This is a genomic window from Acinetobacter sp. UBA6720 (assembly GCF_002454215.1).
In the GTDB taxonomy this organism is placed as follows: Bacteria; Pseudomonadota; Gammaproteobacteria; order Pseudomonadales; family Moraxellaceae; genus Acinetobacter.
Window position 1 is genome coordinate 1 of the sequence record NZ_DKIK01000012.1, and the last position, 57,671, is coordinate 57,671.

A 57,671-nucleotide genomic window follows, 5' to 3' on the forward strand; every position below is an offset into this window, starting at 1 on the left:
AGTTTAGCAAAACTTCCAAACGATGCAAGCGGTTTTTTAAAAACACCCGCTAAAAACTCATAAAATTAATCCGTTTGATGATAATTCAACCGCTTTGATCACTGCGCGAGCTTTTATTTGGGTTTCATTCCACTCAGATTCAGGATTTGAGTCATAAACAAGCCCTGCTCCTGCTTGTACATATACCTTATTTTCACGAATCACGCAGGTACGAATCGCAATCGACATGTCCATTTCACCATGCCAGCCTAAATAACCAACAGCACCACCAAAAATTCCACGTTTTACTGGCTCAACTTGGTCAATAATTTCCATTGCTCGAATTTTAGGTGCACCCGAAAGAGTGCCTGCAGGGAAAGTTGCTTTAAAAACATCCAATGCATCCACATCATCACGGACTTCGCCTTGAACATTGGACACAATATGCATGACATGTGAATAACGTTCGATCACCATTTGATCTGTCACTTGCACTTTTCCAATTTTTGAGACGCGACCGACATCATTTCGCCCCAAGTCAATCAACATCAAATGTTCTGCAATCTCTTTTTCATCCGATAATAAGTCTTGCTCAAGAGCTAAGTCTTCTTCTTTGGTTTTACCACGTGGGCGTGTTCCTGCTAGCGGACGTACCGTTGCAATGCCATTTTCAAGACGCGATAAAATTTCAGGGGACGAGCCGACAATATGAAAAGGCTGATTATTTTCCAAAGTTTGCCCTTGCACCAAGAACAAGTAAGGCGATGGATTCAAATGACGTAGTGCGCGATATACTTGCAGAGGTTCTCCATCAAAGTCAGAAACCATGCGATGCCCTGGTACGACCTGCATCACATCACCCGCACGAATATACTCTTTCACCGTCTCAATGGATTCTAAGAATTTCTGTTTTCCAGTGAGTGACTCAAAATGTGGTGCAGTATGTGGAGTCGCTTTAAGACTAATTGGTGTTGCCAACAAATCCTCTAGAACATCTAGTTGCTGCTGTGCTTGCTGATAAGCCTCCGCATTATTGACATCAGCATGCACGATCAGGAATAAAGTATCTTTTAAATTATCAAACACAATTACTGTTTTAGACAGCATCATCCAAATATCTGGTAAGCCTACAGGATCCGCTTCTGGCACGTTATTTAAACGTGGTTCAATATAACGTACTGCATCATAACCAAAGTAACCCACCAAGCCCCCTGTAAAGCTTGGTAAAGCAGGTAAATCTGCTTGGGTTGGAACTTTATATTGAGCTTGAAAATCACGGATATATTGAAAAGGATCTACGCAAGGCTGCTTTTCTATCGCTCCATCGGCTTGTTGAATGGTGAGCTCACCTGCGTTGCACGAGAAAACAGTCGATTCACCTAAACCAATAATCGAGTAGCGCGCCCAGTTTTCACCACCCTCTACGGATTCAAACAAATAGGCTTGCTTATGCTCTTTTAGGCGAGCAAAAACAGATAATGGCGTCTCGGTATCAGCTAAACGCTGACGATAGACAGGAATTAGGTTATAACCTGAGTTTTTGAGTTGATCGAATTGAGCTTGTGTTGTCATGAGTGTTTCTCTATTTTTTCAATATGGCGATATCAGTTTTTAAAATTAGCAGGTTGAGTTTCGCCATCGAAAAGCCATATGTTTACTCATGTTCATTCCTTCGTTTACAAAGTTACCCAATCAGCTCACACAGATTATCCACCACTTGTTGTGGCTGACAGTCTAAAATATTTTCACCATGATTATAGCCATAGCTGACCACAACACAATCAATACCCGCACGGCGTGCAGCCTCAACGTCATTGGATGAGTCCCCAATCATTAAAACCTGGTCTTTGTTTTGCGCATATTGTTCAACACAGTGTAACAACTGACGCGGATGAGGTTTGCGCTCTTCAAAACGATCTCCACCGATGACATCAGCAAAATAATGACTCATCCCCAAATGATCGACAATGGCGCGTGCAGGTTGTTCAGGCTTATTGGTCACACAAATCATGGTTTTCTTTTGCGCCAAGCCCCATTCCAAAAATGGCACAATGCCATCAAAAGGTAGCGTTTCCACACATGGGTCAGCATTATAAATCTTTAAAAACGTATCCAATAATTGTTGTTGCTGGGCTGGATCAACTTCACCAGTCAAATGCTGCAAGGTACTTTGACAAAACAGTGCCGTTCCTTTTCCTATCCAAATCCGCACCTGTTCTTCCGTCACGGTTGGTAGTTGCATGGCGTTGAGACTCATGTTCATGGCACGATGTAAATCTGTTGCAGAATCCACCAAGGTTCCGTCTAAATCAAAAAGTAAAACTTCTCGTTGCGCCAAGTTAGCAATATTCATTCACCCTCACCCATTTTTATCATGTGCTGCCCAAAAACAATCAAGGCATGCTGTTGCATGCCTTGATTGTAGTGTGATCTGAATCTTATTTGAACATCAGCCACGCAATAATGGCTAAAATAATCAAGACAATGATCGAGATCAGCCCAACAGAGGCATTCTTTTGCGTCTCAGCCGCTTGAGCAACGGGTGTTGAAACTTCACTAACCTCAGCTGGGGACTCATTTGAAGCAGTAACATCTACACCTTCAGGAATAGGCGCAGGTTTAGGAATACCAACATTTTGTGGCATACCATCACGTGTTAGGCTCACATTAGCATCACGCTCTTTCAGCTCTGGCATTCCCTGATCATTCATTTGCTGTGCTACTGTTTTGGGTTGCTCAGGTTCTGCTTGTGCTGTTTCCGAAGTAGCAACAGCTTCCGATGGCTGGGCAATCGTCTCTTCTACCACAGCCGCACCCAACGTCGCATCACCTACTGACTCAACCACCTGCTCAAGTGGCTTTGCAGGCTCAAGTACTGAAAACTTTAAGCTGGCAAACTGGACAATATCACCCTGCTTTAACAAGGTCTCCACAGCAATTTGCACATCATTGACAAACGTGCCATTTGACGAACCGAGATCTTGTAACCAGAGTGCTTGCTCTTTCAGTAAAAAGGCTGCGTGCTTACGCGAAATTTCAGATTGTTGTAATAAGATATCTGCCGTCTGATGACGACCCACCAACATATCACGATCAATATTAATTTCTTGACCAGTTAACTCACCAGAAATTGCTTGTATTTTCCAAGTCATGACTTATCTCTCTATGTGCTGATTTATCATAACACAGTGAATATTCTTTACCATTTTGCCTTTTATGTAGATGAAGTAAAATCATCTATGCTGTATTCGACTGTAAATCCTCAGATTTTAAAGTAAGTTGTCGAGACCGACTTTTGTGTCATCTGCCCAAGCATGGCACCTTGCATCCGATCAACACTTAAATTCTTCCATACAGACTCAGGTTGCTGCACTTGCGGCAACTGACTTGACGTGGTCTTCTGAGGCACTTTAGCAACGGGTTGTTTTTGAACCACAGGTTCAATCGCAACAGGTGTTGTTTCTACCTTAGGTTGAGTTGCTGTCGGGCTACTCGGTACACGCTGATAAGATTGTGGCAAGCTTGGTTTCGTTGAGCTAACAGGCAAACGTTGTTGGAAGACATCATCGACATTTTCTGGTAATTTTGAAAAACTACCATCTTTATCCATAGCCAACTGCAAACTGTATAACTGACTATAGCGCTGTTGGGAAAGGCGACGTGCTGACTCAGCATCACCAACAATCGTTGGATGAATGAAAACCAACAAATTGCGTTTCTGATCCGTCTTACCATCTGAACGAAATAAGCGCCCCAAACCAGGAATTACACCTAGACCAGGAATTGACTGGCGTGAATAGGCTGTATTATCAGAAATCAAACCACCTAGAACAATGGTATTACCATGTTCTGCCAAGACTGAAGTCTTGATCGCACGCTTACTGGTAACCAAATCTTGCGCTTCACCCTTATTGGTTTTGACATCTGAGACTTCTTGTTCAATCTCTAAACGGATCGTTCCGCCTTCCCCAATATGTGGCACCACCTTAAGCGTTACACCCACATCTTTACGTTCAATCGTTGTATAGGGATTGGCTGTGCCTGAAGATGTGGTAGAAACCGAACCCGTCACAAACGGTACATTCTCCCCCACAACAATATAGGCTTCTTCATTATCCATAGTCACAATAGACGGTGTGGAAAGCAGATTCGACTTAGTTTTACTCTTTAAAGCCTGAATCATGGCACCATATAACTGGCGAGAACCATCACTGCCTTCTTTGTAATCACCCAAAATGAGTGAAGCACCAGCTCCAATTGCACTGGCTGCCCCTGCACCACCACTGGCTAAATAACCCGCCGCAATACTTTGTAAACTTGAACCAATATTGTCAAAGTTAATAATTCCCACACCACTGCTTAAATCACCCATCGCCCATTGTACGCCCAGTTGATCTGCATCATTCCCTTCCACTTCAAGAATAGTTGCCTCAATCAGGACCTGCTGACGACGAGTATCCAATTGCTGAATAGCAGACTCAATTTCACGCATGAGCTGTGGATCGGCTTTAACAACCAACGCATTTTGTGAGCTATCAGCAATAATACTCACTCCATTACTATTAAAACTGGTGATGTTGTTTTGATTGCGATTGGACTGGCTATTTAAGTTAATACTGGGTGTAGAAATCTGTGAAGACGAACCCTCACTGTTATTATTTTGGCTAAAGGCCGCATTAGTGTTGCCACTATTATCAGCAGACTCGTTACTATTGACTGCTTGTCCCGAAACTAAGCCTTGTAAAATCTCAGATAAGTTTTTGGCGCTGGCATATTTTAAACGAAAAACCTTCAAGCCACCCAGACGTTCCGCAGCAGGCACATCGAGCATCTCGATCATTTGGCGAATACGTTTACGTGTAGCGGTATCCCCTTTTAAAATAATCCGATTGGTGCGGTTATCTGCAATAATACGTATTCTTGAGCCTTTTAAGTCCTTGATGGAACCTGTGCCGCTCATACTCTCCAACAACCCTATCATCTCTTCAGCTTGACTCGACTGTAACGACACCGCTTCAATGTCATTTTGTCCCGTACCATCCAAATTACGGATAATGGTTTCAAGCTGATAAATATTGCTAGCACGATCGGAAACAATCAGTGCATTGGTTCCATTCACTGCCGATAAATGTGCAAATTGTGGCATCAGCGGGCGTAATGCTGGAATTAAATCATTGGCATTGGTATTTTCCAGCCAAATCACCCGCGTCACAATCTGATCACCTGTGGCGCGGTGACGTGCGTCATAGGGAATGCCTGAGCTTTTTACATTACTATCAGGCACAATTTTAATGGTTCTGCCAGATGGGATTGCCACTACACCATTCACATTCAGCACCCCTAAGAACAAATCATAAACTTCTTCTTTGTTAAGTGCTTTGTTTGAAATGACCGTAACATTGCCACGAACCCTTGGATCCACCGCAAAATTTTTCCCAGTGATATCTGCAACTTCATTAATAAATGCGGTTAAATCTGCATCGCGTAGATTAATTTTCCATGTTTGCGCATAACTGGCTGTGCTCACCGTGGCAAGCAAAGGTGCTGCAATTGTTAGTGCCCATGCTGAGCGGTGATTCAATAAAGCCATAAATCCAAATCATTCCTAACTGATACTGGTGATGCTTGATCACTGAAAATTTTGTTGTACCGTAATGATACGATCACCACGTTTCACTTCTATTTTTACTTGTCCTTCACGACGCGCACGCTCCAATAACTGCGCATCATTTTGCCCCTGTCCGATCGCTTGACCGTTTAAAGACATAATCTGATCTCCCGCCTGCAAGCCTAAACGACTACGTAGTGCAGCAGGGGTTTGTTCCGTCACCTGATAACCTTGGCCAGCATTATTGTTGGTACCGACACCCAAATCCTTTAAATATTGCTCGCGATCTTGTTGTAAGCCCTGTACTGCTTGGCCTAATGCTTGCTGCTCTTGACTCACAGGAGGAACTGCAACAGGTGCAGTCGTCGGAGCCACAATTTGCTGATCTAGATTATCAATTCCTTGGAACAACAATTCTCGGGTTTGCCCACTGTTATTTTTGAGAATCGCGCGGTCCCAATAGACCTCAGCCAGATAATATGAACTGCCTTCTATGCTCTCCCCCACCCGATAACGATCTGCTACATTATTTGACTTAATCACAGCAGATGAAAACTGACTAGGTTGCCCAACCACCACACCTTGTAGCTGTAAATTGAGCTGATCATCTGCAGGATTCTTACTTTGCTCTGCAAATAGCGCAAAATTGGTAATATTCGGGACTTGGGGTTGCTGTGAACCCAATTCAACACGTGGCATTTGCATAACTTGTGGTGGCGCCACCCAGAGCCAAAATAAGCCAGCCAACTTCCAGCATAGTGCTAAGATCAAAAGCATTAAACACAGTGGTGCTAGGCGCTCAAACTGTTTAAGGTTCAGCTCTGGTAATTTCTGTAGATCAAAACCCATTAAAAGCCCCCATTCAGCAGAGGCTGACGCGAACTCACCACATAACTATCTAGACCTGCTTTACCTTGATAAGATGGCACATTTAACATTAAACGTTGGGTTAATTGCACATCCAGCATCAAATCTGGATCAACCGTTAAATTCATGAGTTTTTGTTGACGTTGATCCTGCAAATTAATCATGAGTTTATTTTGATCTTGCGATAACTTTCCTGCCAACGATGGAATTTGCATTTGCTGTGGACGTTGCGCAAAGATATACATCAATTCCCCTCCAGCCCACTGCATGCCACCACCTACCTGACTAAAACCTTGCTCTTTTTTATAATTAAAATCAATTTCTTGCAACTGGATTGCATTGCTAGGCCATTGCCAATTGGCGACCGACTTTAAAGTTTCTGGAGCAATTTGTCCGTTCAAATCCCGCACGATGACTTTTTTCCCGAAACCATAGGCCAACACACCATCCAGTTTGGTATTGGCACTATAAATCTCAACATTGGCGCCTGCACGCAGTAACAGTAAATCTAAAGGCCGGGTTGTCCAAACAACGGTTCCACGTAATTTTCCAGTTTGCCAATCGGCCTGTCCATGCCAAAGATTACCGCTGACATTCTGCAAAATCTGATTGTTTTTATAAAATTTTGCAATGAGCCATGCTGCCGGTATTTGCAGCAAAACGAAGATTAAAAATACTACAACTGTAAACATCCACCACGTGACGTATTTAGGTTTTGTGATTCTCCCACCACGAACTTTCAATTATTCTTCCTTGCTTCATTTTTTGTCTTTCTTTGATAGACATTATGCATAATTTTACAACAACACCAAACGTTAACTACAAAAAAAACCAAGCATATAATGCTTGGTTTTTGCAGTTTATGTCACGTCTGTGACAAGGCGATGACTTAGATTAGGAAATCTTCTAGCTTCGCACCTTTTTCCAACTGAGCCACTAACCAGCGTGGTTGCTTACCACGACCTGTCCATGTTTCAGCAGCATTGCTTTTGTTACGGTAACGTGGCTCGACAGACTTACGCGTGCCTTTCTTACGCTTCGTTGCACCAAACTCTAAAATTTGTTCGATGCTTAAACCTACATTTTCTGCAATTGCAATAATTTGGGTATATGCATCTTCAACTGCTTGATCTTTTTTAGATGCAATTAAAGCTTCCGCTTCGATTTGTAGACGCTTTAACTCTTCTACGGATAAATTACTAATATCTGGCATACATTAACTCCATTAACCAACATTTTATTTACTGAGCCTATTTAATAATATTTTGATTAGACCAAAGACTCAACTCATCCATGACTTAAACAACAATACTTAGACAGTATTTATATAGTCTAGCGACTTTTAAAATAAATAAAAAGACATTTATATTTTATGTCCGATGGTTAACTCGAATTCTTTGAGTTTATGACGCGTCAGTTCAGGGATTAATGTTTTCTGCATATTCACCTTATCGACACAAACAATAACCGCTTCCGCTTCTGCAACGATAGATTGTTGTTGCTCGCTCCAGAGTAAATAATGCATACGAAATGCACTATTTCTAAGTTCTTCAATCCGTGCACCGATGCTTAATTGATCTGGATAAAATACAGGTTTTAAATACTTGCACTGATTTGATGCGACCACAGTCAGTATGTCCGAAGATAAAATACCTGTCCGCTCAATATAGGCCAAACGAGCACTTTCCACATAACGGTAATACATGACGTTATTAACATGACCAAAGGCATCCATATCTCCCCAAGCCACCTGTTGGGTATAAATCAATGGGTAATCTAACAGGCTCCGCATTATCCACCTATATTTTCATTTCGACAAAATTTGCATTATTTTCAAAAATTAAATTTAACTGTTTAATTAAATCCTCATCCCCGTTTAAGGTCGACTTGATTCTTAAATAGTTCATTAATACATTATCTGGATATAAATTTAATAACTCATCGGCTTGGTCTTTGTTCCCTAAAGCAGTATAAATATGCCATTTTGCAAAACTCAAAACAGGCACACTCATATACTTCGCTTCCCATGCTTCGATATGCTGTTGTAAATCGACATAATCGGGTAGCTGTTTCAAAAGTTGCTGTTGAAACCACAAATAAAATACTTCTGCATTAAACTGTTGATTGAGCAAATGAATCGACAGAATTTCATGTTGTGCACTCAAATCAGGCATTCGCGCTAATAATTTAAGCCATAAAAGTTGAATATCATAACTGCGGGTAAAAATCTGATCCGATAGATCTAAATAGCGCTGTTTTAAATCTTCTAAATTGTCATAGCTAGCTTGATCAAATTTAATCAACAAACGTTTCAACCATGCTTTCTTCACATCCTGATCCAAATGACCATATTGGGTTGAACGCAAATACAGCCATGGAAACTGAACCGCGAAACGCCCCCACAACTCTTTTAAACAGGATTCATAAGCTGTTTGTACATCCTTTAGCCATGGTGAAAGTTCATGTTGATTAAGAAACTCAAGATGAGTGAGTGCTTGTTCCGCATCCTCTTTCGCTAAAAAGAGTTCAATACGCTGAAGTTCAGCCAGTTCAAAAGCCATTGCATTGCTTTGAGTTAGTGCACTGAGTGCTTCTGGAAACTGCGCCTTCATCAAGTATAAGCGCGCATCAATAATACTTTTGAGCAAGCCCGACTGAGCAAACGCATTTTGAATAAAGGCCTGCTGATCTCGACCTGCATCTAACAACCAGATCACAGCCAATTGCTCGTAGGGATGTAAATTTTTAAAATCAAAAACCGTTTCTGCTTTACGTTTTTCCCGACTAAGATAACGTTTCAGCCCGAGCCAACATAGGTGCAAACCAAGACTCAGTACGGCTAATGCAAGAAACATCACCCAAAGATTGGTTTGCAATTGCCAGTCATGCCAAAATACATAGACATAGCCTGCACCATGTCCGTAACTCAAAACACTCAGTACAGCAATCGCAATTAAACTCACCAAGCCATAAGCAGTCAGTATTTGTTTCATCTCATTACCCCAGCAACGCACGTGTGCCTAAAATCGGGGTGGGCACGACCATCAAAGTCTTTAATTTATTCAATTGTTTTAGCAGTTCTTTAGCTTTAGGATCTGGTAGCTGCTGAATGAGCAACATAACCTCAGTCAAATCTTTTTGGTATTCGGTGTATTGTCCTGAAATTAAGGCTTGACGGGCCAATAACAAACGCAATTGGGCCTCTTTCAAAATAATCTGGCGTTGCATTAACGCTGTTGCGGGTGCTTGAGCAGGTTCAAGCTTAAACCATTGTTTCCAAAAGGGTTCAGACGAATCACGTACGGTGCTTAACTGTGGTTGCTGTATTTCACGATTTAAAGCCAGATCAATCTGTTGCAGTTGACGGTTAATTTGTGCTTGCTGTTCATTGCGCTCAGCCACAAATTTCTGAATGGTTTGCATATCTCGCGCGATGACCTGATGCAGACTTTGCTTCAACGCCACAGCCAAATTATATTTTTCCAGCTGCATATCTAAAAAGGCCAATTTATCGGTGGCCACCACATACTGCTGTTGCTTTAAGGCAAACTCCACCAAGTCCAGTTGTTGTTTGATAAACAAAATTGGATCAATACCCTCAACCACTTCTTCAGTGAGCTGACTACTCGTCGCATTCGCTACTGCAGGACTCTGCTTCAAAGTTTCTTTTTGACGTTGCATGGCGACAACTTGATCGTTCAAATTAGCACTGCGCTGCTCGATTTGGTGCATCTCACTCAACAAAGCAGTTTGCTGTGTACTCAGCCCCCACACGTCATAACTCAGCTTCGCAACCCACGCCAACGCAGCCATTAACACCACTATAAGAATCTTCTTCATGCGTTCCCTTGCCCACTGCATAACAACTGTACAATCGTGGCTGTCTTTAAGTCTTTCAGTACACTCACTTTAAACTGTACATACATTTGCTGTTGAGACTGTTTCAAGATGTGAGCCAAACGTTCACCTAATACCAAAAAGTGTCCTTTTTGCAAAAGTTGAATGTTTGTGTCTAGCAGAGCTAACCAATTCAGCCAACTAGCCTCACTACTGATCAGCGCAACATAATCATTATGTTCTGATAAACATTGAACCAATTCAGCCTGTTGCTGCAAAGTTTGATGAGGACAACGGCGTTCATATAGCACAAAGTTCAGTATAAAACGCCCGTGTTGCATTAAGGTGTCCATCATAAACTGACGCCCACCCTCGCCACGCCAAAATGCAATGCTCGCATCACCAGCCAAGTTCTGCAAAACGGGTAATTGTAACATCCCTTCTGAGCTTTCCACCTCAGGCACCACACTGTCCAAACCATATTCAGCCAAAGCCTGCGCTGTTTTTTGTCCAACAGCAATCCACTGAAGATGCTTTAAGTCAGACAGAGCTAACCCACTGTGCACCAATTGATCCATACCAAACTGTACAGCGCTTGGACTAACCACGACCACAACCTGCACCTGAGGCAACTGATCATACAAATGTGCCAAGTCTGTATCCCATAGCCTTGGAATGAGTTCCAATAAAGGCAGAGAATAGACCTCAACCGCCTGTTGCTCTAGCACTTGAGTCAGGCTTTTCGCCCGCTCGACTGGACGCGTATTAATAAACAGCATCGTAACGAATATTAATGATAAAAAGCTTTGAGCAAGTCACCAGCGCCTTGTGCCAATAACTCTTGTGCAAGCACCACGCCCAAATGCTCTGCTTCAGCAGCATCACCTGCCACTTGTGCTTTCAGTAAGGTTTGCCCATCGACACTGCCCACGCGACCTTCAAGCTGAATGCGGTTATCTGCTAAAGTGGCATAGCCTGCAATCGGTACCTGACAGCCACCTTCAAGATAAGCATTGAAAGCGCGTTCAGCACGTACACAAGTATCTGTTTCTAGATGTAGTAAGGGATGAATCAGGTCCAAGACTACTTGATCATTGCCACGACACTCTAGCCCTAAAGCCCCCTGACCCACAGCAGGTAAACTCAACTCTGGTTGAATGGTATGGCGGATACGTTCTGCCAAACCCAAACGTTTTAATCCTGCACTAGCCAAAATAATGGCATCATACTGACCCGCATCCAGTTTAGATAAACGTGTTCCCACATTGCCGCGTAAGTCGATAATGTCTAGGTCTGGTCGTTGTTTTAAGATTTGGCATTTACGGCGCAAACTCGAAGTACCAACCTTTGCCCCTTGTGGCAATGCCTCAAAACTCGCATAACTATTCGACACAAAGGCATCTAAAGGATCCTCACGCTCACAGATGACCGCCAGTGATAAGCCTTCAGGCAAAGCCATTGGAACATCTTTCATCGAATGCACTGCCAAATCAGCACGACCATCCAATAACGCTGCTTCAAGCTCTTTGACAAATAAACCTTTGCCACCAATTTTTGCCAATGGCGTATCTAAAATTTTGTCCCCTTGGGTAACAAAAGTTACCAACTCTACGGTAAGCCCCTCATGCAATGCTTCTAAACGAGCACGAATATGTTCAGCCTGCCAAAGAGCAAGTGGGCTTTGTCGAGTAGCGATCTTTAGGGTTTTCATAAATTTTAGTATGTGCCAATAAGAATGAAACTATCTTAAACTGAATTTCCCCCATTGGAAATGTATTCAGCCTAAAGCACTGAGTCTCATTTCTTGCAGCATTACCGATGGCTTTAAGTTAGAGCTTATGTAAGCGCTCACGCAATCCTGGCAAATGCCGTCGGCTGACTGCCAAACGCTCATCTAGCTCACGGCAACGCACTTGATACTGTCCAGAGTTAACCACCTCTAACCCTTCTAAAAAGTGAACTGAAACCAAAGCATTGCGGTGGATGCGAATAAAGGCATCCCCAAACTCATGTTCTAAGTCTTTTAAGGTTTCATCAATTAAAACACTGCCATTTCTATGACGGACAGTGACGTATTTTTGATCCGCTAAAAAATAATAAATATTTTCAACAGGAACCAACTCCACACCACGATAGGTTTTCGCTGCGATTTGATGTCGCTTTACATTAAATTCGTCCATATTTTCTTTTTGTTTTATCTCGCTCATTTGAGCTTGGGTTAATTTAGTGAGGTGACCAAGCACCTGTTGCAATTCCTGTTGCATCACTGGTTTTAATAAATAGCCTTCAGCATGTGACTTAAATGCGTCAAGCGCATGTTCATCGTAAGCTGTACAAAACACCAAAGCAGGCATGGGCTCAAGCTGACGCAAAAAATGCGCACAGGTTAAACCATCCATTTCTGGCATTTGAATATCCAAAAGTACAACGTCTGGCTCATATTGTTGAGTGAGTTCTATAGCTTGTTGACCATGCGATGCGGTTGCCACCACCTGATGTCCAAGCTGACTCACCAATCGAGATAAACGTTCAATTGCTAAAGGCTCATCATCACAAATTAGGATGTCCATTTATCTCCCCCCAACAGTCACCTTGTTTATTTTTATAGGTTCACTGTGGCTTATTTATATTGATACTGCACAACAGTGGTATACATTCCTTCCCCTGCATAAGTTTGAAAACTGACACTACGCCCAAAATATGCTTCTAGACGCTGCTTCACATTTTCAATGGCAATACCATGTCCCTGTCGTTTATGAATTGTTTCCTTTGTAAATGGGTTAGTTATCACGATATTAACTTGATTTTGCAATATTTCAATCAGTACACTTATCGTACTCTTAGTTAAAAATTTTTCAACTCCATGAAAAATACTATTTTCAAGTAAAGGTTGTAAAGTTAAGAGTGGAATATGTACCTGCGGACATAACTCGGCATGTTCGATTTTCCATTCAACCTGTAAACGATCTCCCAAACGAATTTGCTCGATTGCCAAATAGCGTTGACATAGCTCAATTTCATCACTTAACTTCACCAACTTCAGCTCTTGAAAACTGGCTCTAAACAGGCGCGACAAGTTGAGTAACATTTGCTCTGCTTTATCTGGATCAATCGCAATTAAACTGACAACATTATTTAAACTATTAAACAAAAAATGTGGATGAATACGGGCTTGCATAGCTTGTACCCGCGCATTCAGTTCACTATGTTGCTGCCTGAACCACTGCTCTCTTAAATATAGATAACGAAAACAAAAAGTCCCCAACAGCAGACCATAACCCAAATGTAGCGCCACATCCTCGAATAGAACTGGCGAAGTTAAACCTTTGAGACTAAAATTGATGCCAAAGAAGATCAGCATATTAAGACTCAGCGTGGTCGCCAAAACAATGATCTGTAATAAAAAAAAGCCTGACAATAAAGTCATACCCAAACTTAAATTTTGCAACTTTTTTTGAGCATACTGCATCAGTGCGGTAAACGACAGCAACACCCAATTAATGTAAAGCATATAACTCAGCACATGCCCAAACACCAAAGCTGACCAAGACTGTGCTTCGGCCAAAGCCAACAGCATAGCCAACAAATTTCCACCAACAAACAGCTCCAGCAAATGTGGCCATTGCACAATTTTACTAAATAAATAGGAAATATTGGGCTTGGTCGTACTGGAAGTTAAACTTTGCGCATCTTGAACTTCGGCAAGTTGTCTTGAATTTGTTATACTCATGCGAGTTCTACCGCTTTTTATCTTATTGAGCCGACATGACCACATCTTCTAATTCCTCAAATCCGTCACAAGCCCAAACTTCGGGTATGTGGGGCGGTCGTTTCTCTGAAGCTACTGATGCCTTTGTTGCTGAATTTACAGCATCTGTACAATTTGACCAACGCTTTTATAAACAAGATATTGCAGGTTCTATTGCTCATGCGACCATGCTTGCAAAAGTTGGCGTTCTGACTGAACAAGAACGCGATGACATCATCAATGGCTTAAACACCATTCAAGCTGAAATCGAAGCGGGTCAGTTCGAATGGCGTATTGACCTAGAAGATGTGCACATGAATATTGAGTCGCGTTTGACTCAACGGATTGGCATCACAGGTAAAAAGCTCCATACAGGTCGTAGCCGTAACGACCAAGTGGCAACCGATATCCGCCTCTATGTTCGCGATGAAATTGATGCCATTTTAGAATTACTAAAAAAATTACAAAAAGGTATTTTGAGTATTGCGGCTCAAAACACGCATACCATTATGCCAGGTTTCACCCACTTACAAACAGCACAGCCTGTGACTTTTGGTCACCACCTATTGGCATGGTTTGAAATGTTAGTCCGTGACTCTGAGCGCCTCATTGACTGTCGTAAACGTACTAACCGTATGCCTTTAGGTTCAGCAGCACTGGCAGGTACCACTTACCCCATCGACCGCGCATTTACAGCAGAGTTACTGGGTTTTGAAGCTGTTTCTGAAAACTCGCTTGATGCAGTATCTGACCGTGACTTCGGTATTGAGTTCAATGCTGCGGCTTCGCTGATCATGATGCACTTATCACGCATGTCAGAAGAACTCATTCTATGGACATCTGCTCAATTTAAGTTTGTAAACATTCCAGACCGTTTCTGTACGGGCTCATCCATCATGCCACAAAAGAAAAACCCAGATGTGCCTGAGTTAGTACGTGGTAAAACAGGCCGTGTCTATGGCGATTTGATGAGTTTGTTAACACTCATGAAAGGTCAACCGTTGGCGTATAACAAAGACAATCAAGAAGACAAAGAGCCTTTGTTTGATGCGATTGATACCGTGCGTGGCTCGCTCATGGCTTTTGCAGACATGATTCCTGCTTTGGTGCCAAACATCGACATCATGCGTGAAGCAGCGCTTCGTGGCTTCTCAACCGCAACCGACTTGGCTGATTATCTTGTTAAAAATGGTGTGGCTTTCCGTGATGCACATGAAATTGTGGGTAAAGCAGTTGCTTTAGGTGTTCAAGAGTCCAAAGACCTTTCTGAATTGACTTTAGAACAACTTCAACAGTTCTCTGACTTAATTCAAGCTGATGTATTTGAAAAAGCACTGACCCTTGAAGCGTCAGTCAATGCGCGTAACCACATTGGTGGAACTGCACCTGCGCAAGTAGAAGCTGCCATTGAACGTGCCCATGCGCGTTTAGAAAAACTTTATGCTCAATAAGGACGTCTAGATATGACTCGACAAGTTTTTTGCCGTAAATATCAAACAGAAATGGAAGGTTTAGACTTTGCACCGTTTCCAGGTGCAAAAGGCCAAGAACTTTTTGAAAGCATCTCCAAGCAAGCTTGGGGAGAATGGTTAAAGCACCAAACCACTTTAATCAATGAAAAGCGCCTAAATGTGTTTGAACCAGATGCGAAAAAGTTTCTTGAAGAACAACGTGAGAAGTTCTTTAACAATGATGAAAGCTTAGAAAAAGCAGAAGGCCTAAAGCCTGAGGCGTAATAAAGCGGAGTACTGCTCCAGCACGCCGTAAGACAAGCGAAGCGCATCGTTTCAAATGCCATGAAAGAGTCTGTAAAAGGACTCTTTTTTTATTTGCATGTCGATTGACTAAATCAATCTCTAAAGTAAAAAAGAAGATAGATGACACGTGGATGACTTAATTACTGTTTAAACCGATTATTTGTATCCAAATGATTGAATGTAAACATAGCGCTACAGAACCTGTATAAAACTCAACATTACACTACAAGAACCTACATGACGCAGAAAAACATCTTTCCTATAATGACATTCAAGGATAGAGGGAAACCTCTTATCTATAACGATAAATATCCCCGATTTTAGTCTCAGATTTCCCCCAAAATCTGAGATTTTTTTTATCCAAAAATTAAGCAACCATAAAAAAGCACAACCGAAGTTGTGCTTGAAAAATAAAATACGCTATTTTTATTTTTGGATATGTTTTTCAACTTCTTCAAAACTGGTATGACGCACATCCAAACCTTTCACCATGTAAATCACTTGCTCAGAAATGTTACGCGCATGGTCGCCAATCCGTTCTAATGAACGTAATACCCACATCACATTAATCACGCGCGCAATATGACGCGGGTCTTCAATCATATACGTCATCAAAGTACGCGTTGCAGACTGATATTCACGGTCAATATCAGCATCGGCCATCATCACCCGTAACGCTTGCTCAGCATCCAAACGCGCGAACGCATCTAAAGCATCATGAATCATGACACGAACTTGGTTACCAATATGACGCGTTTCCATATAACCACGTGGTGATTCGCCATCTTCACATAAACTTTGCGCAATACGAGCAATTTTCGCAGCCTCATCACCAATACGCTCTAGATCAGTATTGGCTTTCGACATTGCAATCACCATACGCAAATCAATCGCAGCAGGATGGCGACGGGCTAAGATCAAGGTCAATGCTTCATCAATTTCACGCTCTAATTGATTCACTGCATTGTCTTTAAACTGTACATCTACCGCTAAGTTGGCATCGGTGTCGAGTAAAGCATGAATTGCATTTGCCACTTGTTGCTCTACCAAACCACCCATGGTCATAAATTTAGTATTCACATCCTGCAAATCTTCATTGAACTGTGAAGAAATGTGATGGTTTAAAACAGGACTATTTGGCAAAGGACGTACTCCACAGCAACATCATGAGGGACTAAAGTTTGAGCGATATTAAAACATATCAATTATGAAGATTTGATGACAAGAGCTCATTCTGAGCTTGTTGTGTCGATCCACAATGCTTTCATTTTTCGCATCTCATAGTCAGTCAACTTACCCACAGATGCCTTTAAATGCAAGATAATGCACAAATCACCTTTCAAGTATCCGCATTGTATTTTGATTAAAACAGTATGCCTTCCCCATGAATGTCCATTTTTAGCACTAAGCTTTTAACCAAATTGACATGCATCGAATTCAATTACACCTGTCACAACTTAGCTTTCGCCAACATCATCAAAAGCAAAAGTTTATTCAAACGAATTGTTATTAGTTTCGTATATTTTTTATTGCATAAATTACACTGACATATCTTAATGCATTCATTATGAAGTAAATATTTTCCAGCGTCATAAACCATGAACCACATTCATTCACAATACTACACATTAAAAATCTGATTCCTCTATAAAATGAGGCGTGGAGAAACGGAGTGTCTCTATATCTTGTTGTCGCTGAACTGAGTTTTCTAAATCGAGTTGCTGTGAATCATTTTTCTTTCTTTTCACTTAAAACATATACGCTCATATTTTTGTGCGTAATGCTGGCTGCCTGTCAGAAACCAGAGCCAGTGAGTTTTCAGGAACCAGCTAGAATTGAAGCGTCTTCGTCACAAACGATGGATCTCACAGATTTGTGCCAAAAAATTGGCAAAAACATGTCCGAAATAGATGCTCAGCGTACCACTTTTGCTTTAGAACAAATCAACCAAGACTTGAAACTATGTCTACCTTTACTTGATTTCCAACAGCAAAAACATTTATTGAGTTTATCTAATAAAATGTACAGTGACTTCTTAGCCGTCGATCGTACGCCACAGCAACAACGTGCTTTTGAAAGTTATGCTTTAGAAATGGCACAGCACCCGACCATTCAACAGAGTCTTTTTGAACAATTAACGCTTCGTGACCAATACTTAATCAAACATCAAGGCCAATCTTATGTGGAGTTATTCGACGCAGGCGAAGGGGAAGTCCATTACCGCCGCAGCCCTGAATATTTAGCTAAAATTTTTGCACCCTATTTACCTGTTGCAGAGCAAGCGTTTATTGAACATTTAGCAGCACAAAATCAGTACCCTGCCGTGATCGACCATCAAGTTAAAATTGATGCTAAAGAAATTGCAGATCGTGCATTGTATTGGGAAAGTTATTTAAAACAATATCCTCAAAGTAGCTATCATCAAGATGCCCGCCATTTATTGAATCTATATAGCACCTTGCTGTTTATTGGACCAAATACTCAAGCTGTTTATGATGGCTATACCGTACAAAGCAGTTATTTAGAGGAAATTGAGCGTCTTGCTGAACTCAAAAATTCAGTAGTCACCGATCATGCACGTTTATTTTTGAAATTTATTGAACTTAGCCCTGAACAAAGAACAGCTCAAATCATCTTGCCTGCTTCCACTCATCCGCAGCGTTTAGGTGCAGAGCAATTATTACAAACTCAACTCGCTCACTTTATTCAACTCCGTATGGTTCAACCCGACCAAGGCAAAGACTGCTTAAGTGATGCCATTTGCCTGAACCGCTAACATATACGCTCTCAAATTGTGCTCATATTTTGAGTAAAAAGATCGCTGTTTTTGCTTAACATGCATGTTAAGATGATGCATCGCTTGACGGAGCGCGAGTAACAACTCGCTGAGATCATCTAAAGCTTTTTAATGAAGTTTTGAAGATGAGTACCGTTGAACCTGATCAGGTTAAGACCTGCGTAGGAATCAAGCCATCTAAAAACTGAACGCCTTTCATTGAACTATTTCCAGTAGAAATACATTCGTTGCATTTGTATCTACAAATCAACAACACATAGAAATAGCTTCAATTGCCATCGTTTTTGGTCGTGCTTGATTCGTTGATGTCATTCATAAGGATCATTGCAATGAACCATTTAACGAATCTTTCCGCTGAAATTTCAGCACAACATGAACAAGATGCCAAAGACCTGACCCGTATCTTGCCTGCCTCTAAAAAAGTCTATATCCAAGGTTCGCGCCCAGACATTCAAGTCCCCATGCGTGAGATTGAACTGACCGAAACCCCAACAGGCTTAGGCGGTGAGTACAATCCGCCTGTCATGGTATATGACACCTCTGGCGTATATACCGATAGCAATGTCAGTATTGATCTGAATAAAGGCCTACCAAATGTCCGTGAAACTTGGATTGAAGAGCGCGACGATACTGAAATATTAGACTGCCTCAGCTCAAGCTTTGGTCAAGAACGTTTACGGGATATTCGTACCGCTGAGATTCGCTTTGCGCATATTCAAAAACCACGTCGTGCCAAAGCGGGCCACAATGTCACGCAGATGCATTATGCTAAACAAGGCATCATTACGCCTGAAATGGAATACATCGCTATTCGTGAAAATCAACGTCAGCGTGAAGGGGTCGATGCACGTCAGCACGTGGGGCAAAACTTTGGCGCGCATAACTTGATGGAAATCACACCTGAGTTTGTGCGTAAAGAAGTAGCTGAAGGACGTGCGATTATTCCTGCCAATATTAACCATCCTGAAATTGAACCAATGATCATTGGTCGAAACTTCTTGGTGAAAATCAATGCCAATATTGGTAACTCGGCTCTCGGTTCTTCAATTGATGAAGAAGTCGCAAAAATGACGTGGGCAACCCGTTGGGGTGCAGACACCATCATGGACTTATCGACCGGTAAAAATATCCATGAAACCCGTGAGTGGATTATCCGTAACTCACCTGTTCCGATTGGTACTGTGCCTATCTATCAAGCTTTAGAAAAAGTCGATGGGGTTGCGGAAGACCTCACATGGGAAATTTTCAAAGACACACTAATTGAGCAAGCGGAGCAAGGTGTAGACTATTTCACCATTCATGCGGGTGTCTTATTACGTTATGTACCGATGACTGCAAATCGTCTCACTGGCATTGTCTCTCGTGGCGGTTCGATCATGGCTCAGTGGTGTTTGGCCCATCATCAGGAAAACTTCCTCTATACACATTTCGATGAAATCTGCGAAATCATGAAAGCCTATGACGTGTCATTTAGTCTCGGTGATGGTCTACGTCCAGGTTGTATTCAAGATGCCAATGACGAAGCACAGTTCTCTGAGTTACGCACATTAGGTGAGCTCACTCATCGTGCGTGGAAACATGATGTTCAGGTGATGATTGAAGGACCAGGGCATGTGCCTATGCATATGATCAAAGAAAACATGGATCTGCAACTTGAAGTTTGCCAAGAAGCGCCCTTCTATACTTTAGGTCCATTGACCACCGATATTGCCCCAGGTTATGACCATATTACTTCTGCGATTGGTGCGGCGATGATTGGTTGGTACGGGACTGCCATGCTGTGTTATGTCACCCCCAAAGAACACTTGGGCCTGCCGAACAAGAAAGATGTCAAAGATGGCATCATCACCTATAAAATTGCAGCGCATGCAGCAGATTTGGCCAAAGGTCATCCGGGTGCGCAAGTCCGTGACAATGCCCTGTCTAAAGCACGTTTTGAATTCCGCTGGGAAGATCAGTTTAATTTAAGCCTTGATCCAGACACGGCGCGTAGCATGCATGATGAGACTATGCCAAAAGAAGCACACAAATCTGCACACTTCTGTTCGATGTGCGGTCCGAAGTTTTGTTCGATGAAAATCACCCAAAACGTCAGGGATTATGCACAAAATAAACAGAACACTGAACTGAATAAAATTCAGCAAGAAGAGGTTGAATCAGGCCTCAATAGTATGAAAAAACAGTTCCATGCAACAGGACAAAACTTGTACCAAAAAGTGTAAGTTCATAAAAAACCTTTTGTAATCATGCGATTCTCAGTTAGGATGAAGTGATAAATTTCATCCTGATTGAGCTTTATGAACATAATTAAGCAAGCTACATATCACCGTGAAGATGTCCAAATTGTAGACAGAACCTTTCTGTTTCGGGGTTTTATCCAAGTAGAAAAAGTAAATTTACGTCATCGTCTGTTTAATCAAACTGAGTACACCTCTGTGATTTCACGTGAGCTCATTCAGCGCCCTGAAGCGGCTGGTGTCTTGATTTATGACGATACACAACAAAAATTTGCACTGATTGAACAGTTTCGTATCGGCGCTATGGATGACCAAGATTCAGCTTGGCAGCTAGAAATTATTGCAGGGGTTTTAGATGGAGATGAATCACCCGAAAGTTGTATTCGTCGCGAAGCACTAGAAGAATCAGGTTGTCAGATTGAACAATTACAACATCTGTTCAGCTTCTATCCTTCTGCGGGCGCCTGTGCTGAACTGTTCCATCTGTATAGTGCTGCAGCCAATTTACCTGAACAAGGCGGTGTCTTCGGTATGCCAGATGAAGGTGAGAACATTTTATTGCACCTAATTGATTATGCGCAGATTGGTACATTACTTTCCAATGGTCGGCTCAGAAATGCGCCTGTCATAATGGCCTTGCAATGGCTACAACAACAGATTAAAACGACAAGGAATGTCTAAGGGGTCAGACATGACTTTAAATAATGAAAAAAATTGGATCATTGTCCAAATTTCCGATACGCACTTGATGGATCAAGATCATTTGGAATTTGTACATATGAATCCAGAGCAAAGCTTTCATCATGTGATGCAACACATTGTTGAACGCCATCCAAAAATTGATGCCATCGTCCATACAGGCGACTTGGCACAGGTTCCCGTGCCTCGGACTTATCAGCGCTATCTAGACTTTATGCAAAGTTTAAAGACGCCGTTTTACCAAGTGCCTGGCAATCATGACAATATTGAACACTTCCCTTTTCATGAGCAACAGAATAAAGCTCACGTTATTCACTTTGGTCCGTGGAGCGTAGTCTTACTCAATAGCGCAGTAAAAGGAAAAGTTGATGGATGGGTGGATGAAGCTCAGTTGATTCAGTTGGAACAGATTTTACAAGATTTTGCACAACAGCATATTCTGATTGCTTGTCATCATCATCCCTTTGAAATGCAGTCCAAATGGATTGATCAGCATAAACTCAAGAATACCCCAGACCTCACTGCTGTGTTGGCACGACATACCAATGTCAAAATTGTCTTATCAGGTCATGTACATCAAGAATCATGGCGTGAATGGCACAATATTCAGTTTTATTCGACACCTTCAACCAGTGTGCAATTTAAGCCTTTAAGTGATCATTTTGCTTTAGATGAGCAAGCACCTGGTTATCGTATTTTACAATTAAATGCAGATGGAACACACGAAACACAGGTACAGCGCGTGTCACACGCGCAACAAAAAATAAATGTTGAAATTTCAGGTTATTAACTTTTCATTTTTCTCGTTTTCAATTACCTTAGTTGCTCTTACGAAAAAGTGATCAATTTAATCCAAACATCAAAGACTATCAAAATACTTAAAAAGTCTATATGATGACGACCCCCGAGGGTGGAATCTACTCGAGGGTGGATAAAAACACTTGCATATCACCATATTTTTTGCGTATTGAATACGTATATGATGAGGATTGCCCTAAATGGCGAATGACAACCAAAATACTGTCTTAGACGAACAAACTGATGTTGTAGATGAAAAATCTACAAAACGCGTGCGCAAAACTAAGCCCAAAGCGACTGACGGTGGTTCTACTGCTAGCTTATTTGGTATTGAACCTTATCAGCCGAAAAAAAATGAAGAATACATGTCTGAAGGTCAGCTAGAGCACTTCCGCCAGATCTTATTGGCTTGGAAAGCAGAGTTGATGTCAGAAGTTGACCGTACACTCAACACCATGCAAGACGAAAACACCGCTTTGCCTGATGTGAATGACCGTGCGACACAAGAAGAAGAGTTTGCAATTGAACTACGTACACGTGACCGTGAACGTAAACTCATCCGCAAAATCGAACAATCAATTGAAGCGATTAAAAACGACGACTATGGTTTCTGTGAAACCTGTGGTATCGAAATTGGTCTGCGCCGTTTAGAGGCTCGCCCAACTGCAACTTTATGTATTGACTGCAAAACGTTAGCAGAAATCAAAGAGAAGCAAAATAACGGTTAATCATGTTATTTAATAATCCTCCCCCAACCCCTCCTTTACAAAAGGAGGGGGACAACAGGATGGCTTATGTGGGTCGGTTTGCGCCATCGCCAACCGGCCCTTTGCATTTTGGTTCACTCATTACAGCCGTTGCCAGTTATTGCGAAGCAAAAGCACATCAGGGCTTATGGTTAGTACGCATTGAAGACACTGACATTCCCCGCATTTATCCTGGCAGTGAAAGCCATATCTTGCGTTGTATCGAAGCTTTCGGCTTTCAACCCGATGCAGAGATCATTTTCCAAAAAGATCGTCTCGATCTATACGAAAACGTCATTCAACAATTGCATCAACTCCAACTGGTCTATGCCTGTCAATGCACCCGCAAAATGCTCGGTTCTAATCACATTTATGCAGGTACTTGCCGTGACCTTGCTCTGCCTTTTGAGCAACAAGCCATTCGCGTCAAAGTGGAAGATCTCGAGATTTGTTTTAATGATGCGCTGCAAGGCAGACACTGCTCGCAGCTAGCACATGAGCTCGGTGACTTTGTACTGAAACGCCGTGATGGCATTATCAACTATCAGTTAGCAGTCGTAGTAGATGACTACCTACAAGGTATCACCCATGTGGTTCGTGGTGCAGACCTTTTAGACAATACCGAGCGACAAATTTATTTAGGTCAGCTCTTAAATTACCCGCATCTTAACTATATGCATCTGCCTTTAGCCATGAATGATCAAGGGCAAAAACTGTCTAAACAAAACATGGCACATGCACTCGATCTCAACCAAGCACCTGCTCTACTCGCTCAAGCGATACGCGCTTTAAATCAGCCAGCTGTCGAGTTAGACCACCCTGAACAAATGTTGCAACAAGCCATCGCACAATGGGATGTTTCGCTGATTCCGCATTGCACTACCCTGCACGGCACTTATGTATAGCAAAACGATTACGGCAGAAACTCAACACTAAGCATAGCATTCAACGTTTCAATTAAAGCAAATTCAAAACTGATGTAAACCATTACAGTTATATCCATCATAAAAGCATGAGGGATAAATGCACTGATGAAAAACAGAATTCAGGAACAGCTCAAACGCTATTCGCATAATAAAAAACATGTCCAGTATGCAAATAACATGATGAAAGAAGAATCAAGCTTAGAAGCTTGATTCTTCTTTCGTTGGGTTAGTGCTTTGTGTGCTGGCATCAATTTTTAAAATCAAACTAATCATCACTGCGCACATAATCAGAGATGAACCACCATAACTAATGAAAGGCAGGGTCAAACCTTTGGTTGGGAGCATCCCCATATTCATACCTGCATTGACCAAAATTTGCAGTAAGAAAATAATCGACACACCATAAGCCAAATACCCCGCACGCAGGTACTGGTTTTTCAGTGCACGATGACCAATTTTGATACAACATACCAACATGGTAAAGGACAGAATTAAGACTGTCGTAATTCCGAAAAAACCAAACTCTTCACCTAAAATAGCCAGCATGAAGTCAGTATGAGCTTCTGGTAAATACGCCATTTTCTGCACGCTATGCCCAAGCCCTACACCAAACCACTCCCCACGCCCAAAGGCCATCAAGGCATTGGAAAGCTGATAACCCGTACCTAGTGGGTCTTCCCAAGGGTTAGAAAACGACATTAAGCGCTCAAAACGGTAAGGCTCAAACACAATCAAAAAGACAAAGGCCGCAAAGATTGCACCAAAAGCCATACCAAACTGAATGAGGGGTGCGCCAGCAAGAAAGAAGATGCCGAGCATCATCAAGCTAATCACTACGGTTGCACCTAAGTCGGGCTCCGCAATAATCAAACCCACCGTCAACAGCATAATGATGCCGAGACGGATCAAGCCTTTGATGTTGTTCCTTACCTCTTCAGCACGGCGTACCACATAGTCCGCCGTGAAAATCGCCATCATTACTTTGGCGACCTCAGAGGCCTGCAAGGTGAAGCCCGCAACACGAATCCAGCGGGTCGAACCATTCACCTCTGTACCAACAACCAATACCGCGGCCAGCAGTAAAATGGTTAAGATCCACAACGGAAAAGTATTGTTAAACCAGACATTGAGCGGTATTCGGTAGACGGCGTAGGCTAAAACACCCGCCACAACAATGGAAATCCCATGACGCAATACGTAGTGGAATGAATTCTCATGAAGGCGTTCAGCATACGGCATAGAAGCCGAAGCTACCATGATCGAGCCTAAACACAACAACGCTATCACACAAAAGATCAATACATTACGCGGTGTCACTTCACTGGGTACACGTGGCGCCCAACGGCTATAAAACTGGTTAATTTTATTGATCGTTGTCTGAGCAAACTCAGCCATCTCAATTTCCTTATTATTTTTAGTGGAGTTCTTGCACACAAGCGACAAACTGATGTCCGCGCTGTGGGTAACCACTGAACATATCAAAACTTGCACATGCAGGTGACAATAACACGACATCGTGGGCTTGGGTATGTTGTTGGCAAAGTGCAACCGCCTGCTCTAAAGTGTCAGCATGCAGTAAAGGCGTTGTTCCTGCCACGGCTTTTTCAATCAATACTGCATCTTCACCAATCAATACCGCCACTTTCACATATTTGCTCAAAGCTTCACGTAAGGCACTAAAGTCTTGCCCTTTACCTTGACCACCTAAAATGATCGCAACTTTGCCACCTTTGGCCGCAATTGCTGCACCTAAGCCATCAATTGCAGCTAAAGTTGCGCCGACATTGGTTCCTTTAGAGTCATTATAGTAACGGACCCCCTCAACGTCTTTCACAAACTCACAGCGATGCTCTAAGCCTTTAAAGCCTTTCAGCGTTTCCAACATCGACTCAAGCGGAAGATTAATCGCTTCACCCAAAGCTAAACAGGCTAAAGCATTGGCAACATTGTGTGTGCCTTGAATATACATCTCTGCACTATTCAATAACCGTGTGCGGCCACGAGCCAACCAAATCGTACCATCATCATCTCTTAACACACCGTACTGATTCATATCAGGAGCATTTAAACCAAAGCTTTGCATTGGTGTAGCATCAGGTACCAAAGGACGAGTGAGCGAGTCATCACGGTTATGAACAACTTTTTTCACACCTTGGAAAATACGATGCTTCGCGGTGTGATAACCCATCATATCGCCATGACGGTCAAGATGGTCTTCACTCATATTCAGCACCACCGCAACCTCAGCCTGTAAATTTGATGTGGTTTCTAACTGGAAGCTGGATAACTCCAAAATATATAGGTCTGGATCATCCTTGGTTAAGTCTAAAGCTGGACGGCCAAGATTGCCTCCCACCGCGACTTTCACACCTGCATGTTCAGCCATCAGACCAATTAAGGTCGTCACGGTACTTTTTGCATTAGAGCCTGTAATCGCCATAATCGGTTTATCGGTTGCACGGCGTAGGATTTGAATCTCACTCACTACGGGAATGCCTTTGGCAATCGCAGCTTGAATTTCAGGTAGTTTCGGATCAAGCCCAGGACTAATAATGATTTCTTCAGCAGACAACAACAGCTCTGCGTCAAACTGACCAAAACTGGTTTGTACCTCTGCTGGAATTTGGTCATGACCGGGCGGGGTCGATCGAGAGTCCGTTACTGCAACGCGGTAGCCTTGGTTATGTAAAAAATTGACCGCTGCAACACCTGAAATACCGAGTCCTGCAACGACCTTAAGTCCACCACGTTGTATTAACATTTTCGCCCCATGCTTGGTCTGAAATTTATCTGCGGAAATGTTAGCACTTTGCTGTTTTGAATGCTTTTTCTGTTTTGACTTTCCCGCACTTTTTTTGTGTCAGTGCGTAAAAAAGCCGTCCCTATCGGACGGCTTTTTTATTTGTGAGTAAAAATCGTTTTATTTCCACTTCACCGCCTGAACTTCAGACTTTTTCGCACTGCTGTCTTCTGTCGCTGGGCAGGCACAATTTCCACCACACCCACCAGACATCGCAGGTTTTAACCACGCTGCTAAACGCGTCCAACCGCGTGCTTCACATAGCTCCGCCAAGGATGTGAAAACTGAACCTGATGTCTGAGGAAATACTTTCTTAAACACCACCACCGCACTCCAGATCACTAGAGCAGCAACAATTAGAACTTCAATCATCTCAATCTCCTCGCCTATTTACACTGATTAGCCCAAATAGTGCGTTGCAATTTGATAGGTCAGGAATGACATTAAATAAGCCAAACCAAACAAGTAAATGGTCATAAAACTCACGGTTTTCCATGAACCTGTTTCACGTTTGACCGTCGCTAAGGTAGCCAAACAGTGCGGTGCATAAATAAACCACACCAGTAAAGATAGTCCTGTCGCTACCGACCAACCGAGCTCACCACCACTACTGATCAGTGAAGCCAAGCCTTGTGACATGGCATCATCATCGACAGCAGATAAGGCATATACCGTACCTAGAGCTGCCACCACCACTTCACGGGCCGCCATGGCTGGAATCAAAGCAATACAAATCTGCCAGTTAAAGCCCAGTGGCGCAAAAATCGGTTGCAGTAAATGACCAAGCATGCCTGCAAATGAATAATCAATTTCAGGTAAAGTCGCGCCTTCAGGGGCTTGCGGGAAAGTACACAAGAACCACAGCAAAATAGACAAGGCGAAAATGATACCACCTACACGACGTAAGAAGATCTTGGCACGGTCAAGTAAACCAATCCAAATATTCTTCAAGTCAGGGAAACGATAGCTTGGTAACTCCATCATCAACATATGTTGTGACTTGTCTTTCTGGAAAAATTTCAGAACGAAAGATACACACAGTGCACTCACAATCCCTGCCATATATAAAGCGAACAACACCAAGCCTTGTAGGTTGAACAAGCCCCAAACGGTTTGATTGGGGATGAATGCTGCAATCAATAATGCATATACAGGCAACCGTGCTGAGCAAGTCATCAACGGTGCAACAAAAATCGTGGTCAAACGGTCACGGGGATCGCTGATGGTTCGTGAAGCCATGATGCCCGGAATCGCACAAGCAAAACTAGACAAGAGTGGAATAAAGGCACGTCCTGAAAGACCTGCTTTAAACATCAGCTTATCCAGCAAAAACGCGGCACGCGGTAAATAACCCGACTCTTCTAATACCAAGATAAAGAAGAACAAAATTAAAATCTGCGGCAAGAACACCACCACACCACCTGCACCTGCGATGATTCCATCCACCACCAAACTGTTGAGTAAAGGTTGACTAATCACCCCACCTGCGGTTTCACCCAACCAGCCAAAGAAAGTTTCAATCCCATCCATAAACGGCGCTGCCCAAGCAAAAACCGCTTGGAAAATAATAAACATCATCACAGCGAGGCTGACTAAACCGAGAACAGGATGCAAGAAAATTTTATCCAGAAAATCTGTTCGTTTGTCTTCTTCATCAACATACTGCACCACATCGTGCAATACATTCTCAACCTTCTGATGCGCCGTATCACCTTTTAAACCTGTCAACTCAGTGTAAGGCACAGCATATTTGCCCTGCTCTAAAGCACTGAGGAGACTTTCAATACCCGAGTTACGTACTGCAACGGTTTCAACAATGGGCACACCCAAACGCTCAGAAAGCTTTTGGGTATTAATTTGCATCCCACGGCGACGCGCTTCATCCATCATGTTTAAAACAATTAACATTGGACGACCCAATGCAATCAGTTCAATCACTAAACCAAGATGAAGTTTGAGGTTGGTTGCGTCAACAACGCACAAGAAAGCATCTTGCTGACCTTCATCAGCAATTTTCCCCATCACCACGTCACGGGTAATCATTTCATCAGGGCTGGTCGCATCTAAGCTATACGTACCTGGCAAGTCCAAGACGCGAACTGCTTGACCTGAAGGCAAACTAAACTGACCAACTTTACGTTCAACCGTTACACCTGCGTAGTTGCCGACTTTTTGACGGGTTCCAGTCAGATGGTTAAATAACGAAGTTTTACCGCAGTTAGGATTACCTACAAGGGCAACACGCAAGGCATCACTCATCTAGGTGCTCCTTCGACTTGAATTTCAATTTTTTCAGCTTCAACTTTTCTTAGGGCGAAACGTGTAAAACCCACTTGGATTAAAATGGGATCGCCTCCAAAAACGCCTTTGGTAATCACCTGTACTTTAGTACCTGCAACAAATCCTAGTGTTTCAAGACGACTAGCCACCAAGTCAGTCTGAGCTTCGCCATCCAAAGTACGATTCACTTTGCTAATGATGGCAGTTTGTTTGACTTTTAAATCAGATAAACGCACCGCATCCAACCCTTTAATATTTTGAACAGTATACAAACAAATGAGAATAATTACCAAATCAGATTCGATAATGATTCGCATCTGTTATAACACATCGACAAGCGAGAATGATTACACTACATTGAATAAACCCCAATCATTGTTTTGTATTTTTTGCTGATGTGCTGAAAAGTTATGCTAAATAAAAAACCGCGTATACCTGCGCCTGTTCAAATTCCAACCCAGCTCAGCTTTTTACATGGCTTTAAAGATTACCTCATTGCACAAACTGTCAGTCCGCATACGCGAAATGCTTATCTTTCCGACTTACTACAATGTAGTGAGTGCTGTGCTGTGAGCATGCCCGAATGGAGCAGTGATGATATCGCTGATGTTTTACTGGCACTTACGAAACAAGGCAAAAGTCCACGTTCAATTGCGCGCTGTCTATCCGCCATGCGTTCTTTTTTTAAGTTTTTACGGGAACAAAAACTACGCTCCGACAACCCCGTCGCACTGCATAAAACGCCCAAAATTGGCCGCGCACTGCCTAAAGATTTATCTGAACAAGATGTCGATGCCCTGATTCAAGCACCCGATATTGAAACCGCTCTCGGACTGCGTGATCGTGCCATGTTTGAAGTATTGTATGCTTGTGGGCTACGTGTATCTGAGCTACTGAACCTCCGCCTAGACTTAATCAATTTAAAACAAGGCTATTTAAGAATTACTGGTAAAGGCAATAAAGAACGACTGGTGCCTTTAGGGCAAATCGCAGTGGAATGGGTCGAGAAATATCTGCAAAAGTCTCGCCCACAGTTATATAAATCTGCAACCGACTATCTGTTTCTCACTCAACATGGGGGCATTATGAGTCGGCAAAATTTTTGGTACGCCATTAAACGCTATGCCTTACAAGCAGGGATTCAAGCAGAACTCTCGCCACACACCTTACGCCACGCTTTTGCAACCCATTTACTCAATCACGGTGCGGACTTGCGTGTGGTACAAATGCTCCTAGGACACAGTGATCTGTCGACAACACAAATTTATACCCATGTCGCACAAGTGCGTATGCAGCAACTGCATGCCATGCATCATCCACGTGCTTAAAGCCATTAACAAATATGCATGGAAGACTATTTTTAGCAGGAAGGCTACGAAGTATTACCGAGTCTTCTGCTTTTTTTGCTATGCTTGGCGCTCTGTTTTTATAAAGTCAAAAGAAAAAGGGTTATCTATGTTATTTACCCGTAAGCCATTGTTCATTGCCTGTGTCCTTGCCTCCTCTGTTCTGGTCACAGCATGTTCAAACAATACTGAAGAAAAAAAACAAGACTCTTTAACAGCAAGCGCTCCGGCCACGGGTGAAGCATCGACATTGTCGGAACGCAATGCGAAACAACGTTTAATTGACACGCTTCAAAAGCATTTCAAAACAGCCAACATCAATGCCAAAATCATTGACATTAAAGCCACCGAAGTACCCAACCTATTTTGGGTGAATCTTGAAGGAATGAGTTCTGTCTATACCACAGCAGACGGCAAATATATTATCCAAGGGGATGTGATTCGCTTAGGCGATAAAACCCTCCACAATGTTAGTGATAACCTACAGGCTGAGGCCAATAAAAAGCTATTAGCAGAACTGAAAACTGAAGACCTACTGGTTTATAAAGCCAAAGGCAAGACCAAACATGTGGTTTATGTCTTTACCGATGCCAGTTGTCCTTACTGCCATAAACTGCATGAGCACATCCCTGAAATCACAGCTCAAGGTGTCGAGGTGCGTTACATTGCATGGCCACGTGGCGAGCAGTTCATGCCTGCTATGGAAAGCGTGTGGTGTAGTGCAGACCGTCAAGCTGCGTTTGATCAAGCCATTTCAGGTATTCAACTGCCACCTGCAACTTGTAAAAATCCAGTGCGGGATCAATACCAATTAGGTCTAAACATGGGTGTAAATGGTACGCCTGCGATTTATAACGAAGATGGTGAATATCTCGGTGGCTATTTGACACCAAGTGAATTATTAAATCGACTTAAATAACTAATTTTTATTTGTTATTTAACTAATATTTATAGTTAAACATAAAGTTATTTCTTTCCTAGAGTCTCACAGTTTTTTTAGCTATGATCTAAGCTTGATTTAATATTTATAAGTAAATTGGAGTGTGACGTGAAACCAGTTCGTCTGGCAATCCTCGGTCTTGGTACTGTGGGTGGTGGTGCCCTTAAACTACTAAAAGAAAATGCTGCTGAGATTAAACGTCGCACCGGTCGAGAAATTCAAATTACCTATGTCGGCACACGTCGTCCACGTCCAGATTTAGAGCTTGATCCAAGTATTAAACAAAGCTCAGATTTGTTAGATATTGTGCGTCAACCTGATGTCGACGTTGTGGTTGAAGTTATGGGTGGCATCCACCCTGCTTATGAAGTGATTAAGGAAGCCATTCTTCACGGTAAGCAAGTCGTTACAGCAAACAAAGCCTTACTGGCTGAACATGGCAATGAGCTGTTCAAACTAGCAGATGACAATGCGGTGCAAATCGCCTATGAAGCTGCGGTTGCAGGCGGTATTCCGATCATTAAAGTCATGCGTGAAGGTTTAGCTGCCAACCGTATAGACTGGTTAGCAGGTATTATCAACGGGACAGGAAACTTCATCCTGACTGAAATGCGTGAAAAAGGTCGTGCTTTTGCAGATGTGCTCAAAGAAGCGCAGGAACTCGGCTATGCCGAAGCAGATCCAACCTTTGACGTTGAAGGAATTGATGCTGCACACAAACTGACACTATTGGCATCTATTGCCTTTGGTATCCCGCTTCAATTCGATAAAGTCTTTACAGAAGGCATCAGCAAGGTCACTGCGCAAGATGTAAAATATGCTGAAGAACTAGGTTTCCGTATCAAACACTTGGGTATTGCCCGTCGTGCTGAAAACGGCATTGAACTCCGTGTACATCCAACGTTGATTCCTGAAGAGCAATTGATTGCCAATGTGAACGGTGTGAAGAATGCCGTATTGGTTCAAGCACATGCTGTCGGCCCAACATTGTATTACGGTGCAGGTGCAGGTGCAGGCCCAACTGCTTCTGCCGTGGTTGCAGACGTGATTGATATTGTCCGTGACATTTCTTATACCGAAGATGGTGCAGGAACAATTCCGCAATTGGCTTTTGAAGCATTAGCAGACTTACCTATTCTGCCACGTGAAGAAATGACCACAGGCTACTACATCCGTATTAATGCTGAAGATCAAACAGGTGTTTTGGCCGATGTCACCACAATTCTAAGCCGTGCTGGTATTAGTATTGATGCCATCATGCAGCAATCTCGCTTAAAAGACCTGATTCCAATCGTGATTTTGACTGATCCAGTCAAAGAATCAAAAATGGATGAGGCTCTTGCTCAAATTCAAGCCTTACCCGTCATTCATGGCGAAATCGTGCGAATTCGTTTAGAATCGCTTGATAATTAATCGGGTTGAGGGAAAGGCGCTTGTTCTCCCCTCACCAAGCTCTACACACAATTGGAACATCATCATGTCGAATGCCAATCGTTATACTGGTTTAGTTGACCGTTATCGCGACCGTTTACCAGTGTCTGCAACTACTCGCGCTATTTCTTTGGGTGAAGGTAATACGCCACTGATTAAACTTGAGAACATTCCACGTTTAATTGGCAAAAATGTTGAAATTTATGTGAAGTACGAGGGCTTAAACCCGACTGGTTCATTTAAAGACCGCGGTATGACCATGGCAGTCACTAAAGCCGTTGAAGAAGGCTCAAAAGCGATTATTTGTGCATCTACAGGGAATACCTCTGCAGCGGCAGCAGCTTATGCTGCACGTGCTGGCATCAAAGCATTCGTTTTAATCCCTGAAGGCAAAATTGCCATGGGTAAAATGGCACAAGCGATGATGTATGGTGCGATCACCATGCAAATTCGCGGTAACTTTGATGACGGCATGCGTCTGGTTAAAGAAATTGCAGATAAAGCGCCAGTAACCATCGTAAACTCAATCAACCCATACCGTTTGCAAGGTCAAAAAACCATTGCTTATGAAATCGTCGATGAGTTAGGTCGTGCACCAGATTACCACTGCCTACCAGTAGGTAACGCAGGAAACATTACTGCACACTGGATGGGTTATACCGAAGCAGTTGCCAATCAACCTGCAGATCAATTTGAGCAAGTGATTTACAATGCTGAAACTGATCAATTCACAGGTCCAAAACCTGAAGGCCTACCAACCATGGTGGGTTACCAAGCAGCAGGTGCTGCACCTTTCTTACGTGGTGCACCCGTTGAAAACCCTGAAACAGTTGCAACAGCAATTCGTATTGGTAACCCACAAAGCTGGAACCATGCGAAAGCAGTGGTTCGTGACTCTCAAGGTTGGTTTGACGAACTGACTGATGCAGAAATTTTAGAAGCACAGCGTTTACTTTCAATGTATGAAGGTGTCTTTGTAGAACCTGCTTCTGCAGCATCTATTGGCGGCGCAATCCGTGACATCAAAGCCGGTAAAATTGCAGAAGGTTCTGTGATTGTCTGTACCGTGACAGGTAATGGTCTAAAAGATCCTGATACTGCGATCAAGCAATGTTCTGACGCAGTTATGCTTTCAATTGATGCAACTTTAGAACAAGTTCGTGATTCAATTTTGTCGAATATGTAAGCTGAGTTAAAAGAAGAAGCCCTGCATATGCAGGGCTTTTTTGTGACTCAATTTTTGTTGTTGAGTGAACAAAAACAAAGTCAGGTTAAATACGTTTTGGTAATTGGCTTGCCCAGTTCATTAGGCGCGTTGCGTCATTGGTACGTGCTGCAGAGGAGTCCGCACCCAATAATACCACCACTGCTGGACGGTTATTTAAAGTGGTATGCATCACCACACAACGACCAGCTTCATTAATGAAACCTGTTTTTGAAATATTAATATTCCAGCCACCATTACGAACTAAGGCATTGGTATTATTTGATTTTAATACACGATAACCCAAGTTAAAATCATAGCTTGCTGTGGTTGAGAACTGACGAATCAGACCATATTGTGATGCGGCATTAACCAAAATACCCAAGTCACGTGCTGAAGCCACATTACCCGGATGTAAACCTGTTGACTCCATATAATGCGTTGAATTCATGCCCAAAGATTTTGCTTTGGCATTCATCGCAGCAACAAAAGCTGAACGTCCACCTGGATAAGTCCGAGCAAGTGCTGATGCTGCAGGATTTTCTGACTTCATTAAAGCAAATAACAAAGCCTCTGCACGGTTCATACTATCACCCGCACGTAGAGATGAACTTGAACTTTTACAGCCTGAACACGAAAAGTCTGCTTGCTGTAAAGTAATGTTCTCAGACATATTTAAACGTGCATCTGAAATCACCACCGCGGTCATCAGTTTGGTAATGGACGCAATTGGCAGAGCGGTATTACTGTTTTTACTGTACAGCACCTCCCCAGTATTGCCATCCATGACTAATGCTGCACGTGCATTGACAGTTGGTTGGTTAGAATATTTCGATGTATCGAAAATTTGTGCAGTTTTAGCTGTGCTATTGGTAACAACACCATTTGAGCTTCGAATACTGGTGGTGACTTTTGTTGAACCCTGCGGAGCGTACTCCTCAGGATCTTCCATCATCTGATCATTAAGAAGCTGTTCTGCATCCGCAGCAGACCAACTCATAGTTGCTTGGCTCGATCCCGAACCCGGGTTGACCACCAAGTCTGCAAAGCTATGGGTACTGCTGGTCATTACAATTGACCATCCCAATAGATGCATTAAAAATTTATTTGATTTTTTCACTTTTATTCACTCAACTTCATAACCCATAAGATACATTTGCGTATCCACGCCCATTGCCTTACATTTGTACACAATGCGAATAGCATTGCTATCAACAGTGCGCATATCTTTTCAAATAAGCCTAAGAATAGGATTGCTAATTTTGTCGTTTCATTGCAAGCTTATTTTGCTTTATGTAACAAAAAATATGGTTTTTATAGTGAGGAAGTGCTAGGTGATCACAGTTTTAGTAGTAGATGACCATGAGTTAGTGCGTACAGGGATTTGTCGAATGCTCGAGGACCATGCCGATGTTCAAGTCATTGGCCAAGCTGAATCTGGTGAAGAAGCCATTAACCTTGTTCGTCAACATCATCCGAATGTCGTTTTATTAGATGTCAACATGCCTGGGATTGGTGGGGTAGAAACGACACGCCGTTTACTACAAACCGCACCTGACACTAAAGTTTTAGCCGTCAGCGGTTTAGCGGAAGAGCCTTATCCATCGTTATTACTCAAAGCTGGGGCTAAAGGTTACATTACCAAAGGCGCACCTGTAACTGAAATGGTTCGTGCCATCAATAAAGTGATGCAAGGCGGTAAATATTTCAGTGCTGATATTGCTGAGCAACTGGCCAGTTCTTATCTATCCGATACACAGACGTCACCTTTTGATGCCTTGTCTGAACGTGAAATGCAGGTCGCGATGATGGTGGTGAATTGCATCAGTGCGCAGGAAATTTCTGATAAACTTTTTGTCAGTGTAAAAACAGTCAATACCTATCGTTATCGCATTTTTGAAAAGCTCAACATCGACAGCGATGTAAAACTTACTCACTTAGCGATTCGTTACGGGCTGATCAAACCCTAATGTCTGCTCGCTAAAGACCGACATGGCTCGACACAATAGCAATATTCAACTCAACCAATACCGCTTAGGCATTTGGTATGCGTCGTATCGACTGTTTATTGGCTGTTGTTTACTGCTGGTATTTTTACTGACCTATGCGCAACTGTTTTCAAACTACCAGTATCCAGCACTATATCGCTATGTACTGATTGGCTTTATTTTTATCAGTGCTTTTCAGCTCCTGAGCCTCAAGAATATACGGACACATATTCCGCTTCAGCTTACCTTACTGTTCATTGTCGATGTTGTCAGTCTCAGTTTACTCACCTTCGCCACAGATGGCCCTAACTTACAATTAAGTTTACTATTTGTGATCACGATTTTTGCCTCTTCCTTATTGGTGGATAAACAAAAAGCGCTCATCATTACTTTGATCGCAGTGATTACACTGGTTTATCAGCATTTTATTGGGACATTATTTTCAATTAGTTCACTCAACACCATTGGCAATAGTGCAGTGCTCGCCTTTTTATTTTTTGTGGTGTATGGGTCAGGTCAAATTGCTGTTCGACGCTTCCAATTCCTTGAAAACATAAATTTTTACCAATCTCAAGAATTAGATCAACTGCAAAATATTAACCGTTATATTCTTGAGCAAACCGAGCTGGGTTATTTGGTTCTCGATGAAAACTGCCATATTGTACTCAGTAACCCTGCAGCATGTGCACTCTTGGGTATTTCTCCGATTTATGCCAATGACAAATACCCTTTGTATAAAGCACAACCTGATTTATTCGAGCTACTCAAATTCGACCAACTGAAAAATGGGGAAAAATTCCAATTTAAATCACAGTTGAGTCGCTTTCAAATTCAAATCGAAATTCAAAAACTACAAGTCCCGAATCAAACGCTGACTTTATTTGTGTTGCAAGACGCACAGAAAATTAATCAACGCGTACAACAACTCAAACTGGCTGCACTGGGCCAACTTTCTGCCAGCATTGCACATGAAATTCGCAATCCTTTGGCAGCCATCACTCAAGCCAATGAACTGATGCAAGTCAATGGCCCACAACAAGAACTATTGCATAACATGATTGCCAAACAAGCTTCACGGATTGATAAAATTATCGGCGACACACTGAGCATGGCACGAAGTAAAGAAACCTATCCGACTTTAATTGATGTCGCAGCTTTTTTAGAACGTTTTATCATTGAAGATTTGCCCGATGTCAAAGAGCAAATTGACTGCCGTATTTCAGATCAAGCTTATATTCAGTTCGACGAACAACAACTGAGACAAGTGCTGATCAACCTGATTCGAAATGCCATCCGGCATAATGCAACGGAAGCTGAACATATTCAAATTCGCGTCTATAGCTATAAAAACCTTGTTCACATTGAGGTTTGCGATTTTGGAGACGGGGTCGCCACTCAGGATCAAACTACCTTGTTTCAACCGTTTTTCAGTACCTCAATCAATGGAACTGGTTTAGGATTATATTTATCCCATAGTTTCTGCGAAGCCAACCAAGCTAAGCTATACTATGTAGAACAAAAAATAGGGGCATGCTTTCGGATTGAATGCCCTCGTATAAACAATGACGTGTAATTTTCGGGGTTAAGCGTGGAAAAAAAACCACTTGTCTTATTGGTGGATGATGAACAAGACTTATGTACACTGATGCAAATGTCTTTAAGTCGAATGGGGATTGATACGCATATTGCCTATCGCTTACAGGAGGCTGTTCAAGCACTTAAAACACATCAATATGATGCATGTCTGACAGATTTGAATTTACCTGATGGTAATGGATTAACGCTGGTGGATTTTATTGCTCAAAATTATCCTAATCTACCTGTAGCTGTATTAACTGCTTATGGCAACATGGATGTCGCGATTGCCGCATTAAAAGCGGGTGCTTTTGATTTTGTCAGTAAACCAATCAACCAAAAGCATTTAGAGCAACTTTTACAAAAGGCCTTTAACCAGCCTATCAGCCAGCTACATATTCAAGAAGATACGCTTGAACACAAACTGTTAATTGGTCAATCCCTTCCTATTCAACAGCTTCGTGTGACCTTGAAAAAAATTGCCCGCTCACAGGCCCCTGTCTTTATTACAGGTGAATCAGGAACTGGTAAAGAAGTGGTGGCCAATTTGGTACATCGCCTGAGTAACCGTAATGAAGGGCCATTTATTGCCATCAACTGTGGTGCTATCCCAACAGAACTGATGGAAAGTGAACTATTTGGACATCGTAAAGGTAGTTTCACAGGGGCAACCCAAGACAAACAAGGCCTGATCCTTTCTGCACATGGCGGCAGTCTATTTTTAGATGAAATTGCAGAACTGCCACTAACCATGCAAGTCAAACTCTTACGTGCAGTACAAGAAAAGCGTATTCGTCCCATTGGTAGCGATACCGAAATTGATGTCGATTTCCGTGTGATTAGTGCCAGCCACCAAGACCTTGAAGCCTTAGTACAACAAGGTAAATTCCGTCAGGACTTATATTTCCGCATCCATGTTATGGACATTGTACTGCCTGCCTTACGTGAGCGCGGCAATGACATTATTCTTTTGGCACAGCATTTCATTCAGAAAATCTGTCAAGAGTGGGACATCCCGGTCAAAACCCTAAGTGAACGTGCACGTGAGTTTTTATTGGCCCAATATTATCCGGGCAATGTGCGTGAACTGCGCAATATGATGGAACGTGCCATCACTTTAAGTGATGAAAGCAGTATTGATTTACCGCACTTGCAAACCGCCCCACTGCGACCGATTGCACAGACCAACTATACTAATGCCACACAACAGGGTGCGATTGGTACTGATCAACTTAGCCCTGTGCCTTCACGCAAATTACCTGAAGAAGGCTTAGAGCTGTATTTAGAAAAAATTGAAAAAGAAATTTTGATGAATGCACTCAATCTCACCCACTGGAACCGAACACTGGCTGCTAAAAAGCTCGGCATGTCATTCCGTTCTTTACGTTATCGCTTGAAGAAATTCGGACTCGATGGTGAAGACGATTCCGTTTAAAGACTTAACGACGGTTAATTAAAATCTCTGCCACATGTTCAACATAGCTTTCGTCTTTGAGTTCGTGTGGCATTGGATAAACCTGATTTGGCGCAATTCCTACCCCTTCAATCATCTGACCAGTTGGCGTGTAATAGTGAGACACGGTCATTTGCAAAGCTGCACCATTGGACAGTGGAAAAAGTTTCTGCACGACCCCTTTGCCATAACTTTTCTCACCAATCACCCATGCTCGCCCATGTTCCTTGAGCGCCGCAGTAAATACTTCTGCCGCTGATGCAGAGCGATCATTGATTAAAATTCCTACTTTCAAGTTTTGAAACTCAAAGCTTGGTAAGGCCTGAAACTGCTGATCACCCTCAGAGCGGCTTTTCGTTGAAACAATGACGCCTTGATTTAAAAATAGATCAGCAGATTCCACTGCAGCAGACAACAATCCTCCCGGGTTATTCCTGAGATCAATCAACACTGCTTTTAGACGCGACGAATGGTGTTCTTCGATCAACTGTTGAATTTCGTTGGCGGTATCTTGTTGGAAAACACGAACTTTCAGCACCAATACTTGGTTGTTCAATAACTGAGACTGAATATCTGTTTCAACCTTTCGGGTTCTCACCACATTGATTGGAACAGAATTAGCTTTCAATTGAAGGCTCACCGTACTGCCGATGGCACCACTGAGTAAATCATTCACCTGAGTATGGCTGAGCTTATGTAATTCCTGATCATCTATTTTAAAAATGGCATCTGCATTTTTTAAACCCAATTTGCTCGAGTCTGAATCAGGTTTCAGCCCACGTATCAGCCATTGTTGTAAGCGGGAATCAAATACTAAACCAAAATCTACCGAAGCCAAATCTCCTTCAGTATATTGCACCAACTGCTTATATTCTTGCGGTGATAAATAGCGGGAATAACGGTCTAAACCGCCGACCAAGCCTTTAATGGCCTGTTGAAAAAGAGCATCATCACTGCGTTCAGCCACATAATTATCTTTGACTAAACCATAAATTTGCACAAATTGTTGAATGGATTCTATTGGAACCTCAACATAGCCCTGTTCCAATTCATCATCAAAAGCAGGTGCAGTCGCTGTTTTTGCAACAGCACCCACTGAGTGGATCAAAGCAAAACCTAAAGCAATCATTACACCTATTGAAGTCCACGATGCTTTTGCCATTTATCCACCCAAATTGATTTATACGTCTAATGTAATTAAGTTACGACCTTGCATTTCTGTAGGAACCGGAATGTGCATTAAGCTGAGTAGCGTTGGTGCGACATCAGCCAATACGCCACCTTCAGCGATGGTTGCTTGCGTTGGTCCTACATAAATGAACGGCACGAGCTCTGTGGTATGCTGAGTATGTACCTGACCGCTATGATAATCCTGCATTTGTTCAACATTACCATGGTCAGCTGTAATTAACATATGACCTTTTTGTGCCATCACCGCTTCATAGACACGGCCTAAGCATAAATCAACGGCTTCCACTGCTTTCACCGCAGCATTAAACACGCCCGTATGGCCAACCATGTCGCCGTTGGCATAGTTCACCACCAACAGATCAAACTCGCCTGAGTTAATCGCAGCCACCAATTCATCGGTTACTTCATATGCGCTCATTTCTGGCTTGAGGTCATAAGTCGCAACATTCGGTGAAGGAATCAAAATACGTTTTTCACCTGGATATTCATCTTCACGACCACCGCTAAAGAAGAACGTCACATGTGCATATTTCTCAGTTTCAGCAATACGCAATTGGGTTTTGCCAAGGTCTGAAAGATATTCACCAATCGAGTTTTTCAATGCTTCAGGCATATACGCTACAGGCGCATCAATACTAGCTTGGTAACGTGTCAACATGACAAATTTCGATAAGTTGGGTACGACTTTACGTGCAAAACCTGCAAAATCTTTTTCAACAAACGCTTTAGTGATCTCACGTGCACGGTCGGCACGGAAGTTCATAAAGACAATACTGTCACCATCTTCAACTTTCACAGCATCGCCAATACGTGTTGCTTTGACAAACTCATCCGACTCATCAGCCGCATAAGCCAGTTCCAAACCTTCAACTGCCGTAGCCGCAGTACGTGTAGCTTCAGACTCTGTGAGTAAACGATAAGCTTGCTCTACACGGTCCCAACGATTGTCACGATCCATCGCAAAATAACGACCAATCAAGCTGACAATACGTCCTTGATTTGGATATTGAGCAAACAATGCATCTAATTTTTCTAAAGAGGGTTGAGCACTGCGTGGCGGCGTATCACGACCATCTAAGAAGGCATGAAGGTACACGGTTGCACCACGTTTTAACGCAAGTTCAGCCATAGCCACAATATGATCTTCGTGTGAATGTACCCCACCTTCAGACAACAAGCCCATGATGTGTACCACACCACCCGCTGCTTTGGCTTTTTCAACAGCATCGACCAACACTTCATGCTCAAAAAAAGCACCTGTGCGAATGTCTTTGGTGATGCGGGTAAAGTCTTGATAGAGCACACGCCCTGCGCCCAAGTTCATATGACCCACTTCAGAGTTGCCCATTTGACCATCTGGTAAGCCGACGTCTTCACCAGAGCCTGAAATTAAGCTATGCGGATGCTTTGCTTCAATCGCTGTTAAATTTGGTCGATTTGCTGCTAAAAATGCATTGTCTTCGACCGCCTCACGATGACCCACACCATCCATAATCACCAATACGTGAGGAATTTTGCCAGCAGTTGCATCCGCCATAATAAACACTCTTTTTTGTCTACAAATTAATCGCTATATCTTACCGAATTTTCGGTCAAGACTCTATGCAGGCATGATGGTTTAACACCATCATTCGCATTGTTTTCTTCAATATCGTACAGTTAACGCGCACGTTGTAATAAATAACCGCCTGCTGTAAACATCAACAAGATCGGCACAAAAACAAACCACGCAGGTGATGGTGAATACACCAAACTTGCATACCCCAAGAAGTCTTGTAGGTAAAAGAATCCTAAACCTGTAAACAGTGCAATCACCAAACGAAAGCCCATCGACTGTTGGCGAAGTGGACCAAAAATAAAGGAACAAGCAATCAACACCAAGGCAATTAAAGCAAATGGAGAGGCCACTTTCTGCCAAAAAGCCAACTGATACGTTTTAGGCACTTGGCTGTATTCATGCATATAACTCATGAAACTGACCAATTGACTCGGTGAGAGATCTTCAGGATCAATGGTCACCATATGTACATATTTCGGTTGTAAAGCTAAGGCCAAAGGCATCTCAGTTGCTTTTTGTAAAGACGCATTCCCCGTTGCTAGCAAATCGACTTGTGCAGTATTCTGTAAAATCCAACGGCCATCTTGTACAAATTGCCCCTGTTCGGCATTCAATACCCCTTTTAAACGGGCATCCCGATCAAAGTCGACCACTTGCACATTTTTCAATTGACCTTGAGAGTTGGCATAATCGACATAAATAAAGCGTTGCCCTTCTCGCGTCCAATAACCACGGACTTCGCCCAGCTCAGCAGCCGTTCGATGACTTTTCACACTTTTGGCTTGCTCATTGGTATAGGGAATCACCCATTCACTTAAAGCAAAAGACAGCACCACTAAAATCAATGCCGAACGAATCACCCAACCGACGATCCGCCAAAGACTCACACCAACAGAGCGCATCACTATCAGCTCACTGTTCGATGCCAAAGTGCCCAAGCCCAATACAGAACCAATCAGTGCTGCAATCGGCAGAATTTCATACAAATATTGTGGTGCCCCCCATAGGACGTAGCGTAAAGCATCCAACGCCCCATACCCATCTTTGAGAGAGCCTAACTCACCTAAATAAGTAAACAGAATTTGTAGAACTGATAAAATGGCTGTGGCACCTATCATTGCCATCGCGGTGGTTTTGGTCACATGTTTTGCGACTATACGACGTGCGAACATGATTAAGACCCCGCTCGTTGTAATGTTTTCTTAATTTTGGGTGCAAGCTTTTGTTTACGAGAAAACAGTGCTGCTGCAATCGCATAAATCACCAAAATCAGTGGATAAGCCCAAATGCCCATTTCTTCTTTGCTGACCCGAGTTTTAATGGCCATTAACGCCACAATCAGACTGGCAAAAATCAGTAATGCTGGAAACAGCTTTAAATAACGCCCTTGACGTGGACTCACTTCAGATAAGGCTACAGCAAGCATCAATGCGACCACAATCGCAAAGGGCACAAAAATACGCCAACCCAATTCACTCGCCACGACAGGATCATTACGATTATCCCAAAGTTTCACAGTAGACAGTGCTTCAACATCAGCACTTTCAAACTTCGCTTCTTTATCATTTTCTAAACGTAGACGATAAGACTGAAACTCCGCTTGCGTATAACGCGGCTGTCCTGGATAAATTTCATAACGTCGACCCTGTACCAAGTCCACCACATTGGCAGGATCATTTTTAATTTCAACACGTGTGGCTTCTTTGGCCAAAATCATGACATCAGGCTTACCCTCTTTCTCAGCACGCTGATAAAAGAAAATATCTTTGAGATTCTTGCGGTCTTCCGACAAATCACCTGCATAAATAGTATAAGGGCCAGATGAAATGAACTCTTTAGGGCGAACCAGATCAAACCCTGTTCGTACTGCCTGACTGGTGGTGAGTTGTTCAAATTGACGAACACCCCACGGCGCCATCCACAACATTAAAATTGCTTGGACAGCAAGATAAACCACCGTAAGTGGAATCAGAAGCCGTCCTAACTGATTACGACTAACCCCACTACCATTAAGTACCGCCATTTCATGATCGACATATAAACGACCAAACACCAGCATCAAACCAATGAAGAAGCCTAGAGGAAGTATGAGCGTTAAAAATTCAGGCAAACGATAGCCAATAATGCTAAATAAAATACCTGCATCCAAGCGACCTTGTGCGGCTACACCAAAATACTTGATCAAACGACCGCCCATCATGATCAAGGTCAATAAGGCAATCACAACCAAGGATGTCGACACCACTTGTTTGACCAGATAACGCCGAATAATCAAATTAATGCTTCCAAAAATAGGTGAATAAAAACTAGCGCTAGTTTACCCGAATAGTGAAAATATAAAACCTGTACTCTTGTTGCACTTTGCAACTCTATTCATGTTAATGTTTCAGTGGTTTAATCATTTTCAAACTTTATAAGGCTTAAATAAAACTTATGAAACTCTCTATTAATACGTCATTCGCAGAGAATACGTCTAGCCAATTTTTGTTGATATTAGTAGATTCTGAAAACACTCAACAGCTTACAAATAGTTATCAAATTAATGATTTAAACAACTTAGTTGAGGCAGCTCAGTTTAAAGCCGCTTTCAATGAAACCTTAAGCCTCATTGCTCAAATCCCAACAAGCCCAAATGCAGCATTGTTAGGAATTGGTAAAGCTGCTGAATTACAAACAGCAAAACTGGCTAAAGTTGCACAAACTATTATCAAAGCTTCACAAAAAAAATTCAAACACATCAGTATTGATCTTTCAGCCCTCCCGACTGAATTGCATTATTTATTTGCCCTCAGCTTGACGCAAGCAGCGTATGCTTTTGACGAATTCAAATCGAAAAAAACAGAGGCTGTGCTTGAACACATTAGCTTCATTGCAACCAACTCGACACTGAATGATGCACAGCTCAAGTTGATTGAAGCAGTGCAATCAGGTCAAAGCTTTGCACGTGACTTAGGTAATCGTCCGGGCAATATCTGCTTCCCTGAATATTTAGCTGAACAAGCTTTAGCTCTAGCAGCCCAATACCCTGACCTGCTCCGCGTTAATGTCCTCGATGAACAGCAAATGGCTGACTTGGGTATGCACTCTTTCCTTGCGGTGAGCAAAGGCTCAGATCGCCCAGGCCGTATCATCACGATTGAATATCAAGCAGACCGCCCTGAGGCACCTGTGGTCTTAGTCGGTAAAGGCATCACTTTCGATACAGGTGGTATTTCACTCAAACCAGGTGCAGGCATGGATGAAATGAAATTCGACATGTGTGGCGCTGCCTCGGTTTTAGGTACCCTCCGGGCTCTTTGTGAATCAGGTTTAGCCATTCATGTCGTAGGTACGATTGCTGCGGCTGAAAATATGCCATCAGGTAAGGCTACGCGCCCAGGTGACATTGTGAGCACCATGAGTGGCCAAACCGTTGAAATTTTAAATACTGATGCTGAAGGTCGTTTGGTGCTGTGCGACACCTTGACCTATGTCAAACGTTTTAATCCCGAACTGGTGATTGATATTGCAACCTTAACAGGTGCTTGTGTCGTTGCACTCGGTTCTGTACTCACAGGAATGTTTACTCCTGATGATGAATTAGCAGCAGAATTATCCAACGCAGGTCAAAACAGCTTTGACCGCGTCTGGCGCATGCCGGTGATTGATGATTATCAAGAACAACTCGACTCCCCATTTGCCGATATTGCCAACATTGGCGGGCCTAAAGCTGGTGCTGTGACGGCGGCTTGCTTCTTGCAACGCTTCACCCGTGATTACCGTTGGGCGCACTTAGACATTGCAGGTACAGCATGGAATTCGGGCGCCAATAAGGGTGCAACAGGGCGTCCAGTGCCTTTACTAATGCAATTCTTAGCCAACCGTGCGCAATCTAATGGCTAATATTAGCTTTTACCTGTTTGAACAAAGTCCTGAACGACAAGTCGAAAGTGCTTGTCGTTTATGCCGAAAAATCTTGCGCCAACCAGAGCGAATCTGGTTGTATGCAAGTGACACTGAACGACAGCAGCAATTAGATGAACGGTTGTGGAGTTTTGATCGTACAAGCTTTATTCCGCATGGCATTGATCAAATTGAGGCTCGAATCTGTATTTCAGGCCAACTGCCCGAACAATCCGATTGGATTGTGTTCAATTTTAACGATCGAGCTATTGAACAGTTCGAAAAATTTAGCCACATTATAGAAATTATTGAAAATAACGAGTCGGCCAAACAACAAGGTCGTGAAAAATTTAAACAGTATCGACGTTTAGGTGTAGAAGCTCGAACCTTCAAGCTCTAAACCTTTCCACCGTTGACATAAGGAGATGCGTAGTGGCATTGAATGTTGGTCCAGATTTTAAACAGCGCTGGTTAAATGTCCCTGATGCTGTTCGTCAGGCCTTTATTGATGACCTGAGTCGCGTCTGTGATGTACTCAAACCTGAAACAGGTTTACACAGTTGGATTGAACAAGACCAACGCGCTCAAGCCGTCTCTACCCAAAAAATTGAGCAAGCCTATGCTGACCTGAAAGCACAGCTGATTGAAGAAGCGCGAATTCGTAAGCAAGAAGCGTTGGAAAAATCCCTGGCAGATAAACGTGCTGCACAGGAAGCTTATGCTGAAAGCCTGAAAAAAGATGAAATTCGTCAGTTTAATGAGCAAACGCAAGCGTTGAATGTCATGCGACAAAGCGTTGATCAGGAAATTTCAAACTATACTGCACGCTATGAAAAAACACCTGAGCACGCACTGGATTATGCCAAAGCTAAGCTCAGCATTAACGATGCACAGGTTTTATCTGAACTTGAAAGTGTCCGTTTACGCTTGGAACTTGAAGCGGAAACCTTAATTGAGGAATCTGTGACCGCCTACCGCAGCAAGCTGAAAGCTGCGGCACAAGAAGAAATTGATTATATTCTGAAAAACTCAAATTTCTCAGATGAGGTGGTATCCAACACTGCCGAATAAGTGACCCATTCATGTAAACTCACTTCGGTGAGTTTCTTTATATGTCTGCATCACGCTCTCCATTGTTAGTCGTTAAGCGAACACCCCAACCATGAACGATAAAGTATTACCCACACCATAACCAATCGCCAACAAACTGGTGATCCAAATCAAACCACCTGTGACGTTGTACCACATAAAACTACTCAAACTCATATGTCCTGCACCTGCTGCAAAAGGAGCAAATGAACGGACAAAAGGAATGAAACGTGCTACTAAAATGGTTTTACCACCATGCTTTAGGAAGTACTGATTGGTTTTCACCATATATTCAGGTTTCAACCAACGTGAATGTTGATGTGCAAACTTGAAGCCTAGTTTTTGGCCCGTATAATAATTGACACTATAGCCCAATACCGCAGCAATAATCATCAAACTACCCATAGTATGGATGTGAATTAAATCTGAGCTTGAACACAGTGCACCAATGGCAATTAATAAACTGTCACCAGGCAAAAAGAACATAAAAACGAAACCCGTTTCTGCAAAAATAATCAGAAAAAGAATCGCATAAATCCAAAGGCCGTATTCTGCAAGCAGTACGGGCAATAATTGTTCTAGATGGAGAAAAAAATCAATCATTGTCACGTATCCGTGCAATAAACTGCGTACTATCTTTCATCATACTCAATTGCTTACCTATTCATTTCAAAAGAAAAACTCCCTCATTTTGGCAAAATAGGGAGCTCATCTTTTGTCTATTCTTGCTGCAATCTAAACGATTTTTCTATTTCAAGAAACCATTTTGTGCCAAAAAGTCTAAACTAATTTTAGATTGTGGGGTAGTTTCAGCTGCTTTATCACCCATCATCAGGCGTTCGATGTAGCGTGCTAACACATCTACTTCAAGGTTCACTTTACTGCCTGACTTCCACGTTGCAATATTGGTTCGTTCCGCCGTATGCGGAATTAAATTGAGACTCAAAATATGCCCACGTAAATGGTTAATGGTCAAACTAATGCCATCAACTGTAATCGAACCCTTTTCTGCCAAATAACGGGCAATTTCAGGCGGTGCTGTGACTTCAAAATACAGCGAGCGTGCATCTTCACGTACAACGGTAATTTCACCCACCGCATCGACATGCCCTGACACAATGTGTCCACCAAAGCGTGTGGTTGGCAACATCGCCTTTTCTACATTGACCCGTTGCCCCACTTTCCAACTACCCAGTGTGGTTCGGTTCAGACTTTCACGCGAAACATCTGCAGCATACCAATGCTCCCCCCAATCAATCACCGTGAGGCAAATACCGTTGGTGGCAATCGAGTCACCTAAATGTACATCTGACATATCGAGGTCAGTACCAATGCGTAAACGCACGTCACCACCGACATTTTGCAGGCTTTCTACAGTGCCTAGACTTTCAATGATCCCTGTAAACATGACTTATTTTTACCTCAATCTTCTTACCACAGTGCCAACTGCGTGGTGACTCCAGATGTATCGACCCCGCCCAATTCTGCATAATGGTATAATTGCCCAAGTAACTGTCGAATTGGTGGCCCTGACTTGGCATGGGTATCGGTGATCACAATAAACTCTAACACACGTGCGCGCTCCGACTGGCGTTGCTTACTCACGCGATAACGAGGTACATCTTGTGTCAATAAAGTCACTCGCCCACGCTCTAGATTCGCCTTGAGCAAATCACCTGCTTCAATATTACCATCGGTTGAATAGCTGGTTAAAATGTAACGTGCATTGATGGTCGAAAGTAACTTCTCATAAGCTTCTTTGGCATACTTAGAAGAGTTATATGGGCTCGGACGTTCTTTACGCCATGCACGGTCGATCCCGCTTTTAAAGCCTTTGGTATCAGGTGTTGGTAAATCAACCTGATCCCATAGCGTTAAAGCATTCAACACATGATAATTACTGCTGTAGGCATGCTGGTTATAGGGTGGGTCTAAATACGCCACATCGACCTCAAAACCACTCATTTGATTGGCCAAATGTTGTGCATCGACACACCACATTTCCGCCGCAGGTTTTTTCGGGTCACCCACTTCACAAAAACGGCTCGGCGTTAACCAAAGCAAGGACTCAATCCGCTCTAACGCTGTTTGAGTTTTCCCCCCCCAACCGTGGTGGAAGCTTTTAAAGACGCCTGAAGTATTGCTGACAAAACTGGCAGAGTACAGTAGCGGCGCCAACAGTGCTGACATTTCCACATCATCAATAGCACCCTGTGCTTGCCAAGTCGCAATTTGCTGACGAATCGCATCAATACGCATGCCGTTGCGACGCTTAAAGAACAAACGGTCACGGCTCGGATCATAAATTTCATCATTACGCGGACACAGATTATGCGTCACCCAGCCTTTCACTTCAGGCAGGCGATTTAAATAATCAATGGCTTTTTGATAGCCACCCAACTCTTTAAATGCAGGTGCATCAACGCAAGATAACACGGCATTATTCAGAGCATGGCTATACGGTTCCCAGTCATTGGCAATCACCCGATAACCATTTTGGCGTGCCAAACGTGAGACCACACCTGAGCCTGCAAAGAAGTCTGCAAAAATAGGCGCACGGCCATCTGTACGGTTTAACGTTCCAGTACTCTCAAGTGCTTCTAAAATCAGATGCAACAGACGGCGCTTATTCCCCAAATATGGAACAAGTTGATGAAATAGGTATTCATCTGTAGTACGTGCCGCATGACGACGTTTATGATAAACCGTAGACTCTGAACTCATAATGACTCTTGAGATGGAATAAGCGTTAAGCGCACATCATCACCCAATCGGGTAACATCCAGCAGCTTAAAGCGGAGTTGCTCTGCCATCTGAGAAAACTCAGCATTGAACATTGCACGTGCAGACTGACCCAATAAGGTCGGTGCTACATAACTAATCATTTCATCAACCAACTTTTCTTGTAAAAAAGCCGTCGATAACGTTGCACCTGCTTCAACCATGACATCATAAATCTGATGTGATTGAACCAACTGCTTTAATAACTGATCTAAAGGCTGTACAGCAAACTGCAGCACGCCTAAATCGGCTAATGCTTGACGATAAGGCCCCATCACCATTACGGTATCAGGTTGTTGTAGGATCTGGGCAGTCAAAGGTAGACGTCCTTGACGATCTAAGATCAGACGTTTTGGCTGTATCACAGTATTAATATCAGCTACACCCTGAAGCTCTCTCACATTGAGTTGAGGATCATCGGTCAATATCGTTTCAATCCCCGTGATCACGACACCAGAAATGGCACGAAAATGCTGAACATCTAAACGTGCTGCTGAGCCTGTAATCCATTTTGACTCACCCGACGCCATCGCGGTTCGACCATCTAAACTAGAAGCAACTTTTAAACGCACATAGGGCATGCCTGTTGCCATGGCTTTTAAAAAACCCGAATTCAACTGATGCGCTTCGGCTTGGCAAGTACCAACCTCAACCTCAATACCTGCTTCTTCTAAAATTTGAACGCCTTTACCTGCCACTAAGGGATTGGGATCTGGACAGGCAATCACAACACGTGCCACCCCTGCCTCAACCAAACCTTTAGCACATGGCGGTGTACGCCCATAATGCGCGCACGGTTCTAAGGTCACATAAGCGGTTGCACCCCGAGTCTGTTCGCCCGCTTCACGCATGGCAAAAACTTCTGCATGGGGTTGACCTGCTTTAGGATGATAACCTGTGCCTAGTAACTGTCCATTTTTGACAATGACACAGCCTACATTTGGATTTGGTTTAGTGCTGTATTGACCTTGCATTGCTAAAGCAATCGCTTGTTTCATCCAAGCTTGGTCAGCTTGTAAAGAACTGGACTGTAATTCAGACATGGATGAAAACTCGATTAATGTTCACGTTGTTGCATTTGTTCAATTTGATGACGAAATGCATCCACATCTTGGAAATCTTGATAGACTGATGCAAAACGCACATAGGCAACATGATCCAGTGCAAATAAAGCCTGCATCACAATTTCACCAATGGTGCGAGACTTTACATCGCGCTCACCTAAACGGCGAATTTGCAGTTGAATATCACTCAAAACGGTTTCAATCTGCTCTTGGGTCACTGGACGCTTTTGTAAAGCATGCATCAAGGAACGACGCAGTTTTGCTTCATCAAAAGGTTCACTTTTTCCATCAGACTTAAGCACACGAGGCATAACCACTTCATAACTTTCAAAAGTTGTGAATCGTTCACCGCAACCAATACATTCTCGACGACGGCGAATTTGACAACCCTCAGCGGCCAAACGGGAGTCGATCACTTTACTGTCTTCAGCGTTGCAAAATGGACAATGCATAGTGGTTAAATTGAACAAATTTGAATGGATTTAAAGTGTAGCAAAAATTCTGTGTTTTGTAGAGTTTTACGCTAGATATAGAAAAAAAACAGCCCTTTCGGGCTGTTTCACACAATATATTGATTATACTGTTTATTTATTATTCTATTGCTTAGTCAACACGTTCACCATGTTGGCTCAAGTCTAGACCCATGCGCTCATCATCAGATTCAACACGAATTCCAATCACAAGGTCAATCACTTTTAAAATGATGAAAGTTAATACTGCTGAGTACGCAATTGTTGCTAATACGCCTTCAACTTGAACCCAAAGTTGATGCATGATATCCGTCGGTGCTTTATCACCCATGATGAAATCGCTAGCAAAGAAGGCCGTTAAAATTGCACCCACGATACCACCCACACCATGTAGACCAAAGGCATCCAAAGAATCATCTGCTTTTAATATACGTTTCAATCCGCTAATGCCCCAGAAGCACACTACACCACCAATAAGGCCCATAGCTAGCGCGCCACCTACAGTGACAAAACCTGCTGCTGGTGTAATCACCACAAGACCAGCAACTGCACCTGATGCAGCGCCTAAAACAGAACCTTTACCACGCGCAACTTTTTCAGTAATTAACCAAGAAATTGCTGCTGCAGCCGCTGCCACTTGAGTCACAAGTAATGCATAACCTGCAGAACCGTTTGCACCCAATGCAGAACCACCGTTAAAGCCAAACCAACCTACCCAAAGTAAGCTTGCACCGACCACGGTTAAAGCCAAATTGTGCGGAGCCATTGATTCACGACCCAAGCCCATACGCTTACCGAGCATATACGCTGCAACTAGACCCGCTACACCTGAGTTAATATGAACAACCGTACCGCCTGCAAAGTCTAGAGCACCATCATGACCTAACCAACCGCCACCCCATACCCAGTGGGTAATGGGTGCGTAGACCACCACAACCCAAATCGCAGTGAATGCAACAAATGCGCCGAATTTCATACGTTCAGCAATTGAACCACTGATAATTGCAACCGTGATGATGGCAAAGGTCATTTGGAAAATGACGAATAAAATCTCAGGAATTGTCCCCGTTAACGCATCGGTAGTAATGCCTGTCAACATGAACTTATCTAAACCACCGATAAAGGCATTGCCTTCACCAAATGCTAAAGTATAGCCAATTACAACCCATGCAATACTTACTACAGCTGCAGCTACAAAGCTATGCGCCATCGTACTTAAAACGTTTTTCTTACGAACCATACCGCCGTAGAACAACGCTAAACCAGGAATAGTCATCAGTAAAACGAGTGCCGTAGAAACTAAAATCCACGCTGTATCACCTGTATCTAATTTTGGTTCTTCTTCTGCAGGTGCTGGCGCTTCTACTGAGGCAGTAACGGCTTCTACCGCTTGTGCTGCTGGGGCAGCAACATCCGTTGTTTCAACCACTGTGACTTGTTCTGATGGAGTTGGCGCTGTTGCCGCTTCTTCAGCCCATGCAACAGAGCCACCTAAAAGTGCGCTAGATAAACCCAACGCGAATAGCATCTTTTTCATTCGTATCCCCCAACCTAATTTGTGCGAGTTATGTGTTACTCAGCAAACTTCATGCCAAATTAAACGGCATCAGCACCTGTCTCACCTGTACGAATACGGATGACTTGTTCTAAATTCGTTACGAAAATCTTACCGTCACCAATTTTTCCAGTACTAGCCACACGAGTGATTGATTCAATTACCGCATCAACCATTTCATCGCTGATTGCGATCTCAATTTTTACTTTTGGTAAGAAATCAACGACATATTCAGCACCACGATAAAGTTCAGTATGACCTTTTTGACGACCAAAACCTTTGACTTCAGTCACGGTGATCCCTTGAACACCAATTTCAGATAGTGCTTCACGCACATCATCCAATTTAAACGGTTTTACAATTGCAGTTACGAGCTTCATGTTTGTTTTCCTTCGGCTTATTTCACCAGTAAGGTTTTATGTTCAAATTTCATGCCAAAAATTCTTAGGTTGGGGGAGAAAGAAAGTCTGACATGAGTTTTCTTTATACCCTATTCTATACATTTAAATGCGTTTTGAGCTTCAAAATTCAGGTTTTTTAGTCGAAGATTTAGAATTTTTTACAATCCATGAAATCATATTTCATCTGAAAGGCTATAGAGTCAGAAGCAGCAATGGTACACTGCTGTCACTTCTCCAACCCATGGATATAGAAATGATCGAAACTTTATTACAAGCCATACTGGAACAAGTCGACCAACCTAAAAAAGACTTAGAACACAATCTTCGAGCATTATTAAACGAAGCAGTCACCAAAATGGATTTAGTCTCAAAAGATGAAATTGAACGTCAACGAACTGCACTAGACAATGCAAATTTACGCTTAACTGAATTACTTGCACAGGTTGAAGCATTAGAACTACGCATTCAGAACAAAAAATAAGCACCTGCTTGGTGCAACAGAAGACACTAACGAATTAAAATAATGCACTATAATGGAACAAAATATGTCTTTTGCCAAAATTCACACTCGAGCTTTGCTCGGATTATATGCACCATCCGTTGAAGTTGAAGTTCATCTCAGCCAAGGACTTCCTTCTCTAACCATTGTGGGGCTTCCTGAAGCAGCCGTTCGAGAAAGTAAAGATCGAGTCCGCTCTGCCATCATTAATAGTGGTTATCAATTTCCGACAAAACGCCTCACCATCAATCTTGCTCCCGCAGACTTGCCCAAAGACAGTTCACGACTAGATTTACCTATTGCACTGGGTATTTTAATTGCCTCTGGTCAGCTCCCCGAACACGGGACTGAAAATTTTGAATTTATTGGTGAATTGGCACTCGATGGGCAATTGCGACCCATTTCGGGCACTCTAAGTATTGCGATAGCTTGCCAACAAGCTGGGCATCAACTGATTTTACCTGAAGCCAATGCGCAAGAAGCCTCTCAATTGCCCAACTTCCAAGTGTTTGCAGCGCAACATTTAAAACAAGTCTGTGCGCATCTGTCGCAAAACCATCTTATCCAACAGTTTCAGCCCGCGGCGCTAAAAACCTCTCAGCATTACAAATTTGATTTGGCGGATGTTAAAGGCCAACTACGTCCAAGACGTGCTTTAGAGATTGCGGCAGCAGGTGGACATTCCTTGTTGTTTAAGGGGCCTCCTGGGACAGGGAAAACCCTATTGGCATCACGTTTAGCCAGTATTCTACCGCCCTTAAACACGCAAGAGAATTTGGAAGTGGCGAGTATTTACTCGGTGGCCAATCATCAACATCCTTTTGGGCAACGTCCCTTTCGCGCACCGCACCACACGGCTTCTGCTGTTGCCTTAGTCGGTGGCGGGTGTCATTTACAAAGAACTCTGCGACGTTACAAAAAACTATACGACAACAAGTATTAAGCTAATCATCCATAGCGATGATAAACCGATCATTTTCCACCTTTTCTGCTCTTTTGTTGTACATATAGTTGAGTCTTAGAATCAAACCATCTTGAGAAACTCCCCCGATTAATCAGAACTTAATTGTAGACTTACTTTATCCAGAGATTATATTGCTGAATATCCCCTAAAAACTGCTTTGTGCAACAAAGACTTTACAATCTAAAGTTACAGAATCTGAACTAGCTATTAAAATATATGTTTTTAGTTGAGATTAAAGTTCTAGAAAAAAATTAATTTTCAATCTCTTGGAAAAAATCTTCTTATCTATCATATAATAAACCGATATGACTATAACTTTATGGTCTAAGTAACTATTTACAAATTCATATCTTATTCATTAGATATAGTTCGAGATGTCAAGAATGTACAATATTTTTTTAAATAATATTAAGAATGCAAGAAAATTAAAAACAGAGAAAAATATTTCCGATATAAGTCTTAGTATTTTTAGAATGCTCATTCAACATATTTGTATTTCAAATGCAGAATACATAAATATTTTAGCTAAGGAAAGCTCAGGAAATATGTCTAAAATTGACATAGACTTTAATGTTTTATCTAGAGCATCGGATGGCACCTGTGTCGAATTTATTACCAACTCATTAACATTAATTGCTAAATTAAAAAATAATTCAATAGCTAGATTTTTTTTCGAAGATAAGGATATCTCCAATGAACCTGCATTAGTTGAATGGCTTCAAAAAAATGAAATATCATTAAAGAATATTTTACATACCTATGTAGAAGATAGGAATGACAGTATTTTTGGTCATGGTATTTCTTCAACTAACTTATTCTTAGATTTAGATATTATTGAGTATATCCTAGAAAAACTAAAATTTTTTTTACCAGAAAGTAAAGAAGATGATTTATTATACTTTCCTAAAAATTTCAAAGTGTCAGATCCAATACAAACATTAAGATTATTTGATGGCAATCCTACATGCTACCGTATTATAAAAAAAACTAATAATGGTAAAGTTAAGGTATCGGTTAAAATCCAGAAGACAGCTACAACTGCCATAGATAATTCTTATGAAGTTCCAAATAAAATATTTAATATATCAACAAAGAAAGTATATGGAATTTATGAATATAATGACTGGAATCCATTAATCTATTTACCTGAAAGAGCCACTTCTATTTCAGATTTTACCGGACGCAAACAAGAAATAAGTGAGTTAATTGATTGGTTTAATGATTCAGAGGACTCAAAAAGATGTCTTATTTATGGAGATGGAGGTATTGGTAAAACTACTTTAATTTTAGAATTTTTACACCGAGTACTGGAAGGCTCTATAGAAGTTGAATGGAAACCTAGCGTCATTACTTTTTATACGGCTAAAAAAACTCGATGGGGTATATATGGCCTAGAATCCTTAACGAATGATAGTGTGGGGGTGGCTGATGTCGCACTACATATTGCTCAACTACTTGAAGAAAAACTCGATAATAGTTGGTATCAAAAAGATACAGAAACTGTAATAAAAAAATTAAGAGGTTTATTAGATCAACAGAAAATTAAAAAAGATGAGCATCTTATCATCTTAGATAATACAGAGACTATGGCCGAAAATGATGAAGATATTTTTAACTTAGGCAAACAAATAAATTTATTGTCCCGTTATGCAGGGAGAGTCATTCTTACTTCCCGTCGAACAGAACGTTTAGAAGCACGCCCAATTGAAACTACTAAATGGTCCGATGAAGAAGGAGCTGAATATATTCAGAAGAGAGGAAATGTTTTAGGTATCGAATCGATAAATAAAGCTGGTCTACCAACTCTAAGAAGAATAACTAGAGAGTTGAATAATAAGCCTTTAATATTAAATGTCTTTACTCAGTTTGCTAATGAATTACAAAGCTCACTTGATAGTGCTCTTGATAAAGTCAAACGATTACAAGAGAGAGACTTAGGAAAGTTCTTATTTTCTGATGTATGGGAAAGATTTAATGAAAAGGAAAAACAGTTCCTACTACTTTTAACTCATTTTGGACCTGATCATGATCAATATTTTATGCAATTAGCATCAGAAAAAGCCAATTTAACGTTTTCCTTAGCTCAAAGTACCTTAGAAGGTAGTAAAGGTATTTGCCAACTTAGCAGTATTGATGGCCAACTCCAGATAACGTTCAATAATGACTTCATGAAGTTTTGCAAAGATAGAACTATAACTATTGATAAACAAACTCACCCTCTTAAAAAAGATATTGAATCTATCGAAAGCAAATATAAGGAATTTTTGAAGCATATAGAAATTGAGATATCAGATAATGAACAAAAAGCTTATTTAAGTAGATTTGCTAAAGCAGCTAGGAAGTTCTTTAATGAAGGTAATAAAACAAAGTCTCTCGAATTTTATGAACTAGCAATAGATGAAGACCCTACGAATATTTGGCTTCTTGAAAAATATGCTAATACTCTATTTATATATAAAGAATTCCCTTTGGCTTTAGAAAAAATTAATAAAGCTACAAAAATTGATTCTAATCATTTAGAACTTCAATTTACCAAAGGAAAAATCTTATCACGCATTAAAAATAAAAGTGAAGAGTCTATTAAATGTTTGGATTTAGCAAAAAAATTAGGTAAGCCTCTACATTTATGTGAATTACAGAAGGTATATGCTTATTTATTATTAGGAGATTCAGAAAATGCATCTATATCTCTAAATAGAGCTAAAGAAAATATACCAAAGGATTCTTACTATTCAAAATTCAAGTCTGAAGCAGAGCGTTTAGAGAGAAAATTAAAACACCATACGTATATTTGAAAAGAATATAATTCTTTATAACCCTAAACCTAGATAGAAGAGTTACTATTAACTATCTAGGTTTTCACTCAACTTATAAATCATTATTTATGCAAAAACCTAGCATTTGACCATAATTGTGTTGAATGCGTCTCTCATGTACAACTTTACATAGTCAAATATAGCCTTAAGTTTTAAAAAGCTTTAGCCATATCTTTTGAATTTTTAATTAAATTTATTTTCTACTGCTAATCCTCTATTGCATGTTCTTGAGGAAGTTGATTCAAATGCTGTACCATAAAGAAATACTGCCCATGTAAAGTATGGGTAACCAAACTAGTTATTGGCTTACGCATACTTGGATCTACTAACTTAATTAATTCGTTACTATCATAAGTGCGTGTCTTAAGTAGCTCCTCTGGCAGAA

54 protein-coding genes and 1 riboswitch (1 of these 55 running past the window's edge) are annotated in these 57,671 nt (G+C 42.1%); of the genes, 21 read left to right on the forward strand and 33 right to left on the reverse strand.

Features of this window, described 5'->3' with window-relative positions:
* Positions 1 to 57 precede the first annotated feature (57 nt).
* The 14 genes from trpE to B4F08_RS01320 form a co-directional block, all read right to left on the reverse strand.
* A complete protein-coding gene (gene trpE / locus B4F08_RS01255; protein ID WP_110974797.1) occupies positions 58 to 1,551 on the reverse strand; it encodes an anthranilate synthase component I in 1,494 nt (497 codons plus the stop codon).
* Between the two features lie 112 nt (positions 1,552 to 1,663).
* Positions 1,664 to 2,332 (reverse strand): phosphoglycolate phosphatase, encoded by a 669-nt coding sequence (gene gph / locus B4F08_RS01260; RefSeq protein WP_086209745.1) that lies wholly within the window; start codon positions 2,330 to 2,332, stop codon positions 1,664 to 1,666.
* Between the two features lie 85 nt (positions 2,333 to 2,417).
* Positions 2,418 to 3,131 (reverse strand): FHA domain-containing protein, encoded by a 714-nt coding sequence (locus B4F08_RS01265; RefSeq protein ID WP_110974798.1) that lies wholly within the window; start codon positions 3,129 to 3,131, stop codon positions 2,418 to 2,420.
* A 110-nt stretch (positions 3,132 to 3,241) separates the two neighbouring features.
* On the reverse strand, positions 3,242 to 5,569 hold the full coding sequence (gene gspD / locus B4F08_RS01270; protein ID WP_110974799.1) for a type II secretion system secretin GspD: 2,328 nt from the start codon (positions 5,567 to 5,569) through the stop codon (positions 3,242 to 3,244).
* Between the two features lie 39 nt (positions 5,570 to 5,608).
* Positions 5,609 to 6,436 (reverse strand): type II secretion system protein N, encoded by an 828-nt coding sequence (locus tag B4F08_RS01275; protein ID WP_110974800.1) that lies wholly within the window; start codon positions 6,434 to 6,436, stop codon positions 5,609 to 5,611.
* The gene (gene gspN / locus B4F08_RS01280; RefSeq protein ID WP_110974801.1) at positions 6,436 to 7,146 is read right to left on the reverse strand and encodes a type II secretion system protein N; all 711 of its coding nucleotides are present in this window, start codon (positions 7,144 to 7,146) and stop codon (positions 6,436 to 6,438) included. The genes B4F08_RS01275 and gspN overlap by 1 nt, the downstream gene beginning before the upstream one ends.
* 197 nt (positions 7,147 to 7,343) lie before the next feature.
* On the reverse strand, positions 7,344 to 7,667 hold the full coding sequence (locus B4F08_RS01285; protein WP_086209750.1) for an H-NS family nucleoid-associated regulatory protein: 324 nt from the start codon (positions 7,665 to 7,667) through the stop codon (positions 7,344 to 7,346).
* A gap of 150 nt (positions 7,668 to 7,817) precedes the next feature.
* Entirely contained in the window at positions 7,818 to 8,246 is a 429-nt protein-coding gene (locus B4F08_RS01290) for an acyl-CoA thioesterase (RefSeq protein ID WP_119064882.1), read from the reverse strand.
* A 7-nt stretch (positions 8,247 to 8,253) separates the two neighbouring features.
* Positions 8,254 to 9,447: a heme biosynthesis protein HemY gene (locus B4F08_RS01295; RefSeq protein WP_291372609.1), complete on the reverse strand. Its 1,194-nt coding sequence runs from the start codon at positions 9,445 to 9,447 to the stop codon at positions 8,254 to 8,256.
* Positions 9,448 to 9,451: 4 nt separating this feature from the next.
* Positions 9,452 to 10,294 (reverse strand): hypothetical protein, encoded by an 843-nt coding sequence (locus B4F08_RS01300; protein ID WP_110974804.1) that lies wholly within the window; start codon positions 10,292 to 10,294, stop codon positions 9,452 to 9,454.
* Complete coding sequence (locus B4F08_RS01305; RefSeq protein WP_291372627.1) at positions 10,291 to 11,070, reverse strand: uroporphyrinogen-III synthase; 780 nt, start codon at positions 11,068 to 11,070, stop codon at positions 10,291 to 10,293. Before B4F08_RS01305 ends, B4F08_RS01300 begins: the two co-directional genes overlap by 4 nt.
* Positions 11,071 to 11,081: 11 nt before the next feature.
* Positions 11,082 to 12,002 (reverse strand): hydroxymethylbilane synthase, encoded by a 921-nt coding sequence (gene hemC, locus B4F08_RS01310; RefSeq protein ID WP_110974806.1) that lies wholly within the window; start codon positions 12,000 to 12,002, stop codon positions 11,082 to 11,084.
* Between the two features lie 118 nt (positions 12,003 to 12,120).
* Entirely contained in the window at positions 12,121 to 12,861 is a 741-nt protein-coding gene (locus B4F08_RS01315) for a LytR/AlgR family response regulator transcription factor (protein WP_086209756.1), read from the reverse strand.
* 50 nt (positions 12,862 to 12,911) lie between these two features.
* Complete coding sequence (locus B4F08_RS01320; RefSeq protein ID WP_171327379.1) at positions 12,912 to 14,066, reverse strand: sensor histidine kinase; 1,155 nt, start codon at positions 14,064 to 14,066, stop codon at positions 12,912 to 12,914.
* Between B4F08_RS01320 and argH the strand changes: the two genes are divergently transcribed.
* Both argH and B4F08_RS01330 read left to right on the forward strand, forming a co-directional pair.
* Positions 14,057 to 15,490 (forward strand): argininosuccinate lyase, encoded by a 1,434-nt coding sequence (gene argH, locus B4F08_RS01325; protein ID WP_004692796.1) that lies wholly within the window; start codon positions 14,057 to 14,059, stop codon positions 15,488 to 15,490. The genes B4F08_RS01320 and argH overlap by 10 nt on opposite strands.
* A 12-nt stretch (positions 15,491 to 15,502) precedes the next feature.
* On the forward strand, positions 15,503 to 15,775 hold the full coding sequence (locus B4F08_RS01330) for an oxidative damage protection protein (RefSeq protein WP_004978611.1): 273 nt from the start codon (positions 15,503 to 15,505) through the stop codon (positions 15,773 to 15,775).
* Positions 15,776 to 16,222: 447 nt separating this feature from the next.
* On the opposite strand, the gene phoU is transcribed toward B4F08_RS01330, so the two are convergent.
* Positions 16,223 to 16,939, reverse strand: a complete 717-nt coding sequence (gene phoU, locus B4F08_RS01335) for a phosphate signaling complex protein PhoU (protein WP_004692799.1) — start codon at positions 16,937 to 16,939, stop codon at positions 16,223 to 16,225.
* A gap of 580 nt (positions 16,940 to 17,519) precedes the next feature.
* Between phoU and B4F08_RS01340 the strand changes: the two genes are divergently transcribed.
* The 6 genes from B4F08_RS01340 to gluQRS all read left to right on the forward strand — a co-directional run bounded on the left by B4F08_RS01340 (position 17,520) and on the right by gluQRS (position 23,978).
* A complete protein-coding gene (locus B4F08_RS01340) occupies positions 17,520 to 18,572 on the forward strand; it encodes a hypothetical protein (RefSeq protein ID WP_086209814.1) in 1,053 nt (350 codons plus the stop codon).
* 78 nt (positions 18,573 to 18,650) lie between these two features.
* Positions 18,651 to 18,778: riboswitch (TPP riboswitch) on the forward strand.
* A 144-nt stretch (positions 18,779 to 18,922) separates the two neighbouring features.
* A complete protein-coding gene (gene thiC / locus B4F08_RS01345; protein WP_291372639.1) occupies positions 18,923 to 20,815 on the forward strand; it encodes a phosphomethylpyrimidine synthase ThiC in 1,893 nt (630 codons plus the stop codon).
* Positions 20,816 to 20,890: 75 nt separating this feature from the next.
* Positions 20,891 to 21,511, forward strand: a complete 621-nt coding sequence (locus tag B4F08_RS01350) for an NUDIX domain-containing protein (protein ID WP_086209759.1) — start codon at positions 20,891 to 20,893, stop codon at positions 21,509 to 21,511.
* Between the two features lie 10 nt (positions 21,512 to 21,521).
* Positions 21,522 to 22,319: a 3',5'-cyclic-AMP phosphodiesterase gene (gene cpdA / locus B4F08_RS01355; RefSeq protein ID WP_086209760.1), complete on the forward strand. Its 798-nt coding sequence runs from the start codon at positions 21,522 to 21,524 to the stop codon at positions 22,317 to 22,319.
* Between the two features lie 208 nt (positions 22,320 to 22,527).
* Positions 22,528 to 23,055 (forward strand): RNA polymerase-binding protein DksA, encoded by a 528-nt coding sequence (dksA, locus tag B4F08_RS01360; protein ID WP_004692816.1) that lies wholly within the window; start codon positions 22,528 to 22,530, stop codon positions 23,053 to 23,055.
* Between the two features lie 2 nt (positions 23,056 to 23,057).
* Positions 23,058 to 23,978 carry a tRNA glutamyl-Q(34) synthetase GluQRS gene (gene gluQRS, locus B4F08_RS01365; RefSeq protein WP_291372642.1) on the forward strand — a complete coding sequence of 307 codons (921 nt, stop codon included), beginning with the start codon at positions 23,058 to 23,060 and terminating at the stop codon, positions 23,976 to 23,978.
* Positions 23,979 to 24,197: 219 nt separating this feature from the next.
* Here gluQRS and ftsW read toward each other — a convergent pair whose 3' ends face one another.
* From ftsW to B4F08_RS01390, 5 genes are all read right to left on the reverse strand, one after another.
* A complete protein-coding gene (ftsW, locus tag B4F08_RS01370) occupies positions 24,198 to 25,394 on the reverse strand; it encodes a putative lipid II flippase FtsW (protein WP_086209762.1) in 1,197 nt (398 codons plus the stop codon).
* Between the two features lie 19 nt (positions 25,395 to 25,413).
* Positions 25,414 to 26,760: a UDP-N-acetylmuramoyl-L-alanine--D-glutamate ligase gene (gene murD, locus B4F08_RS01375; RefSeq protein WP_291372644.1), complete on the reverse strand. Its 1,347-nt coding sequence runs from the start codon at positions 26,758 to 26,760 to the stop codon at positions 25,414 to 25,416.
* Between the two features lie 159 nt (positions 26,761 to 26,919).
* The gene (locus tag B4F08_RS01380) at positions 26,920 to 27,171 is read right to left on the reverse strand and encodes a DUF6587 family protein (protein ID WP_110974812.1); all 252 of its coding nucleotides are present in this window, start codon (positions 27,169 to 27,171) and stop codon (positions 26,920 to 26,922) included.
* Between the two features lie 27 nt (positions 27,172 to 27,198).
* The gene (gene feoB, locus B4F08_RS01385) at positions 27,199 to 29,058 is read right to left on the reverse strand and encodes a ferrous iron transporter B (RefSeq protein ID WP_291372647.1); all 1,860 of its coding nucleotides are present in this window, start codon (positions 29,056 to 29,058) and stop codon (positions 27,199 to 27,201) included.
* Entirely contained in the window at positions 29,055 to 29,315 is a 261-nt protein-coding gene (locus B4F08_RS01390; protein WP_213033328.1) for a FeoA family protein, read from the reverse strand. Before B4F08_RS01390 ends, feoB begins: the two co-directional genes overlap by 4 nt.
* A gap of 174 nt (positions 29,316 to 29,489) precedes the next feature.
* Between B4F08_RS01390 and xerD the strand changes: the two genes are divergently transcribed.
* The 4 genes from xerD (at position 29,490) to thrC (ending at position 33,982) form a co-directional block, all read left to right on the forward strand.
* Positions 29,490 to 30,407 (forward strand): site-specific tyrosine recombinase XerD, encoded by a 918-nt coding sequence (gene xerD / locus B4F08_RS01395; protein WP_291372649.1) that lies wholly within the window; start codon positions 29,490 to 29,492, stop codon positions 30,405 to 30,407.
* Positions 30,408 to 30,534: 127 nt separating this feature from the next.
* Positions 30,535 to 31,344 carry a DsbC family protein gene (locus B4F08_RS01400; RefSeq protein WP_291372651.1) on the forward strand — a complete coding sequence of 270 codons (810 nt, stop codon included), beginning with the start codon at positions 30,535 to 30,537 and terminating at the stop codon, positions 31,342 to 31,344.
* Positions 31,345 to 31,473: 129 nt separating this feature from the next.
* On the forward strand, positions 31,474 to 32,778 hold the full coding sequence (locus tag B4F08_RS01405) for a homoserine dehydrogenase (RefSeq protein WP_086209769.1): 1,305 nt from the start codon (positions 31,474 to 31,476) through the stop codon (positions 32,776 to 32,778).
* A 64-nt stretch (positions 32,779 to 32,842) separates the two neighbouring features.
* Entirely contained in the window at positions 32,843 to 33,982 is a 1,140-nt protein-coding gene (thrC, locus tag B4F08_RS01410; RefSeq protein WP_058868731.1) for a threonine synthase, read from the forward strand.
* Positions 33,983 to 34,067: 85 nt separating this feature from the next.
* Here thrC and B4F08_RS01415 read toward each other — a convergent pair whose 3' ends face one another.
* A complete protein-coding gene (locus B4F08_RS01415; protein ID WP_139841364.1) occupies positions 34,068 to 35,120 on the reverse strand; it encodes a serine hydrolase in 1,053 nt (350 codons plus the stop codon).
* Positions 35,121 to 35,334: 214 nt separating this feature from the next.
* Between B4F08_RS01415 and gacA the strand changes: the two genes are divergently transcribed.
* The 3 genes from gacA (at position 35,335) to B4F08_RS01430 (ending at position 38,998) form a co-directional block, all read left to right on the forward strand.
* The gene (gacA, locus tag B4F08_RS01420; RefSeq protein WP_086209771.1) at positions 35,335 to 35,970 is read left to right on the forward strand and encodes a response regulator transcription factor GacA; all 636 of its coding nucleotides are present in this window, start codon (positions 35,335 to 35,337) and stop codon (positions 35,968 to 35,970) included.
* A 22-nt stretch (positions 35,971 to 35,992) separates the two neighbouring features.
* The gene (locus tag B4F08_RS01425) at positions 35,993 to 37,561 is read left to right on the forward strand and encodes a sensor histidine kinase (RefSeq protein WP_086209772.1); all 1,569 of its coding nucleotides are present in this window, start codon (positions 35,993 to 35,995) and stop codon (positions 37,559 to 37,561) included.
* Between the two features lie 72 nt (positions 37,562 to 37,633).
* Complete coding sequence (locus B4F08_RS01430) at positions 37,634 to 38,998, forward strand: sigma-54-dependent transcriptional regulator (RefSeq protein WP_414632433.1); 1,365 nt, start codon at positions 37,634 to 37,636, stop codon at positions 38,996 to 38,998.
* A 4-nt stretch (positions 38,999 to 39,002) separates the two neighbouring features.
* Here the strand turns inward: B4F08_RS01430 and B4F08_RS01435 are convergent, their stop codons facing one another.
* The 4 genes from B4F08_RS01435 to lptF form a co-directional block, all read right to left on the reverse strand.
* Complete coding sequence (locus tag B4F08_RS01435; RefSeq protein ID WP_086209774.1) at positions 39,003 to 40,178, reverse strand: S41 family peptidase; 1,176 nt, start codon at positions 40,176 to 40,178, stop codon at positions 39,003 to 39,005.
* 18 nt (positions 40,179 to 40,196) lie between these two features.
* On the reverse strand, positions 40,197 to 41,744 hold the full coding sequence (gene gpmI, locus B4F08_RS01440) for a 2,3-bisphosphoglycerate-independent phosphoglycerate mutase (RefSeq protein WP_151706534.1): 1,548 nt from the start codon (positions 41,742 to 41,744) through the stop codon (positions 40,197 to 40,199).
* Positions 41,745 to 41,866: 122 nt separating this feature from the next.
* Complete coding sequence (lptG, locus tag B4F08_RS01445; protein WP_086209776.1) at positions 41,867 to 42,937, reverse strand: LPS export ABC transporter permease LptG; 1,071 nt, start codon at positions 42,935 to 42,937, stop codon at positions 41,867 to 41,869.
* A gap of 2 nt (positions 42,938 to 42,939) precedes the next feature.
* Positions 42,940 to 44,040 carry an LPS export ABC transporter permease LptF gene (gene lptF, locus B4F08_RS01450; protein ID WP_086209777.1) on the reverse strand — a complete coding sequence of 367 codons (1,101 nt, stop codon included), beginning with the start codon at positions 44,038 to 44,040 and terminating at the stop codon, positions 42,940 to 42,942.
* 158 nt (positions 44,041 to 44,198) lie between these two features.
* Here lptF and B4F08_RS01455 point away from each other — a divergent pair, with 158 nt between their 5' ends.
* From B4F08_RS01455 to blhA, 3 genes are read left to right on the forward strand one after another with little or no spacing between them, the layout of a single operon-like run.
* Positions 44,199 to 45,647, forward strand: coding sequence for a leucyl aminopeptidase (locus B4F08_RS01455; RefSeq protein ID WP_110974816.1), 1,449 nt, complete (start codon positions 44,199 to 44,201; stop codon positions 45,645 to 45,647).
* Positions 45,640 to 46,047 (forward strand): DNA polymerase III subunit chi, encoded by a 408-nt coding sequence (locus B4F08_RS01460; protein ID WP_110974817.1) that lies wholly within the window; start codon positions 45,640 to 45,642, stop codon positions 46,045 to 46,047. Before B4F08_RS01455 ends, B4F08_RS01460 begins: the two co-directional genes overlap by 8 nt.
* Positions 46,048 to 46,079: 32 nt before the next feature.
* The gene (gene blhA / locus B4F08_RS01465) at positions 46,080 to 46,718 is read left to right on the forward strand and encodes a cell division protein BlhA (protein ID WP_291372663.1); all 639 of its coding nucleotides are present in this window, start codon (positions 46,080 to 46,082) and stop codon (positions 46,716 to 46,718) included.
* A gap of 72 nt (positions 46,719 to 46,790) precedes the next feature.
* Here the strand turns inward: blhA and B4F08_RS01470 are convergent, their stop codons facing one another.
* From B4F08_RS01470 to glnK, 7 genes are all read right to left on the reverse strand, one after another.
* Complete coding sequence (locus B4F08_RS01470) at positions 46,791 to 47,339, reverse strand: VTT domain-containing protein (protein ID WP_110974819.1); 549 nt, start codon at positions 47,337 to 47,339, stop codon at positions 46,791 to 46,793.
* A gap of 145 nt (positions 47,340 to 47,484) precedes the next feature.
* A complete protein-coding gene (locus B4F08_RS01475) occupies positions 47,485 to 48,144 on the reverse strand; it encodes a riboflavin synthase (RefSeq protein ID WP_291372666.1) in 660 nt (219 codons plus the stop codon).
* A 23-nt stretch (positions 48,145 to 48,167) separates the two neighbouring features.
* On the reverse strand, positions 48,168 to 49,460 hold the full coding sequence (locus B4F08_RS01480; protein WP_086209783.1) for a DNA adenine methylase: 1,293 nt from the start codon (positions 49,458 to 49,460) through the stop codon (positions 48,168 to 48,170).
* Entirely contained in the window at positions 49,457 to 50,560 is a 1,104-nt protein-coding gene (ribD, locus tag B4F08_RS01485) for a bifunctional diaminohydroxyphosphoribosylaminopyrimidine deaminase/5-amino-6-(5-phosphoribosylamino)uracil reductase RibD (RefSeq protein ID WP_291372668.1), read from the reverse strand. The genes B4F08_RS01480 and ribD overlap by 4 nt, the downstream gene beginning before the upstream one ends.
* Positions 50,561 to 50,574: 14 nt before the next feature.
* Positions 50,575 to 51,033 carry a transcriptional regulator NrdR gene (gene nrdR / locus B4F08_RS01490; RefSeq protein WP_086209785.1) on the reverse strand — a complete coding sequence of 153 codons (459 nt, stop codon included), beginning with the start codon at positions 51,031 to 51,033 and terminating at the stop codon, positions 50,575 to 50,577.
* 151 nt (positions 51,034 to 51,184) lie between these two features.
* On the reverse strand, positions 51,185 to 52,588 hold the full coding sequence (locus tag B4F08_RS01495; protein ID WP_086209786.1) for an ammonium transporter: 1,404 nt from the start codon (positions 52,586 to 52,588) through the stop codon (positions 51,185 to 51,187).
* A 59-nt stretch (positions 52,589 to 52,647) separates the two neighbouring features.
* Positions 52,648 to 52,986 (reverse strand): P-II family nitrogen regulator, encoded by a 339-nt coding sequence (gene glnK / locus B4F08_RS01500; protein WP_004281042.1) that lies wholly within the window; start codon positions 52,984 to 52,986, stop codon positions 52,648 to 52,650.
* Between the two features lie 274 nt (positions 52,987 to 53,260).
* On the opposite strand from glnK, the gene B4F08_RS01505 reads away from it, so the two are divergent.
* From B4F08_RS01505 to B4F08_RS01515, 3 genes are all read left to right on the forward strand, one after another.
* The gene (locus tag B4F08_RS01505; protein ID WP_086209815.1) at positions 53,261 to 53,488 is read left to right on the forward strand and encodes an accessory factor UbiK family protein; all 228 of its coding nucleotides are present in this window, start codon (positions 53,261 to 53,263) and stop codon (positions 53,486 to 53,488) included.
* A gap of 64 nt (positions 53,489 to 53,552) precedes the next feature.
* The gene (locus B4F08_RS01510; protein ID WP_291372677.1) at positions 53,553 to 54,449 is read left to right on the forward strand and encodes a YifB family Mg chelatase-like AAA ATPase; all 897 of its coding nucleotides are present in this window, start codon (positions 53,553 to 53,555) and stop codon (positions 54,447 to 54,449) included.
* A 404-nt stretch (positions 54,450 to 54,853) separates the two neighbouring features.
* Entirely contained in the window at positions 54,854 to 57,265 is a 2,412-nt protein-coding gene (locus tag B4F08_RS01515; protein WP_291372679.1) for an AAA family ATPase, read from the forward strand.
* 227 nt (positions 57,266 to 57,492) lie between these two features.
* Here B4F08_RS01515 and B4F08_RS01520 read toward each other — a convergent pair whose 3' ends face one another.
* Positions 57,493 to 57,671: the 3' portion of a hypothetical protein gene (locus tag B4F08_RS01520; RefSeq protein WP_291372681.1), read on the reverse strand. 883 nt of this gene lie beyond the right edge of the window; 179 of the gene's 1,062 nt are visible here — the last part of the coding sequence; the start codon falls outside the window, past its right edge; the stop codon is at positions 57,493 to 57,495.

What these genes read in the sequence shown, in the direction of transcription:
- B4F08_RS01505 (WP_086209815.1), top strand. Translation starts at nt 53,261, where the DNA reads ATGATCGAAACTTTATTACAAGCCATACTGGAACAAGTCGACCAACCT.
- B4F08_RS01480 (WP_086209783.1), bottom strand. Translation starts at nt 49,460, where the DNA reads ATGAGTTCAGAGTCTACGGTTTATCATAAACGTCGTCATGCGGCACGT.
- B4F08_RS01400 (WP_291372651.1), top strand. Translation starts at nt 30,535, where the DNA reads ATGTTATTTACCCGTAAGCCATTGTTCATTGCCTGTGTCCTTGCCTCC.
- B4F08_RS01455 (WP_110974816.1), top strand. Translation starts at nt 44,199, where the DNA reads ATGAAACTCTCTATTAATACGTCATTCGCAGAGAATACGTCTAGCCAA.
- B4F08_RS01380 (WP_110974812.1), bottom strand. Translation starts at nt 27,171, where the DNA reads ATGATTGAAGTTCTAATTGTTGCTGCTCTAGTGATCTGGAGTGCGGTG.
- B4F08_RS01350 (WP_086209759.1), top strand. Translation starts at nt 20,891, where the DNA reads ATGAACATAATTAAGCAAGCTACATATCACCGTGAAGATGTCCAAATT.
- gspN (WP_110974801.1), bottom strand. Translation starts at nt 7,146, where the DNA reads ATGTTTACAGTTGTAGTATTTTTAATCTTCGTTTTGCTGCAAATACCG.
- B4F08_RS01290 (WP_119064882.1), bottom strand. Translation starts at nt 8,246, where the DNA reads ATGCGGAGCCTGTTAGATTACCCATTGATTTATACCCAACAGGTGGCT.
- murD (WP_291372644.1), bottom strand. Translation starts at nt 26,760, where the DNA reads ATGTTAATACAACGTGGTGGACTTAAGGTCGTTGCAGGACTCGGTATT.
- cpdA (WP_086209760.1), top strand. Translation starts at nt 21,522, where the DNA reads ATGACTTTAAATAATGAAAAAAATTGGATCATTGTCCAAATTTCCGAT.
- ftsW (WP_086209762.1), bottom strand. Translation starts at nt 25,394, where the DNA reads ATGGCTGAGTTTGCTCAGACAACGATCAATAAAATTAACCAGTTTTAT.
- nrdR (WP_086209785.1), bottom strand. Translation starts at nt 51,033, where the DNA reads ATGCATTGTCCATTTTGCAACGCTGAAGACAGTAAAGTGATCGACTCC.
- B4F08_RS01330 (WP_004978611.1), top strand. Translation starts at nt 15,503, where the DNA reads ATGACTCGACAAGTTTTTTGCCGTAAATATCAAACAGAAATGGAAGGT.
- trpE (WP_110974797.1), bottom strand. Translation starts at nt 1,551, where the DNA reads ATGACAACACAAGCTCAATTCGATCAACTCAAAAACTCAGGTTATAAC.
- B4F08_RS01510 (WP_291372677.1), top strand. Translation starts at nt 53,553, where the DNA reads ATGTCTTTTGCCAAAATTCACACTCGAGCTTTGCTCGGATTATATGCA.
- B4F08_RS01460 (WP_110974817.1), top strand. Translation starts at nt 45,640, where the DNA reads ATGGCTAATATTAGCTTTTACCTGTTTGAACAAAGTCCTGAACGACAA.
- gpmI (WP_151706534.1), bottom strand. Translation starts at nt 41,744, where the DNA reads ATGGCGGATGCAACTGCTGGCAAAATTCCTCACGTATTGGTGATTATG.
- hemC (WP_110974806.1), bottom strand. Translation starts at nt 12,002, where the DNA reads ATGAAAACCCTAAAGATCGCTACTCGACAAAGCCCACTTGCTCTTTGG.
- B4F08_RS01470 (WP_110974819.1), bottom strand. Translation starts at nt 47,339, where the DNA reads ATGATTGATTTTTTTCTCCATCTAGAACAATTATTGCCCGTACTGCTT.
- B4F08_RS01305 (WP_291372627.1), bottom strand. Translation starts at nt 11,070, where the DNA reads ATGCTGTTTATTAATACGCGTCCAGTCGAGCGGGCGAAAAGCCTGACT.
- B4F08_RS01515 (WP_291372679.1), top strand. Translation starts at nt 54,854, where the DNA reads ATGTACAATATTTTTTTAAATAATATTAAGAATGCAAGAAAATTAAAA.
- ribD (WP_291372668.1), bottom strand. Translation starts at nt 50,560, where the DNA reads ATGTCTGAATTACAGTCCAGTTCTTTACAAGCTGACCAAGCTTGGATG.
- gspD (WP_110974799.1), bottom strand. Translation starts at nt 5,569, where the DNA reads ATGGCTTTATTGAATCACCGCTCAGCATGGGCACTAACAATTGCAGCA.
- thiC (WP_291372639.1), top strand. Translation starts at nt 18,923, where the DNA reads ATGAACCATTTAACGAATCTTTCCGCTGAAATTTCAGCACAACATGAA.
- B4F08_RS01435 (WP_086209774.1), bottom strand. Translation starts at nt 40,178, where the DNA reads ATGGCAAAAGCATCGTGGACTTCAATAGGTGTAATGATTGCTTTAGGT.
- B4F08_RS01265 (WP_110974798.1), bottom strand. Translation starts at nt 3,131, where the DNA reads ATGACTTGGAAAATACAAGCAATTTCTGGTGAGTTAACTGGTCAAGAA.
- B4F08_RS01315 (WP_086209756.1), bottom strand. Translation starts at nt 12,861, where the DNA reads ATGGACATCCTAATTTGTGATGATGAGCCTTTAGCAATTGAACGTTTA.
- B4F08_RS01475 (WP_291372666.1), bottom strand. Translation starts at nt 48,144, where the DNA reads ATGTTTACAGGGATCATTGAAAGTCTAGGCACTGTAGAAAGCCTGCAA.
- B4F08_RS01495 (WP_086209786.1), bottom strand. Translation starts at nt 52,588, where the DNA reads ATGAAAAAGATGCTATTCGCGTTGGGTTTATCTAGCGCACTTTTAGGT.
- B4F08_RS01320 (WP_171327379.1), bottom strand. Translation starts at nt 14,066, where the DNA reads ATGTGGTCATGTCGGCTCAATAAGATAAAAAGCGGTAGAACTCGCATG.
- B4F08_RS01275 (WP_110974800.1), bottom strand. Translation starts at nt 6,436, where the DNA reads ATGGGTTTTGATCTACAGAAATTACCAGAGCTGAACCTTAAACAGTTT.
- xerD (WP_291372649.1), top strand. Translation starts at nt 29,490, where the DNA reads ATGCTAAATAAAAAACCGCGTATACCTGCGCCTGTTCAAATTCCAACC.
- B4F08_RS01285 (WP_086209750.1), bottom strand. Translation starts at nt 7,667, where the DNA reads ATGCCAGATATTAGTAATTTATCCGTAGAAGAGTTAAAGCGTCTACAA.
- gph (WP_086209745.1), bottom strand. Translation starts at nt 2,332, where the DNA reads ATGAATATTGCTAACTTGGCGCAACGAGAAGTTTTACTTTTTGATTTA.
- thrC (WP_058868731.1), top strand. Translation starts at nt 32,843, where the DNA reads ATGTCGAATGCCAATCGTTATACTGGTTTAGTTGACCGTTATCGCGAC.
- B4F08_RS01295 (WP_291372609.1), bottom strand. Translation starts at nt 9,447, where the DNA reads ATGAAACAAATACTGACTGCTTATGGCTTGGTGAGTTTAATTGCGATT.
- dksA (WP_004692816.1), top strand. Translation starts at nt 22,528, where the DNA reads ATGGCGAATGACAACCAAAATACTGTCTTAGACGAACAAACTGATGTT.
- lptG (WP_086209776.1), bottom strand. Translation starts at nt 42,937, where the DNA reads ATGTTCGCACGTCGTATAGTCGCAAAACATGTGACCAAAACCACCGCG.
- argH (WP_004692796.1), top strand. Translation starts at nt 14,057, where the DNA reads ATGACCACATCTTCTAATTCCTCAAATCCGTCACAAGCCCAAACTTCG.
- B4F08_RS01300 (WP_110974804.1), bottom strand. Translation starts at nt 10,294, where the DNA reads ATGAAGAAGATTCTTATAGTGGTGTTAATGGCTGCGTTGGCGTGGGTT.
- glnK (WP_004281042.1), bottom strand. Translation starts at nt 52,986, where the DNA reads ATGAAGCTCGTAACTGCAATTGTAAAACCGTTTAAATTGGATGATGTG.
- B4F08_RS01430 (WP_414632433.1), top strand. Translation starts at nt 37,634, where the DNA reads ATGCAAATGTCTTTAAGTCGAATGGGGATTGATACGCATATTGCCTAT.
- feoB (WP_291372647.1), bottom strand. Translation starts at nt 29,058, where the DNA reads ATGAGTGATGCCTTGCGTGTTGCCCTTGTAGGTAATCCTAACTGCGGT.
- B4F08_RS01425 (WP_086209772.1), top strand. Translation starts at nt 35,993, where the DNA reads ATGGCTCGACACAATAGCAATATTCAACTCAACCAATACCGCTTAGGC.
- gluQRS (WP_291372642.1), top strand. Translation starts at nt 23,058, where the DNA reads ATGTTATTTAATAATCCTCCCCCAACCCCTCCTTTACAAAAGGAGGGG.